The organism is Microbacterium sp. BH-3-3-3 (assembly GCF_007679045.1).
In the GTDB taxonomy this organism is placed as follows: Bacteria; Actinomycetota; Actinomycetes; order Actinomycetales; family Microbacteriaceae; genus Microbacterium; species Microbacterium algihabitans.
Genome location: NZ_VEFS01000004.1, coordinates 167563 through 224520, shown reverse-complemented (window position 1 = coordinate 224520; position 56958 = coordinate 167563). Strand labels below are relative to the sequence as shown.

The window sequence follows — 56958 nt, the reverse complement described above, 5'->3', positions numbered from 1 at the left end:
GCCTCGCCCCAGCTGCTGCTGATGGACGAGCCGTTCGGCGCCCTCGACGAGATGACGCGCGAACGCCTGCAGACCGAGCTCGCCCGCATCGCCGCCGAGACGGGAGCCGCGGTGGTCTTCGTCACCCACTCGATCCCCGAGGCGGTCTTCCTCTCCGACCGCGTGGTCGTCATGAGCCCGCGCCCCGGCCGCATCACCGACGTGATCGACACGCGCCCGGGCCGCCCTCGCGACGAGGCCCTGCGCGAATCGCCGGAGTACTTCGCGCGCGTCACCGCCGTGCGCGAGGCCCTGCACGGCGCTCCCCTACAACGGGTGAACGAGCGATGACGGCCACCCGCCTGCCCTCGTGGGTGCGGTTCGCGGCGCCCGTGCTCGTCGGAGTGCTCGGCCTCGCGCTGTGGTTCGCCTACGTGGCCTCGGGCTCCGCCCCGCGCATGCTGCCCGACCCGCTCGCGATCGCGGGCGAGCTCACCGGGCGGATGCCGCTGGTGGCCGAAGCCGCCGCCATCACCGGCACCAATGCGCTCGTCGGCCTCGTCGCCGGCAGCGTCGTGGCGGTCGCCCTGGCGGCGCTGGCCGCCACCTGGCGACCCGTCGACGGCATGACGGCTCCGCTCATCGCCGCCCTCGCGGTCGTGCCGATCGTCGCCCTCACGCCGATCCTCAACACGATGTTCGGCGCATCGAGCCAGTTCGGCCGTGAGGCGGTGGCCGGGATCGCCGCCTTCGTCCCGGTGTTCGTCAACACCCTGCGCGGACTGCAGCAGACCCGGCCGGTGCAGCGCGACCTCTTCCGCGCGACCGCGGCGAACGGTTCGCAGACCTTCCGCCTGCTGACGCTGCCCACCGCCCTGCCGTACCTGCTCACCGGCATCCGGGTCGCCGCCTCGCTCGCGGTCATCTCGGCCCTGGTCGCCGAGTACTTCGGCGGACCCGCCGACGGCATCGGCACCGCGATCGCCACCTACGCCAAATCCGGACGTGCCTCGCTCGCCTGGGCGTTCGTCGCGGGCGGCATCGCGATCGGTCTCGTCTTCTTCCTCGTCACCTCGCTGCTCGAGCGCGTCGTCTCGCGACGCCTCGGCGCGGGGCGTCCGCCGGCCTGACCGGCACCTCCACCCGCCCTCGACAGAACAGGTTCCGCCCGCTCCACACCTGCACCACCCGCCTCCCGAAAGGACACCCATGTCACACAGCACACGTCGCGCCCTCGGCGCGATGGCCGCACTCGCCGCGGCATCCCTCGCCCTCTCCGCCTGCGCCGGAAGCTCGACCCCCGACGCCGCCTCGACGGAGGACTTCACGCCCCTGACCTCGGTCAAGCTGCAGCTGCAGTGGCTGCCGCAGGCGCAGTTCGCCGGCTACTACGTCGCGCTCGACAAGGGCTACTTCCAGGAGGAGGGCTTCGACGACGTCGAGGTCGTCCCCTCCGGCGGTGACATCGTGCCGCAGGACGCCCTCGTGGCGGGCGACGTCGACTTCGCCGTCGCGTGGGTGCCCAAAGTGCTCGGCACGATGGAGAACCAGGGCGTCGAGCTCACCGACATCGCGCAGGTCTTCCAGAAGTCGGGGACGACCCAGGTGTCGTGGAAGGGCTCGGGCATCACGAGCGTCGACGACTTCGAGGGCAAGCGCATCGGCTCGTGGGGCTTCGGCAACGAGTGGGAGATCTTCGCCGCGATGGCCGACAAGGGTCTCGACGCCTCCACCGTGCAGATCACCACGCAGGACTTCTCGATGAACGCCCTGCTCGACAAAGACGTGGACGCCGCCCAGGCGATGACCTACAACGAGCTCGCCCAGCTGCTCGAGACGGTGAACCCCGCCACCGGCAAGCTGTACACGATGGACGACATCGACGTGATCTCGTACGAGGACACCGCGGGCGCCATGCTGCAGGACGCGATCTGGGCCGACACGAAGCGCCTGTCGGAAGACCCCGCCTACGCCGACGCCGCCACGCGCTTCCTCAAGGCCAACATCAAGGGCTGGGTGTTCGCGCGCGACAACCCCACCGAGGCCGCCGACATCACCTACAAGGCCGCGACCGCCCCCGGCGTGAGCGCCTTCCCCGTCGGACCGACCCACCAGCTGTGGCAGATGAACGAGGTCAACAAGCTCATCTGGACCGGCGGCGACTTCGGCGTCGTCGACTCCGCCGCGTGGGACAAGACGGTCAAGGGCGCCCTGGCCGCCAAGAACCAGGACGGCCTGAACCTCATCACGACCGAGCCGCCGGCATCCGCGTACTCGAACGACTACGTGCAGGCTGCGCTGACCGCGCTGAAGGACGAGGGCGTCACCGTCGACGGCGACTACACGCCGATCGACGTCACCCTCACCGAGGGCGGACAGTAACCCGCACCCGCACGGGGCGGCCGGCAGCGACCGGTCGCCTCGTGCGGGTCTCTCCCCTCCGCAGGCTCTGCCGTGGTTGACTGACCGGATGAAGCCTCCTCCGCAGCACGCGCGCCGAGAGCCCGCGTCGCCCTGGCGTCGCGGCGTGAAGGCCGTCGCCATCGTCGCCGCGGTCGTCGTCGTCGCCGCCGTCGCGGTCGGCGGCTTCTACGCCTGGTCGTTGACGAGCCGCCTGCAGGAGGCCTCGGTTCCGCTGAAGGACGCCCCGGTCGAACCCCCCGCCCTGAGCGAGTACAGCGAGCCGTTCGCCGTGCTGGTGGTCGGCACCGACGAGTGCGACGACGTCGTAGCGGCCGCGTTCGGTCCTCGGTGCTCCGACCCCGAGAACGACGGCGCCCGCAATGACGTCAACATGCTGCTGCACGTCTCGGCCGACCCGCGGCGCGTCACTGTCGTGTCGTTCCCCCGCGACCTGCAGGTCGGGATCCCCGAGTGCACGAACAAGGACGGCTCGGTCTTCGGCGGCACCGACAGGGCCTCGATCAACACCGCCTACGAAGACGGCGGACTGCCCTGCGTCGCCGACACGATCTCCGACCTGACGGGTCAGAGCATCCCGTTCGCGGCGAAGGTGAGCTTCGGCAACGTCGTCAACATCACCGACGCCATCGGCGGCGTCGAGGTCTGCATCGGCGGCGACGGGATCGATGATCCGGATGCCGGCATCAAATGGGACGCCGGACCCCGCGTGGTCAAGGGCTTCGACGCCCTCGCGTTCCTCCGCACCCGCACGGGCATCGGCGACGGCAGCGACCTCGCCCGCATCGGCAACCAGCAGCAGTACATGTCGCGCCTGGTGAACAAGCTGCGCAGCGACGACGTGCTGTCGAACCCCGGCACACTCATCGGCCTCGCGAACACCGCGGTCAACAACATCGAGCCGAGCGAGAGCCTCGCCGACCCGATCCGCATCGCGCAGCTCGCGTACACGCTCAAGGACGTGCCGTTCAGCGAGTTCACGTTCGTGCAGTACCCGGTCGTCGACGACCCGTACGACAGCAACCGGGTCGTCCCCGACGAGGAGTCCGCTCAGGTGCTCTTCGATGCGTTGAACAGCAATGCCGGGCTCGCGATCACGGGTGCCGCCGGGTCCAACGGCGGCGTGGTCGCCGACCCGTCCGTCCCGACGCCCGAGCCGACCACCCCTGTCGAGGACACCCCGGCTCCGGATGCCAGCGCCTCGCCCGACGGGAGCGCGGCGCCCGGCGTGGTCGAGCTGCCCGAGAACGTCAAGGGCACCAAGGCCGACCAGGCGACCTGCTCCGCCGGCAACGGCTGATCCCCGCCCCTAGGCCCCGCCCCGCGCGAGCGCAAGCCGCCCGCGCGGGGACCGGACGCTCAGGTCGATGGGCCACCATCGAGGGGTGAAGACCGCCCCCCGCTTCTCGATGCTCGTCGTGATCGCGGCGCTCGCCCTCGCCGGCTGCGCGCCCGCCGCAGCCCCTTCCGCCGCCCCGACCCCCTCGGCATCCGTCACCCCCACGCCCACGCCGACCCCCACGCCCACGCGCACGCCCGACCCGCTCGCGGGCATGAGCCTCAGCGACAAGGTGGGGCAGATGTTCATGGTGGGGACCTCGGTCGAGGGCGCCAACCCGACGACCCTCGCGGCCGTGCAGAACGACCACATCGGCGGGATCTTCCTGCACGGGCGCTCGGCCGCCGGGGCGGAGGCCACCGCGGCCCTGGTGCAGGGCTTCACCTCGGTCGTCGCTGCGGGCCAGCCGCCGCTGTGGGTCGCCACCGATCAAGAGGGCGGGACCGTGCAGGTGCTGTCGGGCCCCGGGTTCGACGACATCCCCTCAGCCGTCCGGCAGGGCCAGCAGGACGACGCCTCGCTGCAGGCGGCGGCGACCACGTGGGGAGCGCAGCTCGCGTCGGCCGGGGTGAACATGAACCTCGCGCCCGTGGCCGACATCGTCGCGAGCCCGGATGCCGCGGCATCCAACCCCCCGATCGGCGCACTGGCCCGCGAGTACGGCTACGACGGCGCCACGGTCGCGGCCAAGGTCGGCGCCTTCGCCGCGGGCATGCGCGCGGGCGGCGTGCTGCCGACGTTCAAGCACTTCCCGGGACTCGGTCGCGTGACGGAGAACACCGACACCCGCAGCGGCGTGACCGACGACACCGTCACCGCCGACGGAGCGGACGTCGGCGTGTATTCGAGCGTGCTGCCGCAGGGCCCCGGGGTCGTGATGCTGTCGACCGCGATCTACGCGCAGATCGACCCCTCGGCGCCCGCGGCCTTCTCGCCCGCCGTGGTCGGTGTGCTGCGCGATCGCGTCGGCTTCGACGGCGTGGTCACCGTCGACGACCTCTCGGCCGCGCGGCAGGTGCAGCCGTGGTCGCCCGCGGATCGCGCGACCCTCGCCGTGGACGCCGGCATCGACCTGCTGCTGGTCTCGGCCGACCCTTCGGTGTACGCCGAGATGCACCAGGCCGTGCTCGCGCGCGCGCAGGCCGACCCCGCGTTCGCCGTCAAGGTCGACGCGGCAGTGCGCCGGATCCTGGCGCAGAAGGCGTCGATGCCGTGAGTCGCCGCGCGTGAGGGGTCGCTTTCTGTCGCCCAGCCGGTGAGCCAGGCGACGGGAAGCGACCCCTCACGCGGGATTCGGTGCCCGGCGGGCGATGAAGGCGACGAGGCCGATAGGCTGGAAGGCTGTGTCTGTCGAACCCGTCATCGTCTACCCGCCCGAGCTGCCCGTCAGCGCCGCGCGGGACGAGATCGCGCGCGCCATCCGCGACCACCAGGTCGTGATCGTCGCCGGGGCGACGGGCTCGGGCAAGACCACGCAGCTGCCCAAGATGTGCCTCGAACTGGGCCGCACCTCGATCGCGCACACCCAGCCGCGCCGCATCGCCGCGCGCACGATCGCCGAGCGCATCGCCGAAGAGATGCAGGTTCCGCTCGGTTCGACCGTCGGCTACAAGGTGCGCTTCACCGACAAGGTGTCGGCCGACACGCGCGTGGCGCTGGTGACCGACGGCATCCTGCTCAACGAGATCCACCGCGACCGACTGCTGCGCCGCTACGACACGATCATCGTCGACGAGGCGCACGAGCGCTCGCTCAACATCGACTTCCTGCTCGGCTACCTGCGCCGCATCCTGCCGAAGCGCCCCGACCTCAAGGTCATCGTCACCTCGGCCACCATCGACCCCGAGAGCTTCGCGCGGCACTTCGCGGCGGCTCCCCCCGAGCCGGGCGGCGAGCCGACCCCGGCGCCGGTCATCGAGGTGTCGGGTCGCACGTACCCGGTCGAGATCCGGTACCGGCCGGTCGACGGAGCGGACGACACGAGCACGACTCCGGAGATTCCGGATGCCGATGACCCCGACGCCCCGTCATCGCGCGGCCTAGCGGCGACCGGCCCGCAGAAAGTCCGGAGTTCTGCACGGCCGGCGGCCAAGCCGGGGCGCTCCGACGACGACGCCGACGAAGTCGGAGCCGTCGTCGCGGCCCTGCGCGAGCTCGATCGCGAGGCCCCGGGCGACGTGCTCGTCTTCTTCCCCGGCGAGGCCGAGATCCGCGATGCGGCGGATGCCATCCGCGGGGCGTACCAGAAGGACACCTCGCCCACCGAGGTGCTGCCCCTCTACGGACGCCTGTCCGCGGCCGAACAGCACCGCGTGTTCGAGCGCTCGAGCGTCGCGGGCGTGCGCCGTCGCGTCATCCTCGCCACGAACGTCGCCGAGACGAGTCTCACCGTCCCCGGCATCCGGTACGTCGTCGACACCGGAACCGCCCGCATCTCCCGCTACAGCAACCGGTCGAAGATCCAACGCCTACCCATCGAGGCCGTGTCGCAGGCCTCGGCCCAGCAGCGCTCCGGGCGTGCGGGGCGCACCTCGCCCGGCATCGCGATCCGGCTCTACTCCGAAGACGACTTCACGCGTCGCCCGGAGTACACCGAGCCCGAGATCCTGCGGACGTCGCTGGCATCCGTCATCCTCCAGATGCTGTCGCTCGGCTTCGGCGACATCCAGGCCTTCCCGTTCCTCACCCCGCCCGACTCGCGAGGCGTGAAGGCGGCGTTCGACCTGCTCGTCGAGCTCGGCGCGGTGAAGCTGCCCGCCCCCGGTTCGCGCGGGGCCGACACCTCGCGCGAGCGCGACGTGCGCGACGACGGCGACCCGTCTCGGCAGCGCGGCGGACGCGCACCGCGCGAGGACGGTCCCCGCCTCACCGAGATCGGCCGCGAGATCGCGCGGCTGCCGATCGACCCGCGCTTCGCCCGCATGCTCATCGAGGCGCGTCGCAACGACGTGTCGAGCGAGGTGCTCGCGATCGTGTCGGGCATGTCGATCCAAGACGTGCGCGAACGGCCCGAGGAGCGACGGGAGGAGGCCGACCGCTTCCACGCGCGCTTCACCGACCCCACCAGCGACTTCCTTTCGCTGCTGAACCTCTGGGATTACCTGCAGGAGAAGCAGGCCGAGCTCGGCTCGAGCGCGTTCCGGCGCCTGTGCCGCAGCGAGCACCTCAACTACGTGCGCGTGCGCGAGTGGATGGACGTGCACCGGCAGCTGCGGTCGCTCGGCGGCGAGCGCTCCGGCGAAGGTGGCGCGCGGGGCTCCGGCGACGGAGGCCGTCGCGCGCGGAACCATGTCCCCCCTTCGGCTGGCTCCGACCCCTCCAGGCCGCACAATTCGGGACATGCGGCGACAAAATCGGGACATGGATCGGGGCGCGGCGACCACAGCACCGCCCTCGAGGGGCACGCCGCCGGCGATGCGATCCACCGCGCGATCCTCTCCGGGTTGCTCTCGCACCTCGGCATCCTGGACCCCCGCACGATGGCGCAGGCCAAAGACCGCAAGGCGCCGGGTGACGCCCGCCCCACCAAGGGCGAGTACATCGGCGCGCGCGGGGCGCGGTTCGCCATCTTCCCCGGCTCGGGTCTGAAGAAGAAGCGCCCCTCGGCCGTCATGGCCGCCGAACTCGTCGAGACCTCGCGCCTGTTCGCCCGCACGGTCGCCGCCGTCGACCCGGCGTGGGCGGAAGAGCTCGCCCCCGACCTGGTCAAGCGCTCCCTCAGCGAGCCGCACTGGTCGAAGGATGCCGGCTCCGCCGCCGCCTACGAGAAGGTCACCCTCTTCGGGGTCGAGCTCGTCGGGCGCCGCCGGGTGCAGCTCGCGCGCTTCGACCGGCCGCTCGCGCGCGAGATGTTCGTGCGCCACGCGCTGGTGGAGGGCGAGTGGGACCCCTCGGTGCTCGACAAGCGCCTCACCGCGTTCCTCCGCCGCAACCAGGAGCAGCGTCGCCTGCTCGAGAAGATCGAGGAGCGCGAGCGTCGCCGTGACATCCTCATCGGCGACGAGGCCGTGTTCGCGTTCTACAATTCGCGGATCCCGGCCGACGTCACCGACGTGCGCTCGTTCGAGACGTGGTGGAAGGACGCCTCGAACCGCACCCCGCACCTGCTCGACCTACGTGAGTCCGACCTCACCGGCGACCGCGCCCAGGGAGACGACCGGGCCTTCCCCGCGCGCTGGCGGCAGGGCGATCAGACCCTCAACCTCGCGTACCGCTTCGAACCAGGAGCTCCCGACGACGGCGTGACGGTGGTCGTGCCGCTGCCGCTGCTCGCGCAGCTGCGCCCCGACGGCTTCGACTGGCAGGTTCCGGGCATGCGCGACGAGCTCGTCACCGCGCTGCTGCGCGCACTGCCGAAGACCATCCGCCGCAACGTCGTGCCCGCCGCCGACTGGGCGGAGAAGTTCTCGGCCGAGCTCGCCGAGAAGGGCCCCGAGCACGCGAACGGTCTGCCCAAGACGACGCTCGTCGACGCCCTCGCCGCCCTCGTGCAACGCGTCGCGAACCAGCGGGTGAGCGCCGCCGACTTCGAGCTCGAGCGGGTTCCCGGCCACCTCACGCCGTCGTTCCGCGCCGTCGACGCACGTGGCCGCGCGATCGGCAGCGACCGCGACCTGGCGACGCTGCAGCGCCGTCTCGCCGACAAGGCCCGCTCCAGCGTCGAGTCGACGATCACTCGCCCGGCGCAGAGAGCCGCGAAGGTCGCCGAGGCCTCCCCCGCCTTCGCCTCCCGGTCGAAGCTGACCACCTGGGATCTCGATGAGCTCACCGAGGTCGTCGACACCCCGGTCGCCGGCGGCGTCGTGCGCGGCTACCCCGCCCTGGTCGATGAGGGAGACAGCGTCGCCCTGCGCGTGGAGGCGACGCCCGAAGACGCCGCGCGGCACACGCGTGCCGGCATCCGTCGTCTTTTGCTGCTGGCCGTCCCCTCCCCCGCGACCTACGTGCTCGACCACCTCACCGCGAACGAGAAGCTCGCCCTCGCGGCCTCGCCGTACCAGAACGCCAAGGCGCTCATCGAGGACGCCCGCGTCGCCCTCGCCGACGACGTGCTGCTGCGCGAGGCGCCGAGGGGAGTCGTGCGCACGAAGGCCGATTTCGAGCGCGTGCGCGACGCCTTCTCCGCGGCATCCGTCGACCGCACCTTTCAGACGGTGTCGCTCGCGGCGAAGATCCTGCTCGCGCAGCGCGAGGTCGACCGCGCGATGAAGGACGCCTCGTCGATCACCCTGCTCGGCGCGCTGAACGACGTGCGCGGGCAGCTGAAGGGCCTGATCTTCCCGGGCTTCCTCTCGCGAACGGGCCTCGCGCGGCTGCAGCACCTTCCGCGGTATCTGGCCGGAGCCCTCGACCGCGTCAAGACGCTGTCCGACAACCCCGGTCGCGACCGCCAGCGCATGACCGAGTACGAGCGCTCCGCCGCGGGCTTCAGCGAAGCCGGCGGGACGGTTCCCCTGCCTGCCGACGCCCCCGCAAACCTCGTGCAGACGCGCTGGCTGCTCGAAGAACTGCGCGTGAGCCTGTTCGCCCAGCGCCTCGGCACGGCCGAGCCGGTGTCGCCGCAGCGCATCGCGAAGGCGCTCAAGAGCGCGTGAGGGGTCACCTTCCGTCGCCGAGCACGGCTCGAAGCGACCGAAGATGACCCTTCACGCGGGTGGCCCTCAGGAGTGCAGGCGCACCTGGCCCATCGTCGCCTGCACGTCGACGCGCGCCGTGGCGGAGGCGTCGGTGCGCAGCGCGTTGTCGACGCGGCCGAGGCCGTCGTCCACGTTCACGCGATAGTCGTCGTCGGGCAGGGTGATGTCGGCCGACCCGGCCGTCACGTCGACCTTCGTGCGGTCGGGGGTGAGGCCCCCGAGCTCGGCGGTGAGGTCGCCCCCGGCCACCTCGAACGACGCGGTCGACACGTCGTCGACCCGAGCCGTTGCAGCCCCGCCCGAGACCGACACGTCGAGCTCGGCCGCCGATCCGCGCAGCGTCGCCGCCCCGCCGGCGAGCTGCACCGACAGCGCGCCGAAGTCGCCGTCGAGGTCGAGCGACCCGCCCGTGACGTCGATGGAGGCGCGGATGCCGCTGCCCTCGAGCTCGCGCGGAAGGGTGAGCGTCGCGCGCGAGCCGGTGCCGACCCCCGCGAAGGGTCCCTCCGGCGACGACACGCGCAGCGTGTCTCTGCGGCGGTCGAACCTCCATCCGCGCGGCCCCTCGCGGTCGGCGTCGAGGCGGGCCTCGCTGACGTCGCCGTACGCGATGGTGAGGGCGCCCGCCGCCACGTCGATGTCGACGTCGGTCAGGCCCTCCACGCCGCTGTCGAGCACGGAGCTGTTCTCGCCCGTGTCGCGCAGCGAGACCACGGCCGACGCGCCGGTGCCGGCGAGAGTACCCAGCGCGATGCACGCGCCGACGGCGATGGTGACGACCGACACGGCGAAGGCGGCTCCCCGGCGAGGCGGCTGGGGCGAGGGATCGGGGGTCGGGGCGAGGGGGGTTTCGAGGGTCATAACGCAGCTCCGGTGGTGTCGTGGCCGAGGTGGACGAGCGCGGCGATCACGCGGCGGTTGCCTGTTTCGTCCTGCTCGAGGCCGAGCTTGGTGAAGATGGCGGTGATGTACTTCTCGACGCTGGCCTCCGACACGAACAGCGCGGCGGCGATCGCCTGGTTCGAGCGGCCTTCGGCGATGAGGGCGAGCACGCTGCGCTCGCGTTCGGTGAGGCTCTGCAGGCGCTCGTCGCGGCGGCGCCGGGTGAGCAGCTGCGCCACCACCTCGGGGTCGAGCACCGTGGCTCCGCCCGCGATCGAGGCGACCGCGGCGAGGAAGTCCTTGACGTCGGCGACGCGGTCTTTCAGCAGGTACCCGAGGGCGCCCTGGCCGTCGGCGATGAGGTCGCTCGCGTAGCGCTCTTCGACGTACTGCGACAGCACCAGCACGGCGAGACCCGGATGCCGGGACCGCAGCGCGATCGCCGCGCGGATGCCCTCGTCGGTCCAGGTCGGCGGCAGCCGCACGTCGAGGATGCACAGCTCCGGTGACGTGTCCGACACGGCCCGCTCGAGACCCTCGGCATCCGGGAGCGCCGCGACGACCTCGTGGCCGTCATCGGCGAGGAGGCGCACGAGCCCCTCGCGCAGCAGCACGGAATCTTCGCAGATCAGGACGCGCACGGGACGTTCACCTCCACCGTCGTCGGGCCGCCCTGCGGGCTGTCGATGCGCGCCGTGCCGCCGGCGGCGGTGACGCGGTTGACGATCCCGTCGAGGCCACCGCCGGGGACGATGCGCGCACCGCCCAATCCGTCGTCTTCGACGCGGGCCCAGAGCGAGCCGTCGTCGCGCACCCGCACGTGCACGCGGCAGGCCGTGGCCCGCGAGTGCTTGGCGGCGTTGGTGAGAGTCTCGGCGATCGCGAAGTACACCGCCGCCTCGGCGGCGCGACCGCAGCGGCGCGGGAGGCGCACGTCGAGGGTCACGGGGATGTGCGAGCGCGAGGCGAGGGCTGACAATGCGGCATCCAGCCCCCGATCCTCGAGTACCGAGGCGTGGATGCCGCGGGCCAGCTGCCGCAGTTCGGTGATGGCCGACTTCGTCGACGCGTGGGCCTCGGCGACCAGGGCTTTCGCGGCCTCGGGGTCGTCGTCGATCTTGGTCTGGGCCAGGCCCAGCGTCATGCCGATCGAGACGAGCCGCGGCTGGACGCCGTCGTGCAGGTCGCGTTCGATGCGGGTGCGCTCCACCTCGGCGGCGCGGACGGCGCCGGCCCGACGCGAGTCGGAGGTGCGGGCCTGTTCGACGAGCTGCGCCTCGCGTGAGGGCACGAAGATCGCCCGCGCGATGACGCCCTGCAGCAGGGCCAGGCCGATCACCGCGGCGGCACCGACGATCACCGCGAGGATGCCGACGACCGGAGCCGCGGCCCCCTCGAGCGGCACGATGCCGAGGAAGCGCCGGTTGGGCCAGCCGAACAGCGGGCTGACCGAGAGCGCCAGGCCCCAGGCGAGGCCTCCGAGCATCGTGATGGTCGCGAGCCCCAGCACGGTCGAGATCGCGAACGAGGCGACCGCGCGCCACTGCAGGGGGTCGATCGCCTGCAGCCAGATGGTGTGCAGCACGCCGCCGAAGCCGGGCTTGGGGCTGCGGCGCGGCCGCAACGGAGCGAGGCCGAAGGCGTACAGGCCCTCGAGGCGCGCCCGCTCGAACCACGCCAGGGCGAACAGCGCGTAGACGAACGCGACGAGCACGACGACGCCGATGAGCAGCGCCGCGAGCAGGCCGAATCCCGAGCTGAGCAGTCCGATGAGCCCCGCGAAGACGCCCGGGCCGACGATGCCGAGAGCGGCCAGTTGGGCGGCGGCGCCGGCGACGCGGGCGGGCGAGCCGATGCGCACGGGGCGCACGTCGGCCGCGGACGGCGGTGCGGGCGCGACCGGCGGGGTCGAGGGCGGAGGCGGAAGGACGGATGCCGTGGTCATGGGTTCCACGCTAGGGCGCAGCCCCGCGCTCGCACCGCCCGGGCAGCCCCCGAGCCGCATTCGGGAAAACCCGAATGATGCGCCCTCAGAGCTCGTCGGTCGAGATCCAGCCCGAGGAGATGAGTTCTTCGACGTCGTCGGGGCGCACGACACTCGGCGCGACGCCCTCGCCCGCCGCGGCGGGCGTCTCGCCGTCGAGCAGCGCCTGCACCGCGTCGGCGGTGGCGTCGACGAGGGCACGGGGGTCGGCGAAGATCGTCGCGTCGAGCACGTCGTCGCGCAGAGCCCGGACGGTCGCGGCGTCGGCCCCGGTGCCCACCACCAGCGGCGCCGGCGCCTCGGGGGTCGAGCTCGCGGTCGGGCGGGGGCTCGGACTCGGCGACTCCTCGGCGGGCGGATCGGTGGTCAGGGCCGTCACGACACCGCGGGTGACCGCATCGCCGAGGGTGAGCACGGCGGTGGGCGCATCGGCATCCGCGCGCAGGGCACGGAGACGCTTCTCGGCGGCGGCGGCCTGCGCCGCGGCGGTGTCCTCGTCGACGGCCGCGGCCTTGAGGCTTGCACCCGACACCAGCTGCACCGTACCCGCGGCGATCGCCGGCTGCAGCGCGTCGAGCGCCGCCGCGAACCGCTGCTCGTCCCACGGATCGGCCGACGACCCGGTGATCAGCGCGACGCGCGCGACGGTCGGGGTGGCGGGGGCGGATGCCGCGGGCGACGGCGCCTCGGACGGCGACGGCGACGGCTCCGTCGCGGCATCCGGAGCCACTTGCTCGGACCCTGATGACGGCAGGTCGGCGAGGAGCGCCTCAGCCTGAGCGCGGCCGAGCGCGGTCGGATCCGGCGCGAACGCGGCCGCCGCATCGACGCCCGCGAGCGAACGCCCGAACTCTACGACGGGGACGCCGTCGCCGTTCGCCACCTCGAGCGGAGCCGCCAGGTCGCCGGCCGCGACGGGAGCCACCACCACGGCATCCGCCCCCTTCGTCAGCATGTTCTGCACCTGGGAGCCCTGCGTGCGCGCATCGCCCGCGGCGAACTGCAGATCGACGGCGTATCCGCGCGCGACCAGCTCGGTCTTCAGCGCGTCGCCGCCCCGGCTCCACTGCGCATCGGCCTCGGTGGGCAGCGAGACGCCGATCACCCCGGCGCCGTCGTTCGACCCCTGGGTCTGCGCGCGCGACGACGTGCATCCCGTCAGCGCGACGGCGACCAGCGCGAGCGCGGCCGCGGCGCGGAGGATCGGACGACGTGGCATCCGTCCATCCTCTCCCACCGACGCGCCGCACACGCACGAACGCCCCGCCGCACGAGGCGACGGGGCGTTCGATGAAGAAGCGTGGATCAACCGCGCGTGCGGTTCTTGTTCCACACGTCGAAGGCCACGGCCAGAAGGAGCACGAGGCCCTTGATGAACTGCTGCACGTCGGTCGAGATGCCCATGAGCGACATGCCGTTGTTGAGGACACCCATGACCAGACCACCGGCGATCGCGCCGACCACGCGGCCGACACCACCCTGCACGGCCGCTCCGCCGATGAACGAGGCGGCGATCGCGTCGAGCTCGAAGAGGTTACCGGCGCCGGGACCGGCCGAGTTCAGGCGACCCGTGAACACGATGCCGGCGAGGGCCGCGAGCACGCCCATGTTCACGAACAGCATGAAGTCGACGCGGCGCGTGTTGATGCCCGACAGCTTCGCGGCGGTGCGGTTGCCACCGATCGCGTAGATGTGACGGCCAAACACGCTGCGGCTCATGACCGTCGAGTATCCGATGATCAGCAGCGCCAGCACGACGAGCACGATGGGCGTGCCGCGCGATCCGGGAGCCACACCCAGCAGGTAGGTGAGGTAGGCGATCAGGGCGCCGCCACCGATGACCTTGACCAGGAACGCAGTCATCGGGTCGTTCTGCAGCTCGAGGGCGGCGCGCTTCGCACGCTGACGCACCTGCGAGTAGACGAACAGCACCAGGGTCAGGGCGCCCAGGGCGACCGTGATCCACTCGGCGGGCGAGGACGACGCCGGGAACAGGTCGGGGAAGAGGTACCCGCCACCGAGGGCGCGGTACTCGGTCGGGAACGGCGTGATCTGCGTGTTGCCCAGGGTCATCTGTGTGAGACCGCGGAACAGCAGCATGCCCGCCAGGGTCACGATGAACGCGGGGATGCCGATATAGGCCACCCAGAAGCCCTGCCACATGCCGACCACGGCACCCAGCACCAGCGACAGCAGGATGCCGAGCCACCAGGGCAGGCCCCACTGCACGATGAGCACACCCGAGACCGCACCGACGAAGGCGGCGACCGAACCGACCGACAGGTCGATGTGGCCGGCGATGATGATCATCACCATGCCGATCGCGAGGATCAGGATGTAGCTGTTCTGGACGATGATGTTCGACACGTTGCCCGCGGTGAGCAGGCGCCCGCCGGTCAGTGCCTGGAACAGCAGCACGATGACGATGAGGGCGATGAAGATGCCGATCTCGCGCAGACGCGAGGTGAAGAACGTCACGAGGCTGCCGGCTCCCCCGGCTCCGCCTCCCACGGGACCGCGGGGCGTGCCGCCCGGGCCCGCCTGGGTCGCGGTGTTGTCAAGCGCTGACATGGTCGGCTTCCTTCTCCTTCGTCATGAGCACCATGAGGGCCTCCGGAGTGGCCTCTTCGATGGGCAGCTGGCCGGTGATGTGGCCTTCGCTGAGGGTGTAGATGCGGTCGCAGATGCCGAGGAGCTCGGGCAGCTCCGAAGAGATGACGAGCACCCCCTTCCCCTGCGCCGCGAGGGAGTTGATGATCGTGTAGATCTCGTACTTGGCGCCCACGTCGATGCCGCGGGTCGGCTCGTCGAGGATGAGCACCTCGGGGTCGGAGAAGAGCCACTGCGACAGCACGACCTTCTGCTGGTTGCCGCCCGAGAGCTTGCCCACGACCACGTCGACGCTGGGCGCCTTGATGTTCATCGACTTGCGGTAGCGGTTGGCGACCAGGTACTCCTCATCTCCGTCGACGAACCCGCCCTTGACGAGCTTGCGCATGCCCGCGAGCGAGATGTTGCGCTTGATCGTGTCGATCAGGTTGAGACCTGCACCCTTGCGGTCCTCGGTCACGTAGGCGAGACCGCTGCGGATGGCCGCGGGGACCGTCGAGGTGTCGGCCTTCTGACCGCGGATGTAGACGTTGCCCGAGATCTTCGAGCCGAAGCTCTTGCCGAACACGCTCATCGCGAGCTCGGTGCGACCGGCGCCCATCAGACCCGCGATGCCGACGACCTCGCCCGCGCGGACCGTGAGGTTCGCCTGGTGGATCACCGTGCGGTTGCCGTCGGTGGGGTGGCTGACGTTCCAGTCCTCGATGCGAAGGACCTCATCGCCGATCTCGACGTCGCGGTCGGGGTAGCGGTTCTCGAGCTCGCGACCGACCATCCCGCGGATGATGCGGTCTTCGCTGGTACCGCCGGTGGCCACATCGAGCGTCTCGATCGTACGACCGTCGCGGATGATGGTCACCTCGTCGGCGATCGCGCGGATCTCGTTGAGCTTGTGGCTGATGATGATGCACGTGATGTTCTGGCCGCGCAGGTGGCGGATCAGATCGAGCAGGTGCTCGGAGTCGTCGTCGTTCAGCGCCGCGGTGGGCTCGTCGAGGATGAGGAGCTTGACGTCCTTCGACAGGGCCTTGGCGATCTCGACGAGCTGCTGCTTGCCGACGCCGATCTCGTTGACGGGCACGTCGGGGCTGTCGCCCAGACCGACGCGCGCCAGCAGCTTCGCCGCCTCGCGGTTGGTGGCGTCCCAGTCGATGAGGCCGCGGTTCGTGATCTCGTTGCCGAGGAAGATGTTCTCGGCGATCGAGAGGTAGGGGCTCAGCGCGAGCTCCTGGTGGATGATGACGATGCCGGCCGCTTCGCTGTCGCGGATGTCTTTGAACTCGACGGTCTGCCCGTCGAAGACGATCTCGCCTCGGTAGTCGCCCGCGGGATACACACCGCTGAGCACCTTCATGAGGGTCGACTTGCCCGCGCCGTTCTCGCCGCAGATGGCGTGGACGGTACCGCGCTCGACGGTCAGCGACACGTCGGCCAACGCGATGACGCCGGGGAACTCCTTGGTGATCGAGCGCATCTCGAGGATGGTGCTCACGAGGTCCTCCTTGCAGAACCGGCTCGTGGCCGGTCGGGATGGTGGGGGGCGGGGGCGGATGCCGCAGACCCGCGGGAGCCTCCGCCGCGACCCTGTCGGGCCGCGGCGGAGGCGGGGTGGAGGAGCCGGAGCCCCTCCGAGGGATTACTTGAGGTCGTCCTCGGTGTAGTAACCGCTGTCGACGAGGACTTCCTTGTAGTTGTCCTTCGTGACGATCGTCGACTGCAGGAGGTACGAGGGAACGACCTTGACGCCGTTGTCGTACGTCTTGGTGTCGTTCGTCTCGGGGGTCTCACCCTTGCGGATGTCGTCGACCATGGTCACGGCCTGCTTCGCGAGCTCGCGCGTGTCCTTGAAGATCGTCGAGTACTGCTCACCGGCGATGATCGACTTGATCGAGCCGGCCTCGGCGTCCTGACCCGTGATGACGGGGAGGTCGCTGGCCGAGTAGCCGCCCGAGGTGAGGGCCGAGATGATGCCGATCGACAGACCGTCGTAGGGCGAGAGCACACCGTTGAGCTTGGTGCCGCCGATGACGGTGAGGATGTTCTCCATGCGCTTCTGCGCCGTCTCGGGCAGCCAGCGGAGGATGGCCGCCTGGCCGAACTCGGTCTGACCCGAGGGGACCACGAGCACGCCGGAGTCCATGTAGGGCTTCAGGGTGTCCATCGCGCCGTTCCAGAAGAACGTGGCGTTGTTGTCGTCGGGGCTACCGGCGAACAGCTCGACGTTGAAGGGGCCGGCGGCGCCGGTCTCCTTGCCCGAAGCGTCGAGGACGCCCAGGCCGGTCAGGAGCGAGGTGGCCTGCTGGACGCCGACCTTGTAGTTGTCGAACGTCGTGTAGTAGTCGACGTTCTCGGTGCCGTTGATGAGGCGGTCGTACGCGATGACGGGGATGTTCGCGTCCTTGGCCTGCTGCAGGACGTCGGTGAGCGTCGTGCCGTCGATCGAGGCGACGATCAGGGCCTTGGCGCCCGTGGTGATCATGTTCTCGATCTGCGAGACCTGGGTGGGGATGTCGTCGTTCGCGTACTGCAGGTCGACCTGGTAGCCGAGCTCCTCGAGCTGCGACTTGACGTTGTTGCCGTCGGCGATCCATCGCTCCGACTGCTGGGTCGGCATGGCCACACCGATGGTGCCGCCGGCCTCCTGCGAGTCTCCGCTGCTGGCGCCGGTACGGTCACCGGCGCAACCGGCGAGACCGATGCCGAGCGCGAGGACGCCCGCGCCCGCGATCGCCTTGAGCATGCTGTGCTTCTTCACTCTGGTTCCCTCCATTGGGTGGTTGTCGCGGCGTCTCCCCCTGGAGTCCACCGCGCAGTGCTGTCGGCGCACGTCGGGGCGCACGGGCGGCGGGGCGAAACGAGGCCGGTCGGCGACACGGCTCACCCGTGTCGTTCGAAACGTCTTCGTCTCGACGGATCCGCTCCGCAGCGAGTCCCGTCGGCCGTGTGACCCGGTCATGTGACCGTTCACATTGTGTGTGTGATGCTACATCGCGGTGAGCCAGGGATGTCAAGTCCCGGCGCGTCGCGGAGGCGTCCGTTGCCGAAACGTGACGAACTCAGCGCGAAGGCGGAGCGGTCGACGAACGAACGATGAGACGCAGATGATCGGGTTCCGAGGGCCCGACGGCATCCGACGACTCCCCCAACCTGGTCAGAAGATCGGTGATCGCGCGGGCGCCGATGCCCGCGAAGTCCTGGCGCACCGTCGTCAACGGCGGCCACAGGTGGGCGGATTCGGGCACGTCGTCGAACCCGACGACCGAGATGTCCTCGGGCACCGAGCGACCTATGGCCCGCACGGCATGCATCAACCCGAGCGCCATATGGTCGTTGCCTGCGAATACCGCCGTGGCGTCTTCGGTGCGCAACAGCTCGAGTCCCGCCTCGAAGCCGAACTGCGCGGTCCAGTCGCCCAGCACCGGCGGCCGCGGCGTCAGGTCGTTCGCGTCCATCTCGGCGAGATACCCGCGCATCCGGTGATCGGCCTCGACCCAGTCCCGGGGGCCGGCGATGTGCAGGATGCGCGAGTGCCCGAGCTCGATGAGATGGCGCACGGCGGCGCGGGCGCCCGCGGTCTGGTCGTTGTGCGAACTCGAGGTCCCCGTCGAGGCCACGATCTGCACCGGGACGGGGAGCTTCAGCTCATCGAGGATCGGCACCACGCGCGTCTGCGGGGCGACGGCGATCAGCCCCTCGACCGACTGCTGCATGAGGTGGTCGATCGAGGCGCGCACGTCGTCGGCGGCGCTCGTGGCCAGGTTGGTGAGGGTGAGTCGGTAGCCCGCTGCCCGAGCGACCGACTCGATCGCCTGCACCATCGCCGAGGTGCCGTGCGTGGTCATGCGCGGGCCGAGCACGCCGATCAGGCGCGACCGGTTCGTCGCCAATGCCCGGGCGGCCTGGTTGGGCACGAACTTCAGTTCGGCGATCGCCGAGCGCACCTTCGCGGCCGTCTCGGGCCGCAGCTGCGGGCTGTTGTTGATCACCCGCGAGACAGTCTGGTACGACACACCCGCGAGCCGCGCGACGTCGCGGATGCTGGGGGCCTTGCCCGTGGCATCCGGGGTCTCGGTGTCGCTCATGTCCGCCTCGTTGCGGGTCGCGCGCTGTTGCGTGACCGGTCACACGACAATAGCGGACCGCGCTCTGTTCGCTCGATCGCGAGTGGGGCGGGCCCGTTCGTCGCTCTTCGCCCGTTCGCCCTGCTGCTCAGCGCACCGCGCCGCGGCGGAGGCGCACCTCCGCCGCGGGCGCCCCCGTCACGACTCGAGGAGGGCTCGATAGAACCGGATGCCGCGGAGCCACACCTCGACGCGGATGCGTTCGTCGGGCGCGTGCAGAGCGTCGCGTTCGGCGCGCGTGAGGTGGAAGGGCGCGAAGCGGTACACCGCGTCGGTGAGACCCGTGTAGAACCGGCTGTCGCTGGCCCCCAACTGCAGATACGGCAACGGCACCACGTCGTCGCCGAGGGTCGCCGAGACCGTGCGCGAGAGGCGGCGCCACGCCTCGCCCCGCCACGGCGACACCGGAGAGGGATCGTTGCCCTGGCGCAGTTCGATGTCGACGAGCGGATCGGCCACCGCACGGCGCAGGTGCACCGAGACGTCGGCGAGCGTCTCCCCCGTCAGCAGGCGCACGTTCACGCTCGCGCGGGCGGTGGTGGCCAGCACGTTCTCGCCCGCCGAGCCCTCGAGCCGCGTCACCACGGCCGTCGTGCGCACGAGGGCGTTCGTCTCGGGTCCGAGGTGCGCGAGGGCGGCCGTCACCAGCGGGGCCGACACCGCGGTGCGGCGGAAGAGCGTCGCCAGCGGCTCGTCGGTGTGGGCCGCCGCGGTGCCGAGCATCGCCCGCACCGGAGCGGTCAGGCGCCGCGGGAACGGCCGTCGACGGAGGCGGTCGATCGCGCGGGCGAGCCGAGCGGTGGCGGGCAGGCGCGGCGGGGTCGAGGCATGTCCTCCGGCTTCGCGGGTGACGAGGTCGAAGGTCGCGACCCCGCGCTCGGCAACGCCGATCATCGCGGTCGGAGCGGCGACCCCGGGCACGGCACCCTCGACGACGGCGCCCCCCTCGTCGAGCACGAGAGCGGGGGCGACCCCGCGTTCGGCCAGCTCCGCGGCCATGGCCCGAGCCCCGGTGCCGTGGGTCTCCTCGTCATGGCCGAACGCGAGCCACACGTCGGTGCGCGGGGTCACCCCGTCGGCGAGCGCCTGCTCGACCGCCTCGAGGATCGCCACCAGGGCCCCCTTGTCGTCGATCGCACCGCGGGCGTGGATCTCGGCATCCGGACCTTCCCCCACCACCTCGGCGGCGAAGGGCGGATGCCGCCAGGGCTGGCCGTCGATCGGTACGACGTCCTGGTGCGCGAGCAGCAGGAGTGGAGCCTCGGGGCTGTCGCCGCGCCAGCGGTACAGCAACGAGCGGCCGGCCACGACTTCGCGCTCGAGGCGTTCGTGGACCAGCGGGTACAGGCGAGCGAGTGCTGCGTGGAAGCGTTCGAAGGCGTCGTCGTCGACCTCGGCGGGATCGACGCGCGAGACGGTGGGGATCGACAGCAACTCGCGGAAGCGCTCGACGGGCGTCATGACCCGAGCCTAGAGGCGACTCGTATGCGCATCCCGGCTCGATCGACCGCGATGTCGGTGGGCGCCGATACGGTGGAACCCATGACCGGACTGCACTGGGGCATCCTCGCAACGGGCGGCATCGCGCACGCCTTCACCTCCGACCTGCGTACCGCGGGCCTCGACGTCGCCGCCGTCGGCTCGCGCAGCCTCGACAACGCGCGCGCCTTCGCCGAGAAGTACGACATCCCGCACGCGCACGGCTCGTACGAAGAGCTCGTCGCCGACCCCGACGTCGACATCGTCTACATCGCGACCCCGCACCCCGGTCACGTCGACAACGCCCTGCTGGCCCTCGAGCACGGGAAGCACGTGCTCGTCGAGAAGCCCTTCACCCTCAATCAGGCCGAGGCCGCGGCCATCCGCGACGCGGCCGCAGCGAAGGGGCTGCTCGCGATGGAGGCCATGTGGACGCGGTACCTGCCGCACATGGTGCGCATCCGCGAGATCATCGCCGCCGGCACCCTCGGTGAGCTGCGCGTGGTGTCGGCCGATCACACGCAGAAGATCTCGACCGACCCCGCCCACCGCCTCAACGACCTCGCCCTCGGCGGCGGAGCGCTTCTCGACCTGGGCATCTACCCCCTCTCGTTCGCCGTCGACGTGTTGGGCCTGCCCGAGCGCATCACCGCCGTCGCCCGCCTGTCCGACGCGGGCAGCGACGCCGAGGTCGCCACCGCGATGGTGCACCCCGGCGGAACCGTCTCGACCACCGTGTCGTCGTCGCGCGGCGCCGGCGCGAACACCGCGCAGATCGTCGGCACCGAAGCCCGCATCGAGATCGACCGCGTCTGGTACACCCCCACCTCGTTCCGCGTGACGCTGCCTTCGAACGAGGTCGCCGAGGAGTACACGAGCGAGGTCGAGGGCCGCGGTATGCAGTACCAGGCGCTGGCCGCCGAGCGCCTCGTCGCCGCCGGGGTCGGATCCAACGACATCCTGCCCATCGACGAGACCGTCGCGATCATGGGCGTCCTCGACGAGGTGCGCCGGCAGATCGGCGTCGTCTACCCCACCGAGCGCTGAGCCCGCGAGGCGTTCCGCAACCGTTCGCGACCGACCAGACTGGACCCATGCCCGATACGCAGACCGCCCGCGTCGCCGTCTACCTCGACTTCGACAACATCGTGATGTCGTGGTACGACCGCGTCCACGGGCGAAACGCCTACTCGCGCGATCGGCAGAAGATCGCCGAGAACCCCCTCGACCCCGAGATCGCGGAGCGCCTCACCAAGGCGACCATCGATGTGGGAGCCGTCATCGACTACGCGGCCTCGTTCGGCACCCTGGTTCTCACGCGCGCCTACGCCGACTGGTCGTCGCCGGTCAACGCGGAGTACCGCTCGCAGCTGGTCGCCCGCGCGGTCGATCTCGTGCAGCTCTTCCCCGCGGCGGCATATGCCAAGAACGGCGCCGACATCCGCCTCGCCGTGGATGCCGTCGAAGACATGTTCCGCCTGCCCGATCTCACGCACGTCGTGATCGTCGCGGGCGACAGCGACTACGTCCCGCTCGCCCAGCGGTGCAAGCGCCTCGGCCGTTACGTCGTGGGCGTGGGAGTGGCGGGGTCGACCGCGAAGTCGCTGGCCGCGGCCTGCGACCGCTTCGACGCGTACGACTCGCTGCCGGGCATTCCGAAGCTCTCCGAGACGAAGAAAGACAGCACCCCCTCGCGCCCGCGCGCCCGCAAGCGCTCGAAAGACCCCGCCGTCGACCTTCTCGATCGCGCGATGCAGCTCGAGGCCGAGCGCGCCGACGGCGAGTGGCTGCACGCCTCCGCGGTGAAAGACCTCATGAAGCGGCTCGACCCCTCGTTCAGCGAGAAGGCACTCGGGTTCCGCAGCTTCTCGGACTTCCTCAAGGCGCAGACGGATCATGTCGAGGTCGACGAGGAGTCGAACGTCGTGCAGGTCAAGGCGCTGACGCGCGGCTGACCTGCCGTTGTTGCGCTGACGTTCGCGGTCGGTGGGTCAGCGGCGCTCGGCGCCGGGGGCCACGTGCGCCAGCACGCGCTCCCACACGGTCGTCAGAGTGACATGGTTGTTGACCGAGGTGATCTCGGCATCCGGAACGACTTCGGCCTCGGCTGACCGCATGCGTTCGACGTACCAGTTCGCGTCGGCGACGTCGGCCGGGCCGTCGCCCCCGACGACCACCAGCACCTCGGCGGCGAGGTCGTCGAGCAACGGCGTGCGGAGGTCGCGGCTGAGCGGATCGTTGGGACTGGGCACACCGACGATCGCGAGGCGGTCGACGACCTCCCCCAGAGCCGCGGCGAGGTAGATCGCGATGGCCCCGGCCGATCGCTCTCCGACGAGGCCCACGGTGACGCCCGGTGCTTCACGGGCGACGAGTTCGCGCAGCGCCTCGACGGTCAGCCCGGCGGGCGTCTGGCCGCCGAAGACCGGCGGGTCTTCGAGCTCGGGGGCGTCGAGCCCGACCGCCACCACCCGCACGTCGAATCCCGAGGTGACGCTCGCATCGGGATCGGTCGTGGACACGTCGCCGGTGCGCAGGACGAACACGGCGCGCGGTGCGCCCGGCGTTCCGAAACTGCGGTAGCCGAGCTCGCCGTCGAGCCAAGGCGCCAGACTCATCGCGTCATCCCTCCGTCGCAGCGCCGCCGCCGGGCAGCAGCGCGCGAAGCGTGTCGATCGTGTCGGCCTCGGCCGCGGTCTTGTCCGAACGGTAGGTCTTCACGCGGGCGAAGCGCAGCGCCACGCCGCCGGGGTAGCGCACGGATCGCTGTACGCCGTCGATCGCGATCTCGACGACGGTGTCGGGGACGACGCGGATGCCACCGGGAACCTCCCCCGTCTCGCGCTCGCTGAAGTGCGCGGTCTGCCAGATCAGCAGCTCGTCGGTCAGCCCCTTGAAGGTCTTGCCGACCATGACGAATCCGCCGGGATCGCCGAAGACGCCGTCGGGATCGCGTGCCCCCAGGTGGAGGTTCGAGAACCAGCCCGCGCGGCGGCCGGAGCCGCGTTCGACCCCCAGCACGACGAGGTCGAACATGTGCACGGGCTTGACCTTCAGCCAGCTCTTGCCGCGGCGGCCGGCCGTGTACGCGGCATCCAGCCCCTTCACCATGACGCCTTCGTGGCCTGCGGAGAGCGCATCGCGGGCGAACGTCTCGGCCTGCTCGGCGTCGTCGGTGAGGATCGCCGGGATGCGCCATTCGGCGGCGATCCGCTCGAGCTCATCGAGGCGTGCGGACAGGGGCTCGTCGACGAGGTCGCGGCCGTCGACGTGGAGGATGTCGAAGAACCACGGACGCAACGCGATGGCCCGCGCGGTCTCGGCGCCGAAGCGCGCCATGGTGTCTTGGAAGGGACGCGGCCCGCCGTCTTCGTCGAGCGAGAGGGTCTCGCCGTCGAGGATCACGTCGTCGACGGGCAGCGAGAGCGCGGCCTCGACGATCTCGGGCACCCGGTGCGTGACGTCGGCGAGAGTGCGGGTGAACACGCGCACAGCGTCGCCGTGGCGGTGCACCTGAACGCGGGCACCGTCGAGCTTGTACTCGACTGAGGCGCGCCCCGCGACCTCGAGCGCCTCGCGGACCGAGGTCGCCGTCGAGGCGAGCATCGGCTGCACGCCGCGCAGCACGATGAGTCCCACCGCGGCCAGGTCGTCGTCGCTCCCGGTCAGAGCGACGCGGGCCGTGGCTCCGAGATCGCCCGAGAGCATCGCGGCCCGTCGTACGGCCGTGCCGTCGCGGTCGGCGGCTCGGGCGACGGCATCCAGCAGCACGCCTTCGAGGGCGCCGGTGCGCAGCTCGCCCGTCATGATGCGGATGAGCAGGTTCCACTCCCCCGCCGTCGCGCGCTGGGCGAGCTCGTCGAGGAGGCTCGTGCGTGCCGCCGCGGAGCCCGACCCGCCGATCCCGGTGAGGCGCGAGAACGTCTCGTCGACATCGGCGACCGTCAGCGACGGGGTCTCGGCGTGCTCCCCGCCGCGCGCCGAGAGGGTGCGCCAGCCGACGCCGAGTCGCCCCTGTCGGGGGGATGCCGTGAGCAGCCCGATCGCGGGCTCGATCTCGTCGGGCGCGAGGCCGCGGAGCACCGTGGCGAGAGCCTCGATCTTGGCGAGGCGCGAACGCGTGTTCGTCACCGCCGCGAGGGCCGTCTCGATCTCTACGAAGAGCATGGCGGCATCCTGTCAGCACCCTCCGACGTCGATGACGCGGTTGCGTCAGCGCCCCTCGAATGCCTAGGGGCCGACCTTCTGTCGGGGCGCGGAGCTGATCACACGTCGGTGCGGCTCGCAACCCCCGCGGCAATGTCGGAGGTCTGAGGTGTGCTGGGGACCTCCCCCAGGAATGAGGCCTTGTGAACGCTCCCGCCACTCTCGAACAGTCCGCCCGCACCGCCCGCGAGGTCTTCGGGTGGGACGACCTGCTCCCGGGTCAAGCGGAGGCGATCGATGCGGTCATCGGCGGGCGCGACACCCTCGTGGTCTTCCCCACCGGCGCGGGCAAGTCGGCGGTGTACCAGATCGCCGGCTGCGAGTTGGGCGGGGTCACCGTCGTGATCTCGCCGCTGCTGGCCCTGCAGCGCGATCAGATCGACTCGATCGATGCCGCTCCCGACGCTCCGGCGGCGGTCGCCCTGAACTCGCGGACCAGCGCGGCGGGCAAGAAGCGCGCGTGGGCCGCGATCGAGGGCCCCGATGCGGTCTACGCGTTCCTCGCTCCCGAGCAGCTCGCGAACACCGAGGTGTTCGACCGGCTCGCGAAGGCCGACGTACGCCTGGTCGTCGTCGACGAGGCGCACTGCGTGTCGGCGTGGGGGCACGACTTCCGGCCCGACTACGCGCGCATCGGCGACGCCGTGGAGGCGCTGGGGCATCCCCCGATCCTGGCCCTGACGGCCACGGCATCCGCCCCCGTCCGCGACGACATCGTGGCGAGCCTCGGCATGCGCGAACCGCACCTCGAGGTCCGCGGAATGGACCGCCCCGAGATCCACATGGCGGTGCGCCGCCACGAGCACGACCTCGACAAGCGCCGCGCGGTGCTCGCCGATGTTCAGGATGCCGGCGGCCCGGCGCTGCTGTACGTGGCGACGCGCAAGGCAACCGACGCCTACGCCGACGAGCTCGTCGCCCTCGGAGTGCGCGCGGCGCCCTATCACGGGGCGATGGCGCAGAAGCGACGCGACGAGGTGCACGCGGCCTGGAGCGCGGGGGAGCTCGACGTGGTCGTGGCCACCTCGGCGTTCGGAATGGGCGTCGACAAGTCCGACGTGCGTCTGGTCGTGCACGCCGACGTCACCGAGTCGCTCGACTCGTACGCCCAGGAGATCGGTCGGGCGGCGCGCGACGGGCAGCCCGCCCGCGCGATCCTGCACTACCGCTCCGAGGACTTCTCGCTGCGCTCCTTCTTCGCCGGTGGGCACAGCAAGCGCGCCGACGTGGCCGGGGTGTGGGACGCCTTGGGCCGCGCGAAGACGCCGTTGCGGGCGAAGGCCATCGCCGAGGAGTCCGGCCGGTCGGTCCGCGCGATCGGACGCGTGCTGAACCAGCTCGTCACCTGCGGCTTCGCCGTCTCCGGCCCCGACGGGGTGTCGGCGGCGAAGAAGGCTTCCGCGGGAGACGCGGTCGCGGCCGTGCGCGAGCGCGATGAGGCGGAAGAGCGCATCCGCGCCTCGCGCATCGAGATCATGCGCGGCTACGCCGAGACCTCGCACTGTCGCCGCCGCGCGCTTCTCGAGTACTTCGGGGTCGAGACGCCGGATGAGTGCGGGTCGTGCGATCGCTGCGGCACCGGAACCACCGTGACCCCGAACGACGCCGAGCCCGCAGAGGCGGATGCCGACGGCATCCGGATCGACTCGACCGTGCAGCACGGCGAGTTCGGTGTCGGCACGGTCATGGGGATCGAGGCCGACCGGCTGACCGTGTTCTTCCCCGAGCATGGCTACAAGGTGCTCGCGCGCGCGGCCTTCGAAAGCGGCGTCATGGAGCTCGGCGCAGCGGCGTAATCGCGCGGCGGGCGGAACACGCGCGGGCGGGGGCGTTGGCGTCAGCGCTCGCGGGTCAGCGCTCGCGCGTCGCCCACCACGCCCACGCCACGAGCGGCACCTGCAGGAACAGGCGGAGGAACCGCGCGCGGTCGGTCTGCAGGCCGGGCGCCGCGCGGCCGGTGCGCCACTGGTGCACGTTGCCCGGGAACACCGCGACGAAGAACGCCGCGATCGCCGCGCCGATGCGCGACCTCTCGCGGGGCAGAGCGACGAGAGCGACGCCGAGGATCACCTCGACGGCTCCGGATGCCACGACGATGGCGTCTTTGTCGGTGCGCAGCAGTCGCGTGGCCCAGCCCGGGACGACGATCCGATAGCCCCGGCGGCCCCAGGTCACGTGGCTCACCCCCGCCCCGACCAGGAGGGCGGCGAGAGCTCCGCGGGCGACGGAGCGGACGGTGAGGCCTCGGCGGTGCGGCATCCGCCCAGTCTTCCACCGCCACCGGGGGTGGGGGTCCGTCAGCTCAGATCGCGAAGATCTGCGAGCGAGGTCCGCGCGTACGCGATCTCATCGAACACCGCCGTGGCCCCGTCACCGAGGGGCGCCTGCGCGAGGAACCCGATCGATACGGCGGCGGCGGCCACGTCGAGGCGGAAAAGCCGCACGAAATCCCAGGCGACCCCGTCGCGCGAGAAATGGAAAGCGAAAGCGGGCCCCGTCCGAGCGACGCGAAGGTACACCGCATCCGCGTCGAGGAGCGGGCCGTTCGCGTCGTCGGAAAATGCGTTCGTGACGACGCTGACGACCATCGCGGCACTCTGCGGCGAATACTCGTTGCAGAGCTTCGCCCAACGATCGGGCCCGGCCCACACGGCAAGGGCCCCGGCGTCGAAAGTGGAGCGAGCACCGAGTACCCGCACCCGGGCCGACAGCACGAAATCGCCGTCGGGTGCGGAGAAGGCCAGCGCGGTCGCAGCGTGCTGCGCAGGGCCTCCGGTCGCGTCGTTGGTCCAGTCAACCCCGGCGCGAGCCGTGAGCTGAAGAGTCGCGGCGTCTTCGTCGTACGAGACGATGCCCTCGGTTCCGGTCCAGAACAGGGGCGGGAGTCCGGGAAGCGACGGCGTCATGAGTCGCACACTATCGGGCCGGTCTCGCCGGCGTCGCCCGCCCGCCCTCGCCGGCGTCGCCGCCCGCCCTCGCCTCAGCCCGGCGTCGGAGCCGTGCGCCGCACGAACTCGAGGTAGGCCTCGACCGTGTCGTCGGGAACGATCGCGCGCAGCACGACCTCGTCGGCCGCCCCGGTGTAGGCGTCGAGGGCGTCGTCGAGCCCGGAGGCGTCGCGGATCGTCGTGTCGATGGCATCCACCCCCATCCGTTCGAAGTTCGCGGCGTAGTTGGGGAACGAGGCGTACCGGGCGGTCTCTTCGTCGAGGCGTTCGCGCGCCGCGGCGGCGATCGCCGTGCGCACGTAGACCGCCACGTGCGTCGCGGGAGCGAGGGAGTGGAGTTCGCTCGCCTGCTGTGCCGCCTCGACGGGCGGCACCCAGTTCAGCAGCACGCCCTCGGCGAGTTCCACCGCGGTACGGCGCATTTTGGGCCCGAGGGCTCCGACCAGCACGCGTTCGATGCCCGCATCGTGCAGCTGCTCGACGGCCTCGCGGACGCGGGCGAGGGCTCCTTGGCGGGCCATGCCCGAGCCGATGCCGATTGTGAGCCGGTCGAGCGGGAGGCCCAGCGACGACACCTCCACCGCGATCTCGGAGGCCGGTCGACGGTCGACGGGCACGACGCCCGTGGCCAGCCGTAGCCGGTCGGTGACACGGGCCGCGGCGGCGAGCGCCGCGAGGGCGTCGCCGTCGGGAGTGTCGTTGACCCACAGGGTGTGGAAGCCGGCTGTTTCGACGGCGGGGGCGATCGCCGCGATCGCGTCGGGCCCGAGCGACCCCGCGACGCCGAGCGAGACGACACCGCGAGTCATGAGACGCCTCCCGCGTCGGGGACGGCGACCGCGACCTGGCCGACCGCCGAGAAGAAGGCAGCGAGATCGACGTCGTCGGTCGGCAGGAGCACGACGTCGTCGACTCCCGCAGCCTGGAAGCGGGCGACGCCCTCAGCGACTTCGGACACGGAGCCCGCGAGCACACGATCGGCGGCGTCTTCGCGGTCGGCGAGCACGGCGGTGGCGCGCTCGCGCGCGTCGGGACCGAACGCGGTGAGCACGTAGGCGACGATGTCGGCGCGGCCCTGGCGACCCGCTCCCGCCCGCGCGTCGTTCACGGTGCGCACCGCCGCTGCGATCTCGTCGACCGTGTGCCGGCTGTCGAGCACGACGCCGTCGGCCACCGCCCCCGCCAGCGCCAGCGTCTTCGGGCCCTCGGCTGCCGCATAGACGAGCGGAGCCTGGGCGGGCGGCCAATCGAGCGCGACGTCGCGAAGCTTCACGTACCGCCCCTCGGTGCTGACCGTTTCTCCGGCCAACAGAGCGCGCAGCGCCGGGAGTTGCTCTTGCATGAGCGTCAGCGGCGAGGCCGCCTTCGCCCCCACCTGGCGCATCCAGTCCTGCACCCCGTGGCCGAAACCAGGAAGGAGTCGTCCGGGGAACATGCGCTCGATCGTCGCGACCTCCATCGCCGAGGCGGCGACGTTGCGAAGCGGGAGCGGTGCGATGCCCACGCCGATGCGCAGATGGTCGGTGACGGCGAGCGCCGCGGCAGCGGCCGCCCACGCCGACGAGCGGAAGCAGTCCTCCCACAGCCACAGTTCCTCGACCCCGGCGTCTTCTGCCGCTCGCGCGGCGTCGCGCAGCTCTTCGGGCGGGTGCGGGTACGGGCTGAAGATCGTGCCGATACGACTCATGCTCCTACTCTGCCTCGAACCTCCGACATCCGGGCAGGGGGGGCGCAGGGCACCGCCCGCGTTCCGCCGTCCCGCGGACCGGACCCCCGACACGCCGCACAGGGCCCACCGGATCACGGCGCGCCGCCCACGGCATCCGCACGACGGCACCCCTCAACGCCCGCGCCGGGCGAAGCCCCGTCCCGCGGACCGGACCCCCGACACACCGCGCACACCCCACCGGATCACGGCGCGCCGCCCACGGCATCCGCACGACGGCACCCCGCAACGCCCGCGCCGGGCGAACCCCCGTCCCGCGGACCGGACCCCCGACACACCGCGCACACCCCACCGAATCACGGCGCGCCGCCCACCTCATCCGCACGACGGCACACCCCGACGCCCGCGCCCGCCGCCGCCCGCACACACGACGACGCCCCCGGCACCGCAGCACCGGGGGCGTCGAGAAGAGATTCGTCAGGCGGCGAGCGCCGTGATGACGGGCATGACCGTGAAGCCGGATGCCGTGGCATCCACCGTCACCGTTCCCCCGTCGACGAGGTCGCCGGCGACGAACAGATCGGCGATGCGGTCGTCGACCTCACGCTGGATGACCCGGCGCAGCGGCCGCGCCCCGTACTCGGGCTCGTAGCCGACCTCGGCGAGGCGGTCGATCGCGGCATCCGTCACCTCGAGGGTCACCTCGCGGGAGGCGAGGCGGCGCGAGGTCGCGTTCAGCAGCAGACGCACGATCTGGCGCAGCTGCGTCTTCTCGAGCTTGCGGAACAGCACGATGTCGTCGATGCGGTTGAGGAATTCGGGCCGCATCGCCTCGCGGAGCTTGCCCATCACGCGGTCGCGCAGGTCGTCGTCGGCGAACTCGCGGCCCGTGGTGGTGAAGCCGATCGCGCCGGCGCGCGACGCGAGCACCTCGGCACCCAGGTTCGAGGTCATCACGATGACGGTGTTGCGGAAGTCGACCGTGCGCCCCTGTCCGTCGGTCAGACGACCGTCGTCGAGCACCTGCAGCAGCAGGGTGAACACGTCGGGGTGCGCCTTCTCGATCTCGTCGAACAGCACGACCGCGTAGGGGTTGCGGCGCACGCGCTCGGTGAGCTGGCCGGCCTCGTCGTAGCCGACGTATCCCGGAGGGGCGCCGATCAGGCGCGACACGGTGTGGCGCTCGCCGAACTCGCTCATGTCGAAGCGGATCACAGCGCCGTCGTCGTCGAAGAGCGACCCCGCCAGGGCCTTGGCCAGCTCGGTCTTGCCGACGCCGGTGGGGCCGAGGAACAGGAAGGAACCGACCGGACGGTTCTCGTCGCCCATGCCCGTGCGGTTGCGCCGCACGGCCTTGGCGACGGCGGCGACCGCGTCGTCCTGACCGATCACGCGGGCGTGCAGCTCGGTCTCGAGCTCGGCCAGGCGCCCCCGCTCGGTGGCGGTGAGGCGTGCGACGGGGATGCCGGTGGCCCGGCTGATCACCGCGGCGATCTCGGGCTCGTCGACGACGGCGGCGCCACGCGGCGCGCTGGTGGCGTCGTCGAGCCGCGCCTGCACCGCGGCGATCTCGTCGCGCAGGCGCGAGGCCTCTTCGTAGTGCTCGGCCGAGACGGCGGCGTTCTTGTCTGCCTCCAGCGTCGCGAGACGCTCGAGCAGCGACGACGTGTCCACGCTCACACCGAGGCGCAGGCGCAGGCGCGCTCCGGCCTGGTCGATCAGGTCGATGGCCTTGTCGGGCAGCACGCGGTCGCTCAGGTAGCGGTCGCTCAGCTCCACCGCGGCGCGCAGGGCGTCGTCGGTGTAGGTGACGGCGTGGTGCTCCTCGTACGCAGAGCGCAGGCCGCGCAGGATCTCCACGGCATCCGGCAGCGAGGGCTCCCCCACGCGCACGGGCTGCAGGCGCCGCTCGAGGGCGGGGTCCTTCTCGATCGTGCGGTACTCGCGCAGCGTCGTCGCTCCGATCAGGTGCACGTCGCCACGGGCGAGGCGCGGCTTGAGGATGTTGCCGGCATCCATCGACCCGTCACCGCTCCCACCGGCACCGACGAGGGTGTGAACCTCGTCGATGAAGACGACGAGCTTGTCGGATGCCGCGATCTCATCCATCGTCTGGGTGAGGCGTTCTTCGAAGTCGCCGCGGTAGCGCGCCCCGGCGAGCATCGCGGCCAGGTCGATCGAGACCACGCGGGTGTCGCGGAGCTGCTCAGGAACCTCTTTCGCGACGATCGCACGGGCCAGGCCTTCGACGACGGCGGTCTTGCCGACGCCGGCCTCGCCGATGAGCACGGGGTTGTTCTTCGTGCGACGGCTCAGGATCTCGATCGTCTGCTCGATCTCGTCGGCGCGGCCGATCACGGGGTCGAGTTCGCCCGCCGCGGCGCGAGCGGTGAGGTCGGTGCCGAAACGGTCGAGGTTCGGGGTGACGGATGCCGACTCCCCGGCCATCTCGTCGGACTCGCCGCCCATGACGGTGTCGCGCACACCCTGGGTCAGGGCCTCGGCGGTGACGCCCGCCTGCGCGAGGATCTGCCCGGCGGGGGCGTCCTGCGCGAGCACGAGGGCGAAGAACAGGTGGTCGGGGTCGACGTATGTCGAGCCCGCGGCGCGCGCGACCTGGAAAGCGTGGAACAGCGCACGCTGCACGGAGCCGGCGACGACGGCGCCGTCGACGTTCGCGGGCGAACCCGCGGCAGGCAGGCGGCTCTCCGCGGCGCGGGCGATCGCGGCAGGGTCGGCACCCAGGCGCGCGACGGCGTCCTTGGCGGGCGAGCGGCCGACGAGCACGTGCAGCACGTGCAGGGCGTCGAGTTCGCGCTGGCCGCGACCGAGGGCGTAGCGGCCGGCCTCTTGCAGGGCCTCCTGCGTGCGGGCGCTGAGGAAGCGGCTCAGATCGATGGACCGTTCGGCACGTGCCTGCTCGCCCGCGAGGTAGCGCGCGAGGAACTCGTCGAACGACTGGGCGCCGTCTTCCCCGGCGCCGGGGGTGAAGTCTTCGGGCAATTCCGTCTCCTGTGATACGTGAGTGCGGTTCGCTCAAGTTTGCATCTTGAGCGCCGTCGTATCAACTTCAACGCGAGGCCGCCTCGGCTATTCCCGCAGGCTCGGATCCGGCTGGTTCCACAGCTCGATGGTCTGGATGAGCCAGAACACCGCGAACAGCGCGAGCGCCACCGCCTCGCCCACGAACACGACGGGGAAGCCTCTCTCGTCCACCCCGAGCACGACCCCGGCAACGAGCAGCGCGAGCGTCAGGAGGATGGCCGCCGCCACGACGCCGTAGGCGGTCCGCACGCCCCGACGGGGAGCACCGCGTGGTTGCGGGCGCCACGCGGCGAGCGCGGCGACACCCGCGATCGCGAGGAAGAACGCCACGGCCGCGACCTCGTGCGCGGCGGCGAGGAACGATTCGGGAGCCGCCGTCCCCCAGGTCGCCAGGGCAGCCGTCAGCGCGAGCACGATCCCGGCCGTGAGGAACACGCCTGGCGTCGCCGTGCCCTGCACCCGTGCGAGGACGATCGCCGCCACGACCCCGACCACCACGATGACCGCCACCGAGACCGCGTTGTTCGCCACCGTCGCCTGCACCTCGGGCGGCACGCAGCGCGCGACGCTCGGGCAGACGCCCGCGGCCACCGTCGTCGGTACGTAGGCCACCACCAGCGCCAGCACGGCCGCGATGTCGAGGAGCCCCTGCTCGAGACTGCGCCCCGACAGCGCGAGCAACGCGAGAGCGATGGCGGTCAGCGCTCCGATGAAGACCGGCCCCGCGGGCGTGTAGTACGCGGCGCTGACGGAGGGCAGCACTCCCCCGCCCGCGATCTGCACGCCCACCCCGACCGCGAGGAACACGGTGGCCCCGATGATCGCCAGGCGCACGTAGCGGTAGGTGCGCTGGGTCGACGTGGTGCGGATGCGCATACCGGCATCCTGCCAGGGGCCTCCGACACCGGCGCGACCCGGTTCCGGACGATGTCGGAAGTCGGTGACAGACTTCCCGCATGCGCGAATTCCTCACCGGGGCAGGGCTCCTGCTCCGCGGGCTCGGTCAGTGGCGTCGCACGCCCGGGGCGATGGCGCTCGGCCTCATCCCCGGCACGCTCGTGGGCCTCGTCTTCGCGGGAGCGCTCATCGGGTGGGGTCTCGTGCTCCCCGGGCTCGTCGACGACTGGACCCCCTTCGCCGACACGTGGGCCCCGTTCTGGGCGACGACCGTGCGCACCGCCATCGGGGTCGCCTCGTTCGGCGCCGCGCTGCTGATCGTCGTGGTGTCGTTCACCGCCGTCACCCTCGCGGTGGGCGAGCCGTTCTACGACCGCATCTGGCGCGCCACCGAGCGCAGCGTCACCGGCACCGTTCCCGACGCCGACTACGGCTTCTGGCGCGCCGTGGGCGACAGCGTGCGCCTCATCCTGCGCGGCATCCTCGCGGCGCTGCTCGCGTGGGTGATCGGGCTCATCCCCTTCGTCGGCGGCGTCCTGGGCTTCGTCACCGGTGTCGCGCTGACCGGCTGGCTCCTGGCCGACGAGCTCACCTCGCGCTCGCTCTCGGCGCGCGGTCTCGATCGACGCGCCCGGCGCGCGATCGTCAAAGACCACCGCGCCCGGGCCCTCGGCTTCGGCGTGGCGACCCAGCTGTGTTTCCTCGTGCCCCTCGGGGCCGTCGCCGTCATGCCGGCCGCCGTGGCCGGCAGCACGCTGTGGACGCTCTCGGCGCTCGGTGGCCCCGTCCGGCCCGGCTCCGGCCCAGCGGCATCCGGAACAGACCCCGGGGAACACCCCGCCGCCGCCACGCCGCCCCCGCCCGCGGACCGGAGCGCCGACGCGGCACGATAGCCTGGAGCGACCGAAGGGAACCCCATGTTCATCGTCTCGCTCATCCTGTTCGTCGGCGGCATGCTGCTCACCGGACTGTCGTTCTCGCTCGCCGCACCCGCGCTGTTCTTCGCGCTCGGCATCATCCTCGTCTCGGCCTCGCTGGCCCTGCCGTTCCACTTCGGCACCCGGTAAACCCGCACCGCCCGATGACGGGCACGTTCGAAGCACGGCCCGGTAGCGTGGCACGGTGCCCTTCTCGTTCGATGCTCTCCGCCGCAGACCCGATCTCGAAGGCCCCGACCTCGTCGCGGTCGACGCAGCCGATCGGCTGATCCTCGACGAATCCGCTGATGACCGCGCCCGCCTCGGCGAGGGAGAACTCGTCGTGATCGGCGATTCCTTCGGCGCTCTCACCCTGGGCGCGGCGGATGCCGGGGCGCGCGGCATCCGCGTGCATCAAGACGAGATCCTCGGCGAAGAGGCGCTCCGCGCCAACGCGGTCGAGGCGGATCTCCACGACGCCTTCACCTCGCACGCCCTCGACGCGTCGCTGCTCTCCGGCGCCCGCGTCGTGCTGCTGCGCCTGCCCCGATCCCTGCGCGCCCTCGCCGACATCGCGGGCCTGATCGCCCTGCACGCGCACCCCGACGTCGTCGTGTACGCCGGCGGACGCCTCAAGCACATGACCGTGACCATGAACGACGTGCTGCGCGAAAGGTTCGACCGCCTCGACGTCAGCCACGCGCGGCAGAAGTCCCGCGTGCTGATCGCGCGCGGTCCGCACGACGGCGTCGAGCCCGAACCGGATGCCGCGGAGGTCGACGGCATCCGGATCCGAGCTTTCGGCGGCGCCTTCGCCGGCGCCTCGATCGACATCGGCACGCGCCTGCTCCTGGCGCACCTCCCCGCTCTCCGCGATGGCCGTGCGATCGACCTCGCCTGCGGAACCGGGGTCGTCGCCGCTGCCCTGGCCGTGCGGCATCCGTCGCTCGAGGTCATCGCGTGCGATCAGTCGGCCATCGCCGTCGCGTCGGCCCGCGCCACCGCCGAAGCCAACGGCGTCGCCGACCGCGTGCAGGTCGTGCGCGACGACATGATGCGATCGCAGCCGGATGCCACGGCGTCGCTCATCGCGCTGAATCCGCCCTTCCACTCGGGGGCCGCGGTCACCGACCAGCTCGCTCCGCGCATGTTCGCCGACGCCGCCCGCGTGCTCGCCCCCGGCGGGGAGCTGTGGACCGTGTGGAACTCCGCCCTGCAGTACCGGCCCGCCCTCGAACGCCTGGTCGGATCGACCCGTCAGGTCGCGCGCGATCGCAAGTTCACGGTGACGGTGTCGACGAAGCGCTGACGCAAGCCATGGCCGCGCGGCCCGCCCGCGCGTAGATTTCCCTCGACCGCAACGAAGGGGGCGAGCATGGGCGTGCGCACGATCTTCGCGTCGCTCGGCGCCCTCGGCCTCGCCGCCATCGCGACGGCGGCACTGCTCGCCGCGTCTCCGATGCCGACACCGGCCGGTGCCGGACCCGACGATCCCTTCGCGGCGAGCGTGGCGACCGCGCTGCTGGCGGACTGCTCGAGCATCACCGGAAAAGCACGCGAATACGCCCGCATCCATTCGATCGATCTCTGCGGCGCCGACATCACGCCCGATGATCAGCCCCTGCGCACCGAAGCGGTCGGCGGCGAGGAATGCGGCAGCGTGACCCTGACGATGGAGAGCCGCGGCGGAGGCTTGGCGGCCATCGACTGGCGTGCGACCTCGACCACCGGGCCGATCGAGCGGATCGACATCGACGTCTGGTATTCGAGCCGCAACGGGGGTGCGATGCACCGCTTCAGCGACGCAACGCCCACCCTGCACGCGAGCGGCGGCGCGGTCGAGCTACTCGACACGGGGGTCGCCGGAGCGACGGTGTCGGGCACCGTCCAGACCTTCATCGCGACGTGCCGCATCGCGCCGTCGGCGGTGCGCATCCACGTGCGGTGAGCTCGAGACGGACTCAGCCCTTGCCGCCCGGCGGGCCCACGATCAGCAGCACGACGAACACGAGCGCCACGGCGGCGACCAACGCGAGGGCGAGCGCCCACGGACGCCGCAGGAAGAAGCGCAGCAGTCGGTCGAGGGGCCGCTGATCGCGCGGGTCGTCGGTGGCGTCGAGACGCCAGTCTCCGCGCAGGCGCCCGGTGCGGTGCAGCCAGATCTCGGTCGGAACGGTCGCGTAGGGGATCACCGCGCTGGCCACGGCCACCACGGCGGGGCCGACACCCCAGCGCTGGTTGAGGGCGACGAGCACGGCGGTCGCGCCGTAGGCCAAGAAGACGAAGCCGTGGATCGAGCCGCCGATGGTCACGGCGAGCGGCAGATCGGCGACCGCGCGCAGGATCAGGCCGCCGATGAGCAGCGTCCACGAGATCGCCTCGGCGATCGCGAGCGTGCGGAACAGGGTCAGGGGCGTGCGGAACACGTCTCTCCTCGCGAGTCGGGGGCTTCCAGCCTACGGATGCCGCTGACGGCGCCCGTGCGCTCCCCTCGACGTCGAGAGGTCACTCGATCGGCTGATCGTCGTTGTCGAGGGAGTCGTCGGAGCGGTCGGCCTCGGCCGCGGTGGTGGTGTCGGGCTCGGGGCCGGGCTCGATCGGCCCCTTCTCGCGTTCGGCGTCCATGCCCCCAGCCCAGCAGATCGGGCGACGGATGCCACCTCCTTGACGCCGCGGCATCCGTCGCCCTCTCCCCCGGAGCGGACGGGAGAGCGAACACGCGAAGCGTAGGCTGGTGGGGTGGCGGAATCCCGGGGGCGCGTGTGGACCGGGGTGATCCGGGTCGGACCCCGTCAGGGAGACCACCGGGTCGCGGTGCGCGCCGTTCTCAGCGTCGGTGTGCCGCTCATCGTGCTGCTGCTGATCGGCCGCCTCGACCTCAGCGTGTACGCCAGCTTCGGCGCGTTCGCGGCGCTCTACGGTCGCACCGACCAGCCGCGTCCGCGCGTGATCATGCAGGCGACGGCGGGCGCGATCCTGGTCTCGTCCATGCTGATCGGCACCGTCGTGTCGGCGCTGTCGAGCCCGGCCGTCGTGGGCGTCGTGGTCGTGGCGGCGATCGCTGCGACCGTGACCCTCTTCGCCTACCGCTCGCAGTGGCATCCGCCCGGAGCGCTCTTCGCGGTGTTCGCCGGCGGTGCGACGGCGAGTCTTCCGGCCGGCTGGCCGTCGCTGCTGCTCGTGTTGTTCGTCGGCGGCGCGAGCGTCGCGTGGAGCATCATCGTCACCGTCGCCTTCGTGCTCGCCCGCCGAGGATCGTGGGCGCGCCCCACCCGCCCCCGACCGTCGATCGGCCCGGTCGCGTGGGAGATGACCGCCACCGTCGGCGTCGCCGCCCTGCTCGCAGGTCTCGCGGGGGCCCTGCTCGTGGGCACTCATTGGTACTGGGCCATGGTCGGTGCGGTCGCGGCGGTCGGCGGCGCGCACGTGACGGCGCGGCTCATCCGCGGAGCCCAGCGACTGCTCGGGACCCTGCTGGGCGTGCTGATCGCGGCGGGACTGCTCGCGCTGCACCTCCCGCCGTGGCTCACGATCCTCGTCGCCGTGGCGTTCCAGGCGTTGTCGGAGCTGTTCGTGGGCCGCAACTACGGCATCGCGATGGTCTTCATCACCCCGCTCGCCCTGCTGATGATCTCGCTGGCCTCGCCCGCGACGCCCGAGATGCTGCTGCGCGACCGCGTGATCGAGACGATCATCGGCGTCGCGGTCGGCACCGTCGTCGCGATCGTGTCGGCGGCGCTGCGCCGGCGCACCGCGAGAGGATGACCGCCATGGACGACCGCCCATCCCGCACCCTCGGACACGACGCCGCCGAGCGCATCAGTGCCGGATGCTACGGAGCCCTGGTCTCGGCATCCACCCTCATCGGCCTGGGCACCACCGACCTCGCGCTGGTGATCGCGGTGGTCGCGCTCACGAACGTCGTGTATTTCGCGACCCACGTGTTCGCCTACTCGCTGGGCGACACCTCGACGGACCGCCCCTCGCGCATCTTCCTGCACCACCTGCGCGTGAGCGCGCCGATGGTGTCGGTGACCTTCCTCCCGCTGCTGGTGGTCGTCGTGCTCGTCGCGTTCGGGGTGTCGCTGCCCACCGCTCTGCTGTGGGGCGTCGGCGTCGCCATGGCGTACCTCGTCGTGGTGGCGACCGCCGGAGCACGCCTCCGCGGCTACTCGGCCCTGGGGGTCGTACTCACGGCCGCGGGCGCGGCGATCGTGTCGGCGCTGCTCATCTCGGCGAAGTTGATGCTGCATTGACCGGCCGCCGCGCCCTGCGGGTTGGGGTCCTCGCGCTCACGGGATTACTCGCCGGGTGCAGCGGCACGCCGTCCGATTCCGAACTTCAGGGCGCCGCCGACGCACGACCCGCGGGCCTTGCTGCCCTCGAGGCGTTCCCGCTGCCCGAGTTGACCGGGTGGACCGTCGCCGCCGAACGCACGATCGACGCCTGCGGCTCGAACACGAGCGACCAGATGTTCGACGAGACGCACATCGAGGGCTACTCGTGCGTGGCCGTGCGGCGCACGGCGTACGAGCTGACGGATGCCGCCGACGCGGGCACGCGCGACGCCGCGGCCTTCACCGCGCTGATGCAGATCCAGACCGCCTTCGCCGACCTGCCGAGCGCGTTCCACCCCGATGACGTGCCGCCCGAGTCCCCCGCGTTCGCCGTGAATGCCTCCCCGCCGAACGCGGGCGGCGCGCTGCTGGTCGACGGTCGGCGCGTGCAGATGACGGGCTACCTGCAGTCCGCCGAGGTGGCCGACTACGACATCCTGCCGATCTGGCACATCAACGAGCGGGTCGGATCGGACTCGGGTGAGATGCGCGACGCGCTCATGGCCCGAGCCGATGGTGGGGAGTTCCTCGTGATCACCGTGACGCTGTCGTACTTCAGCGTGCAGCGCGACGACGCGTGACAGGCTTGACCCTCGTGACGACTTCCCCCTCTCCCGACCGGGCCGTAGCGCTGACCGTGGTCGGCGCCATCAACGTCGACCTCACCGCGCGGGTGCAGCGCGCTCCCGGCGCGGGTGAGACCGTCGCCGACGGCGTGCTCCAGCGCGGACCCGGCGGCAAGGGCGCGAATCAGGCGGTCGCCGCGGCCCGCCTCGGCGCCGACGTGCGGCTGATCGGCGGAGTCGGCGACGACCCCGACGGCCGCGGCATCCGGGATCAGCTTGCCGCGATCGGCGTCGACGCCTCGGGTGTGCAGACCACCGCGGCCGCAACCGGTACCGCCCTCATCGTCGTCGACGCGACGGGCGAGAACTCGATCGTCGTGTGCGCGGGTGCGAACGCGGCGATCGACGCCGAGTCCCTGGGCATCGAGCCCGACTCCGCGGTGCTCGCGCAGTTGGAGGTGGCGGATGCCGTGGTCTCGGCCGCCGCGCACGCCGCCGGCTTCTTCGCGCTCAACGCCGCCCCCGCACGAACCCTCCCCCGCGACCTGCTCGACAAGTGCGACCTCGTCATCGTGAACGAGACGGAGTACGCGCAGCTACCCGAGGTGCACGACGCTCCGCTGCTGTGCGTCACGCTCGGCGCCGCAGGAGCACGCCTGTATCGGCACGGCGAGCTCGTGGCATCCGCCCCCGGGGTCGCGACGACCGTGCGCAACACCGTCGGCGCGGGAGACGCGTTCTGTGCGGCCCTCGTCGTCGGCCTCCTGCGCGGTGACGCCGAAGCCGACGCACTCGCCCGCGCGTGCGCCGTCGGTGCCGCGGCCGTCGCCGACGACGCCTCGCAACCGGCGCTCGACGCCCTCGACACGTACGGAGTGACCGCATGAGCCGCCGGCCGATCCTCGTCGACTGCGACACCGGCATCGACGACGCCCTCGCCCTGGCGTACCTGCTGGCCGAGCCCTCGGTCGAGATCGTGGGAGTGACGACGGTATCGGGGAACACGGATGCCGCCCGCGCGGCCGCCAACACCCTCTCGCTGTTCGAGCTCGCCGGGGTCGACGGCATCCCCGTCGCGGTCGGCGCGCATGACTTCCGCGGCCGCTCCTACGCGGGCGGCGCTCCGCACGTGCACGGGGACGACGGTGTGGGTGGCATCGCGCTCGCCACGGCCGCTCAGCTGCACGACGCCCGGCCCGCGGTCGAGCTCATCGACCACCTCGCGGCACGGCATCCGGATCTCACCGTGCTCGCCCTCGGACCGCTCACCAATCTCGCCGCCTACGCCGAGACGCCGGGCGTCGCCCGCTTCGACCACCTCGTCGTGATGGGCGGCGCGTTCGGCCACTCGGGCAACGTCACGGCGTGGGCCGAGGCGAACATCCACAACGACCCGGAGTCGGCCGCCGTCGTGTTCGCGCAGGACTGGGACACCACGCTCGTCCCGCTCGATGTGACGATGACGCAGACGCTGGATGCCGCCGACCTCGTGCGACTCGAGGCGATCCCCGGGGCGCTCCCCCATGCGCTGGCCCGCATGCTGCCGGCCTACCTCGACTTCTACGCCGGTCGCGTGTTCGCCGACCGGCGGTGCGCCCTGCACGACCCGCTCGCCGCGATGGTGGCCGCCGGGGTGCTGCGCGGCGTCAGCGTCGCCTCTGGTCAGGTCGAGGTGCGCCTCGAGCGCGGCGAGCGCGGACGCACGGTGTCGTCGCGCGGCTCCGAGACGCAGCGCTGGGTGCGCGCCATGGAGGGATCGGCGGTCGAGGTGCTGCTCGACGCGCTCGAGGCGCGGGAGTGGCCGGGCTGAGCGTCAGATCCGCAGGGCCGCCCCCGTCGAGAACGCCGCCCGCGCGAAGCGCTCGCCGATGAGGCGGTGGGTATCGCCGTCGGGGTGCAGCCCATCGGGCAGGGGATGCGCCGCGGCGTCTTCGGGGCCGTACAGCGAGAGCCCGTCGAGGTAGTGCAGCGCCGGATCGTCGGAGCGGTCGGCGACGACGCGAGCGAGCACCTCGCGGATGACCTCGAGCGTGAGCGCACCCCGCGCGACCTCGGCCGGGTCGCCGGTCGCCACGAAGCGCACCTCGCCGGCACGGAGCGCCTCAACGTCGAAGGCTCCCGGTCCGGGGGTCTTCTCGTGGACGCCGCAGAAGATCGGCGACACGACGAGCAGGGGCGTGTCGGGATGTCCCTCGCGGATCGTGTCGAGGAAGCCGTGCACGGCGGGCAGAAACGCCCGCGCTCGCATCGCGTCGGCGTTGACGACGTTGATGCCGAGCTTCACGCTGATCACGTCGGCCGGCGTGTCGCGGATGATCCGCGCCATGAACGGGTCGAGCATCGCGCTCCCGCCGAAACCCAGGTTGTGCAGCTGCACGTCCGCGGCACGCGCGGCGACGACCGGCCAGATCTCGGTCGGGGCGGTGGCGTTCGACCCGTGGCTGATGGAACTGCCGTGGTGCACCCACCTCGGTCGCTCATCGGCGACGGCCGCCAGAGGCGCGTCGGCGTCCAGCGACACGAGATCGATCTGCTCGTTGTGGGGCAGCCACATCTCGACGGTCTTCTCACCCGCCGGCAGGTCGGTCAGCACGACGAGATCGTCGTCTCCGGGGCGCGGGGTCGCCGCCCCGGTGGCCATGTCGAGCTCGAGTGCATCGCCGTTCACGAGTGGACGACGCAGCACGAGGCGGTCGTCAATGATGACGTCGACCATTCCGCGATCACGGTGGAGCCCTCGATACGAGACCCGCGTGGCGTGCAGGCGTAGCGTAACCGCCGTCGCCGTCGTGCGGAAACGCAGATGGATGCCGGAGGGCTGACGTTCCACCATCGTGAACTGGGCGTCGGCCTCGCGCTCTCGATAGGGCAGCGGCAGACGATGCAGACGGGCGCCGTGCGCGAGCAGTTCGAGGTCGGCTCCCCCGCGGATCACGTCGAGGGTGAAGGGTGTGTCGATCACGGTGCGGCCTTCTCTGACCAGGTGGTGAGCAGAACGTCGAGCCGGTGAATGAGCGGTGTCCACGACTCGTCCGCCGAGGGGGCGCTGTGGGCGAAGGCGCCCACGTGTTCGAGATGCAGGAAGCCGTTGAGGAACGACGAGATCAAACGGGTCGCGTGCACGCGGTCCTCCTCAGCGATGCCGTAACCCCGCAGGACGGCGGCGAGGGCGCGGCTCGAGCGTGCCGCCTCGTCGCTGCGGACCGCCGCCTCGCCCGCACGACGCTGGAGGCTCTCCCACCGGCCCGGGTACCGACGCGCATAGTCGCGATGCACCTCGCAGAGGGCGGTCAGCGCATCGCGTCGGGCACGACCGGCGACGGCCTCCCCCGCACGATCGCTCAGCTCGCCGAGGGCGAGGATCGTGATCCCGTCGCGGAGTGCGGCGAGGTCGCGCACGTGCCCGTAGAGGCTGGGCGTGCGCACGTCGAGTTCACGGGCCACCGCGGAGAGTGTCACCGCCGTCAGACCGGACGAGTCGGCGAGGTCGGCCGCGGTACGGATGACCGTAGACGCGGTGAGGGCGGGGCGGGACATGCGAACAGCCTATACCTATTAGGCTCGGTCCTACTACTCGTAGCCTGCGGCTCGAGAAAGAAGAACGGCCCCGCGCGATCACTCGCGCGGGGCCGTTCTCGAGAAAAGATCAGAAGTCCCAGTCGTCATCCTCGGTCGCCTCGGCCTTGCCGATGACGTAGGACGAGCCCGAGCCACTGAAGAAGTCGTGGTTTTCTTCTGGGGCAGGCACCGCCTCATCCGCCCGCGTCTTTCAGCGGATGTTAGCTCCGGTAGACCCCCATGAATCCCGGTTGGCCCCAGTCATCCGTGGGCAGAATGTGGGCACGCGCGCGACACTCCGGCACGCGTGCTTGCGCGTTGCGTGCACGCACGCTACCGTGATGGACATGAGCACAAACACCACCAGGCCGGTGGCGGTGAGCGCGGCAACGCGGTACGCCAGAAGATGAGCAGGGGACGATGGAGTCCCCGCCAACGGCACACAGCTATACCAACCACCCCAGCGAAGGATCAGGCAGATGCGCGACTTGGACTCGATCTGCGAAGCGTGCGAGGCGCGCCTCGGCGACAATGACCACTGCACCTACGACGGCACCCCTCACCCGTGGCATAACTGCCGCGGCATTGTCGCCCCCGACAGCGATTGTCTCATTGCAGCCTGACTGCGCCCCGCTAAGGAGCCCCACCATGGGACACCACCACAGAAGACCACCAGCCGCACACCAGCGGCCGACGACGATCCCCCCGCTTATCGTCCGCGACACATAAGCCGGACACTTATCCCCCCGAAGTCAGCCCCCGTCTCGCCGAGCGGGGGCTTCTTCATGCCGCCGTCCGGTCCAGCACCCGCCGGCATAGCATCGGGTCCGCCGCCCACGCCTCCGGCGTCCGCACGACGCGCTGCAGCAGCTGGTAATACCGTGCCGGTCTCAGCCCGAGCTCGTCCGGGATAAGCATTTCCTTGTGGCTGTTGTGCCGCTCGTGGCGGCGCTCGAAGTCGAGCAGCTCGGCGTCGGTAGGCATGGGGTGAGTCTCCCCCACACCTCCGACATCGAGACGGGGGCTTACCCCTCCCGTGCGACGCGCGCTTCGTAGAGCTCGTCCACGAGTTCGGTGAGCGCGGTTGCGATCGCGAGGTTGGACTCTGCCACGGCCGCCATCGCGAACCGCTGCGCGTTCTCGCCCGAGGTATCCAGCCCGCTCGCCATGAAGACGTCGTTGATGTTTGATCGAGCGGAGGCGATTACCTGGCGCGCACTTCGGATGTCATCGGTCATGCCCGCAAGATACATGGATGTCGGCAGCCGGAGCTAGCCTGCCCCTCGTGGGTTCGAACAAGGTCAGTGACGAGAAACTCTCTCGAGTGCTCTCGGCGGTGAAGCCGATGACACTCCCCCTGCAGGCGTACGGGCCGCAGCCGGTCGAGTGGTTCGAGAAGCGCCGCCCCGTGTGGGCGTGGGTGCAGTTCCCGAACCGTGCCGCCGAGCGCGTCGAGGCGTGGGCGATGGGCGCGAACGACCGCGTCGTCATGCTCGAGGTCCCCTGCGACGGCGGCCACTGGCAACCGGTCGTCTGGCGCAACGCCGTCACCGTGCGCCACCTAGGCTGACAGCGTGCTCATCGGATCCATCCGCCCCGTCGAAACCCGCACCGCCACCGTCGAGGCGCACTCCCTCGCCGAAGCGCACGAGCTCCTTGAGCAGCAGTGCCCGCCCGGGTTTGACCTCGCCAACGTGCCCGTGCAGATGGGGAAGGGTACGACCCTGCTCACCGCGGTCGGCACGTACGTGCGGCGCGACGGTGGCCGTGAGATCGAAGCCGCCGACCGGCCCGGGCTAGACGCGCAGATACCGGACGGGTGGGAGCTCGTCTCGATCCGCTCCCTATAACGACGAAACAGCCCCCGACGTCACCTCGAGATGAGGGACGCCGGGGGCGTTGTCGTGTGTGGTGATAAATGCTCACGAATGATGCTGTCGGGCGAACCCATAGAATGACCGCTTATGGGGGCACATCGAAAGCGTCGCAGCTCAAGCACGGGCACCTGGTGGACTGACACCACCGGAGGCATGGTCAACTGGCTGGCCGTGGTCACCGCTGTCGTTGTCGTCGGCGGGATAGGTTTCGCCGTCGCACTGGGAAGCAACCAGGCTCAGGCTCGCCCGGAAGCATCTACGCAGAGCTCCGGTCCGTTCAGCTGGGAGATTCGCGAGCAGGAGGAAGCCGCGGCGGCAGCAGCAGCGGCTGAGGCGGCGATCGTCAAACTTCCGAAGAAAGCCGATCCGACCAGTGTCCTGTTCGTGGGCGACTCACTCACCTACGGTGCATTCGCGAGCACGGAGTCTGCAGCCTGGCGTCCTCTCGTCACTTCCGGGCTGTCTGCACAGACCCCCATAGATGAAACGTGGGTCGGCGGATCGGGACTCTCGAGCGTGGACGTCACTCCGAAGGTCCCTAAAGATGCCTTCGATCTGGTGATCGTAGAAATCGGCACCAACGACGCGACCAACCAGCCCGAGGAAGCGCTCGAGAGCAACTACACGGCACTCATCGGCGCGGTGCGTTCCGCTTCTCCCAGCGCAGGCCTCATCTGCCTCGGCTCCTGGCAGACCGCCTGGCGCGTCTCCCAGACGGACCAGGAAATCAAGTCCATCTGTGAAGCGAACGCCGGCACTTACATCAAGTTGGGTGACCTGTGGCTCGACGAGGCGAACCGTGGACCCGACCTTCGTGAGACCGAGTTCGGGGTCGGCGATGACTTCCACCCGAACGATTCCGGGCATCGAGCCATCGCCGACCGCGTTCTCGCGCAGATCCGCGTAGAGGGCTAGAGCAACGCAGCCCACAGCGCGATGTCGAGGTTTGCGACGGACGACGGAGTGATGCTTGCGGGCATTCCCGTGAGCCCGGTGCCACCCACCCCGTAGAGAAGGTTCGCGCCCGACAGCCCCATGCGCACGCGTGCGCTTGCCGCGCCTCGAGCAATCGTCGGACCAGTCGTCCCCTTGAACAGCAGACCGACGTAATACTCCTGGCCCTTCGACAACCCGAACGAGCCAACTCCGAAGTTGCGGTGCGACTGTGCGGACCCGGCGTCGGAGGACGACGTGGCACCGAGCTGATTACCGCTGGCGTCGAATACCGCCGCCACCCAAGACGTGAGTGAGGTGGCTGCCCCTTCCTGGTAGACGCGGACGGTGCGCGCCGCAGATGCCGCGTCGGACTCGGCAACCACCTTCACGAGGTACAGAGTGCCGTCCACAAGGGCCGCAGACGTTGAGTCGAACAGTTCCTCCGGGCCAGCATGCGCCACCACACCCCGACGCGCCGCAGCCGACGAATTGACTGCGCTCAGTGTCACGTCTGCGGAGAGTGGCCCGCCGCCGCTCAAGCCGCTGCCCGCCAAGACCTGTCGGGTCGTCGGCACACCGCTTGTAGGTGCTGACGTGGAGAGCTTGAACAGCGCACCCGATCCGGAGAGGTTGCGGACGGCCCACACGCGCCCGTCCAAGTCTGGACCGACGATGGAGTGAATGCCGGGGCCGGTCGTCACCGTGGCGGTGTCCGTGAAGACGGTGGAGAAGTGCTCACCGTCGATCGTTGCGATGACGCGCGGCGTCTGCCCCGAACCGGACTGGTAGAACGTGAGGTATGCCGGGAGGTTGTCCGCCGCCTGATACGCGTGCGCACCGATGAGGCCGTTGCCGGGAAGGTCTGCCACGTTCCGTAGCGCGGCGTACCCTCGCTGACCGGTTCGGGCCACCGAGTAGACGGCTGAGTCTGTCGCGTCAGACAGGAACACTACGGCCGCAGCGAGCGGCACGATCGTGGTCACCTGCCAAGCGGCGGTGTTCGATCCGGTGAGCAGGATCCACGGGGTGTTGAGCCCGTCGATCTTGTCGCGGTCGACGTAGTAGATCCCGGCGTACGCGGTGTCGCCGATGCTGATCCAGACGCGGTCGTCCCAGCGGTCGTAGGCGATGGAGTGGACGTGGGTCGCGCCGGGCCGAACGGTCTGCAGGTCGAAGATCTGCGTCCACGTAATGCCGTCATCGACGCTCGCCCAGGCGCGGTTGCCGTCGTACTCGCACACGTACAGCGCGCCGGCACCGGGGCTGTTGAGCGGGGCGATGCTGCGCTCGGTGAGGCACCAGCGCCCGTCCATGTGGGCGCCGTTCTTCGACGCGGTAAGCACGGTCGCCCACGACGTTGCGTCGGCAATAGCCGGGTCCCAGCCGGTCGAGCGGCGCAGGGTGCCAGGGGTGGCGTTGTCTCGCGCCTTGACCGCGACCAGCACTTCCCCGCCTGGGGTGGTGATGAGACCGGTGGCGAGGTTGGCGCTCCCGAAGTTCTCGCCCCACGTGAACGTCACGCCGTCCTCAGTCACGCCAATCTGCGCGGCCGAAAAGCCGGACCCGGTGGCGACCTTGCGGCGGCCGTCCGGGAGCATGCCAATGAGGCCGGTAAACGACGGAGTGGTGGACTCGGGGCTCGACAGTTCGCGGGGCGCTTGGCGCTTCGTGGACGCTACCGAGCGGGCTGCAATTGGGAGGGTCTTTGTGGTGACGGCTGCGTCTGCGGCTGTCTTTGTGTACACATCGGCCGCGTTTGCCTTAGGCGAAACCCCCACGGTAACGGCTGCATCAATCGTGCTCGAAAGCGCCGGCGCGGACAGACGGTCCGGCACCTGCGCCTCGGGCAGCTTCGAGTCCGACCCGAGCGGTGCGATGCCCCCAGCTGCGCCACGGCGTGCGTCGATGCGCGCGTCCATGACGGTCTGCGTCGGGACCACCGCATCCAGTGCCGCCTGCTCCGCCGCTTCCTGCGCCTCAACCGCAGCATCCCGAGCGAGGATCGTCTGCTGGTACAGGAACTCATTCACGACCGGCTTGATCGCCGGCGTCGGAACGATGGGCGTCAGCAACGGCAGGTCGATGTACTCCTCATCACCGGTCGGGGTGACGTCGAACTGGAACGCCTTGACCGTCAGGCCCGGGGCCTCACGGAACGACACCTCCCACCGACCGACGGCGAGCTGCACGTACTGCACCGGCACCTCGTCCAGGTGCAGCCACCCGTTCGCGTCGAAGACCGCGACGGTCTTCTCCCGGGTAGTGACCTTCGGACCGTCGACGATCTCGTCCGGCTCGATCGGGGTGAACGTCACCCGCCCCGTAGCCGCCCGCGGCGTCGTGCCCTTGATGAGCAGGTACTGCCCCCGGACCTTCCCAAACTGAAGCTCAGCCATCACAAACCTCTCAGGTCAGGGTCGTCGGGTCGGTGATCACTTGATCACCGAAGTACAGGCCGCCGGAGGCGATCTGCGCCTGGTGGCGGGCGTTGATCTGCGCGATCCGGTCGCTCGCCAACTTGCCGGAAAGGGTCAGGTCCTCGACGAGGGCGAAGAACACTTTGAACGACATGCCGGGCCCACCCTGGCCACCGTTGTGGAACGACAGCAGCGTGCTTGAGGCGGATGCCGCGAACGCGGCCGAGTGTTGGAACGCCGCAGCCGCGACGCCGATACCGGTCGCCGTGAGCAGGGTCTGCACGATCTTGCGAGGCGGATCGTTCGTCGGGTACCCCGAAATGGTGTCGAGCGCAGTGTTTACACGGATGTCCATGCGATCGTCAGTGCCATCGACGAGACCCATGATGCGGTGCGACGCCAGAGGCACCCACGACGACGACGCCGGACGCGTCACAGCCATCGACACAGCGAATAGGTACCGATGCGTCGGGTTCGCCACGATGAAGTCGCGGATCGCCTGGTTACCGAGCGTGTACGTCTCGTTGCCCGCCACGGACGCGCTGCGCCGCTGAGCGACGTGCAACGCCTTCTTCGAGGTGAGCTCCACCACGCCGGAGAACGGGCTGCTCTTGGCCAGGGTCAGGTCGTTGCCGGCGGTGCCGACGATGTCCTGCGCCCACGCCGACTGATTAGGGATCGTCCCAGACGCCGCCCCGGTGGGATCCGTCCGCCAGGAACCCGGCTCGACGAACAGCAGCGTGCCGTTGTTCGTGAGCGGGTCGACATCGACGAGCAGCTCGTCCATCCCTGTGATGTCCGTGGACGCGTGAGCGGGCACGTAGGTTGCGGTTCCGGTCATGCGAGAGCCACCTTCTTCACACCGATGAGGTTGACGCCGGACCAGTTCAGGTAGTCCGTGTAGTTCCCGGCGACCTCTGCGACGAGCACATCGATCGGGCCGCCGGGCGGTACAGCCATGGCGCGGAACATCGGGTTCGTGGAGCGTCGAACTGCGACCCCCTCGTTCGCGAGGGTGTACGTGTTGTTCGACTCCCGAATGGTCCACACACTGCCGTCCTCCGCGAACGCCGCCCCGGCGGGGTAGCGCTCGAGGTGCTTGCCCGTGGTGCCGAGGTCACGGGTAGTGACCGCCATCGTGGTCACGTTGAACGTGTGCTCGCGGTACACCCCGTCCGCGCCGACGGCGCCGGCGTACTCGACGGTGAGGATCTTCCATGCCTCGCCGCCGCCGATGCCGCTGACTCCGAGCAGACGGCGCGTGCCGGGGTTCTTGTCCGGCAGGACGGCGGTCAGCGCGCTGGCCTGCAGCGCAGTGCCCGAGTTGACGTTCCACACCACCGAGGGGTTGCGCTTGTCGTTCATGTCGCCCGTGGAGAGGTCGAGCTCGAACAGGAACACGTCGTCGCGGCTCGCGGCGGGGTTGTAGCCCGCGGCGATGCGCACCTTGCGGAGCACTCCGTCCACGTACACCGCGGGTGCGATCGTGAGGTAGGGCTGCTCCGTGAAGGTCACGATCGGCTTCGGCGGGTTCGGTCGGGTGATCGTCCCGGTAGACCAGTTGACGACGACCTCGACGATCGACCACGTCAGGCCCGTGCGGACGAAGTCCCAGAACGTGTCCGTCGTCGACGTCTGCGCCGTGGCGATGTGCAGCAGCCAGCCGTACGACACGGCCCCGCCTGCGGCGATGGTCTGCACGGGACGGTTCACGAACGTGTCCGCACGCCCGGTCCCGGGTGCGACGACGAAGCGCAGCAGGGAATCGGCGCCATGGTGGGTCCACTGCAGGATCGAACCGCGGCCGGGGATCGTGTACCGGGCGGGGACGTTGTGGTCGTCGACCGTGGCCGTGCCGACCTGCATGACGGTGGGTGCGCTGCGGTCGTTGAAGTCGATCGCCAGCACCTGGCCGCCGCTGCCGAGACCGGCGGTGGCGGTCCACCCGAGGAATCGCTGCGTGACGGGACCGACCCACCACTCCTGGATGCAGTCAGGCACGACGTTGAGCGCCAAGCCCGAGCTGCCGCTGCTGCTGGATCCGGTGGTGCGTCCGACGAGGTCGCCGTTGAGCTTCACACCGGCGGCGACATACTTGCGACCGCCGCGCACGACGACGATGCCCCACAGGTATCCCGTGCTCGACGGCAGAGGTCCCTGGTAGATGAGCTTGTCGGTGGGCAGGATGCGGGGGTCGCCGCCCTGCACGAGATCGCGCGCGGCGAGCTCAGCGTCGACACGGGTCGCGGCCGCCGCCACGACCGTGGGCGCCTCGGCGACCACCTCGATCGCGACGGGGCGGACACGCTCATCGACGGCGATGGAAGCTGCCGAGTCGTCCCGAGAGAGCTCCGCCGCCATCGACGCGTCAGTGGCGAACTCGAGGCGCGCCTTCGGAAGCCATCGCATGCCGTTCCATTCGTAGTAGTTGAATTCCCCGGCGTACGTGTTGGTCTTCAGCCACCCGGTCCACCGGTTCGGGTCGAGCTCCTGCGCGGGCTGACTGGACTCCGGCGTCACCGCGGGGCCGACGTAGATCTGCGCCGGGTGCGTCTTGGCGATGACGAGCCCCGAGAACTTGCCGCCCTCCGGGGGCACCTTCAGACGCCACGTCGTGTCATCCCACGGCACCCAGTCGGCGCCCGATACCTGCCGCTCGATGCGAACGTCGTACCAGGCGTCATCACCCTCGATGCCGATGAGATCTGTCGTCGGCAGGACGTCCTTGGTCCAGCCGTTGTCGTCACCGAACGTGTCGATGATGATCGGCTTCGCGTAGAGAACCCGGTTTGCGCTGACGGCAGCCCCGTTCGGGGTTAGCACGATGCGCGGGTTCGTGGAGCGGTCGAGTGCGCCCTGGAAGTCAGCCAGGTTCCCGGTGAGCAGAGCCATGCGTTCTCCCTAGGTGCGGGGCGAGAAGGGGATGGTGAGCGCGACGTAGACGGCGACCAGCACGAGGCCGACCGCCGCCACGCCTCGCATCACTTGGCGTTCGGGGTGGCGTATACCGCGAGAGCGGCGCCGAGCCCGAGGGTGATGGCGATGATGCAGATGGGCAGGATCTCGCCTGCGGGTTCGATCGCGCCGTCGGCGCCGGCGATGACGATCGCGGGGCCGAGCGAGGCAGCGGTGGCGCCGACCAGAGCGACGAGCGCCTTGCGCGCCTTGGCGATGAAGCCGGGTCGGGTGGTGATGTCTTCGTTCGTGCTCATGGGGTGTCCTTTCGAGACGAAGACCTCAGCACGGTGCCGGGGTCAGGTGTTCGGGTTGACGGTGTCTTCGAGCCCGTCCGGGAGCTCGTCAGGCGCGATGCCCGCGACACGGAGCCGGAAGGCCAGCAGGCCCGCATACTCCTGCCAGGCGATACGGCGACGCCGCTCATCGTCGGCTCGCTTCTGCTCCGCCTGCTCGCGGGCGAGTGCCGCGTCGCGCTGGCCGATGATGTCGTTCTTGCGGTTTGACTCGCGCGTCGAGACACCGCGTCGCACCTTCGATGCGATGTCGGCGATCTCGCGGGCGAACGCGCCCAGACCGCCCGCACCGAGGCAGGCCACGAGGATGGCGACGATGTTGACGTCCTGCACGCCTACTCCTCTCGCGGAGCGACGTTTGCCGTTCGCCTCCGTAGCGACTCGGCGATCCGGTCGGTGAAGCTGTGCACGTTTGGGTCCGTGCCGAATATCTGCAGCTCGATGTACCGGCGGAACATCTGGATGATCGCGTAGAACACGAGGGTCGTCGCGACGCCGGCTGTGACCGATTGGAAGAGCGTGTTGCCCAGCACGACGAAGTAGATCGCAGCCCCCGCGATCGCGGCGACGTCCGCCGGAGGCTCGAGGATCCAGATGCGAGTGATGCGGCCCACCATGCCGAGCCCGCCCCCGACGAGAAGGAACCCTGCCCACAGCGGTACGAGCCATTCGGCGCCGGCGAGTTCGCGCTGCACGCTGTCGGGGGTGAAGAACAGTGCGTAGCAGCCGCCGACGAAGATGATGAAGTAGGCGACGATGTCGATGATCCGGATCGTGGCCTCGAGCATCCGGCGCTTCCGCTCCGGCACCGGGTATCGCTCCACCATCAGTAGCGAATCTGGGCGGTGTAGTCGGCGCGGCCCGTGTTCTGATCGAACGGCCGAAGGCCACGCACTGCTACGACTCCGCGGAGATCGTCGCCGGGCCACTTCGTCTCCCGGAAGGGGATACCGGAGTTCTTCGAGTGCCACCGGTAGGCGTCCACCTCGGCGGCCGACAGGAGTGCGATGGGTGCCGTGAGGCTGTCGACGTAGGTGCGTCCCTCGAGGATCACCCCGTCCTTGCTGCTGCTGGTGGCGGTGATGATGAGCATGTCGTCCTCCTCTGCGATGGGCGGTCGTGCAGTCGTGCCCGGGTTGATGGTGATGCTCGCGAACGCGGGCACGATGAACGGGTCGAAGTCGCCGATGTGCCACAGCTCCTGCGGTGAGACGAAGTCGACGGTGAAGCCGACGAGCCGGCAGAGCACGACGAATCGAGACCAGGCGAGCGAGCTGTTTCCCGGGGCGAGAGCTCCCCAGTTGTTGACGTCGATCGCGGCACAGTCGCGGCCCTGGTATACGAGGCCGTGCGAGGAGTACCCGGGCACGGCGGCCCAGATGCCGAGCTCTTTGCGGTACTGGACCTGGATGTCGTAGGGCCGGTAGCCGTTCCACCCGGAAGTGATGGCTAGCCACACGCCGTACTTTTCCTGCGCCAGGCGCTGCAGCTCACGCCACCGCGCGGCAGTGCCGACGGGGAGGTAGTGCTGCTCGCCGAACTTTACAAGGTCGCCCAGCGGCGCCCGGCCGTTCTGGTAACGGGGCATGGCCCACGTCCTTCCTTCAGTCGCGGGCATATGCCGCGGGCAAGCGGATGGGTAGGGTGAGCGTCATGAAACGTGGTCTCATCGCCGTCGCTGCTGCCGTGCTGCTGCTCACCGGGTGCACGGCACAGACCCCAGAGGCTGCCGTCGTCAGCGACGTGCCCGCCGGGACGACGGCGCCGACGCCGCAGGCCGCCACGCCGACGCCTACCGCGGCTGCTCCGGCTGCTCCGGTCGAGGTGACCGCGACAACTCCGCCAGCGAAAGACCCGACCGACGTCCTGGTAGGGATCCAGCTCACGGTCGCGGACTACGACGTCGTCGTAAACGCTGACCAGATCAAGTCCGCCGCCGACTACACCTGCGATCAGATCGCAGCTGGCGCCGACGAGCGCTCGATCGTCGCCCTGACGGGAGACATCCCCGCCGGCGCGAACACCGATCTTGTGCAGATGTCCGCCGACTTCTACTGCCCCATTCGCTAGGACGCAGGAAGCTTGGTGCGCGGGTTGACCTTCACGCCGTCGACCTCCACCTCGAAGTGCAGGTGGGCGCCGAACGATACTCCGGTGTTACCGACGGGCCCGAGGGCCTGACCTCGAGTCACCGTCTGACCGACAGTCACCGCTGGAAGCGTCTGCATGTGCGCATAACGCGTCTTCAGTCCGCCACCGTGGTTTATGACGACGCAGTTTCCGAAGCCGCCGCTCTCGCCTGCGAATTCGACGACGCCGGAACCTGCGGACGGGATCGGTGTCCCCTCCGCCGCTCCGAAGTCGATCCCCTCGTGGAAGGTGGATGCGCCTTCTCCGGGCGAGTCGCGCGGCCCGTACTCCGACGTGACCATTGACGGTGGGAACGGCCACGAGAGCCTGCTGCCGGGCCCGCCCACGCTCGGGGACACCTTGACGATCTCGCCGCTGTCGAGGATGCCGAGCCACTTGACACCGTCCGTGCTGTCGACGGCGCGGACGCCAGCGAGGCTGATGCCCGTTGGGCCCACGCTGACGTGGTTATCGCCGAACGAGAGCAGGCTGGCCAGGGCGCCGATCGTCATCTCGCCGAAGGAATTCTTGAGGCCGATGGCGAGCAGGTTCGAGAACAGCTTTGAGCCGTTCGAGAACAGGGCCGCGCCACCGTCGGTGGTGGGGTCCAGGGTGAGCGCGCCGAGTACGACCTTGCCGGTTGCCCCGTCGATCGTCACCTTTGCTGCACCCGTGCCGGCCGTGATCATGCCGGTGGCGCCGTCGATGACGACCTGAGCGGAGCCGACGCCGAAGGTGGCCTTGCCGCCCTCAATGGTCACGTTGCCGTTGGTGAGCGAGCCTGTGGCCGCGTCGAGGATGATGCCGTTAGGGCCAGCGCCGATCATGATGCGTCCGCCGCCGATAGGGCTAATCAGGACGCCACCAACTTTGATGACGCCACCCTCGAGCACTTCGAAGTCGCCCGCTATGGAGCCGGCGCCGCGCCAGATGAAGGTGCCCTCGCCGTCGAGCGTTGCACCGCTGTCGAGCTTGAGCAACCCGCCGATGAACCGCATGCGGCCCTGCGTGATGGAGGAGTTCTCGAGGAACGCCCCGGACTTCAGCCGCGCGATCTCGCGCTTGATGTCCTCGATCCACCCGAAGGCGTCGTTCAGGTTAGGCACCCTGCACCTCCGGCTTCAGTTGCGGACCGTTGTCACCAGACACGTTGATGACGCGCAGCGTGTGCACACCGTCGGGGATGACGGGGTTTCCGTAGAGCTCGACGTTGAACACGCGGCCTGGCGCACTGTGCTCCGGTTCGTACCCACCGCCGATCGTGAATGCGCCGATGTCCCACTGGATGATCGGGTCGACGTTGGCGTAGTAGTACGTGTCGACGGCTTCCTGCAGCGCGTCACCCGTCAGGTCGTCAAACGACTTCTTGGTGTCGCGAATGGCGATCTTGACGGTCCCGTCCTGATGCGCTGTCTCCTGGTCCTCGCCGGTGCCGTTTCCCAGCCCGAGCAGCCCAGTGACCTGCTGTGCCCCGTCGACTCGGTACGTGATGCCGGACAGGGGCGACTCGTCGGCGAGGAGGTTGAAGTTCGCCCCGCCGATGGTCACCGGTGAGCCGACGCGCACCTGGAACCGGATTCCCCCGGAGGCCGTCGCGTACGGGCGGAGGTAGATCTCCACACCCGCGCGCTTGCGGATCTCGTCGAGGATCTCCCCCATCGAGCGTCCCTCCCAGAACACCCAGGGCCCACCTTTGAAGGTGCCCGGCGCGTCCGCGGGAAGGTCGAGCGGGTATTGCCAGTCCGGGGACCACTGCATCATCCGCGCCATCACCTGAGCGACCGCACCCGACGGGGTCCGGTTCGTCACCGTCAGCGTCAGGTGCTTGTCGGAGTCGGCGCCGCCGATCATGCGCCACTTCGTCTCGCCGAGCAGGTCGACGGAAGTGACGGTGATGGTGTCGCCGTCGAGGGAGTACGCCCAGTCCTCGATCTTGTGCGCGTACATGGGCGCATCGCCAGGGTCGGCTCCCCCGTTCACACCCCACCAGCGCACGATCATCCGGTCGTTCGGCTTCAGCAGCGAGGCCGTATACGCGGGCGTCCACGGGTCTTCCTCGTCCATCACGATGGTGGTCGTGCTGGTGCCGTTGCCGCTGGTGCCGGTGGACCAGGAGTCGCCCTGCGCCCCAAGCTTCACCGTCAGCGGCGCGATCGGTGCGCCCGTCTTGAGGTCGTGGACCCAGATGGACCAGTCCGGATCCATCGGCCACCCCCTCTCAGACGAACGCGGGACGCATGATCACCCGACCCGGCGCGGACATCGATACCTGCCACTGATCGCCATCCGGGATGGCCCACAGCCGCCCCCGGCCGAAGCCGGCCAGCCACACGTCGTTCCGGTACACGCGACCGCTCGCCAGCTCGATGCGATGTGTCCCACCAACGGGCGCACCGGTCACGGTGAACGTCCCGCCGGGCGAGCTCACGGAGTACGACGACGGCGCACCCGGAATCTCGATCACCGGGTAGGTGGGGAAGTTCCCCTCCGAAGGCACGAGGACCGTCCCACCAGGAGCCTGATAGACCACAGGTTCGGCGTACTTCCGCGGGTCCGCTGCAAACAACTGCACCTGAAATTCGGCACTGACGAAGTCCCCGCCGCGGTCGCCCGTGTCGGTCGCTTGACGGAGGATGCTGCGCACGTTCGAGGTGAGTGACTCCCCCTGCAGGGAGACGGTCAGGGGGAACCGGTCCCCCGTCGCTCCCCACCCGCGCAGCTGATGCGACATGCGTCGCAGGTCGTACACGGACTTCGCGATCACGTGCCCGTCGATGGTGATGACCCGGCCCGGGAGTTTCACCGGCACGTCGTGCTCACCGTGCGACAGCACGCGCGCGATCGCCTGCCGACGACCTGCGGGGAGGTTTTCCCACCCCTGCAATCCGTCTTCCTTGATGAGGAACCCGAACTCGTCGGGTCCGAGGGTGCCCTTCAGGGTGACCCCTCGGCCCCGCACGGTCAGACCGTCGCCCATCACGCCCCCTGCCTGCGCGCCACCGCAGCAGCGCGCTGCCCGGCCGCTTCGATCGCGATCTCGGGGTCCATGTGCTCGAAGTAGTTCGTCTGCTCGAACTTCGACGCCCCTGCCACCCCGGCACCGGTGAGCGGGTCGAGCCCGTCCGGCCGGCGGATGGTGACACCCGTCTTCAGCGCGGGAAGCGCGGGGAGGGTCGGGTCGTTGCCGTCGAACCCGGCGACGAACTGGTCATACAGCGCCCCACCGGACTGCTTCAGCCCCGTCCACCCGGACCCGGAGAACGGGCCACGCTTCGCGGGGCTGTGCGGGAAGAACCCGCCGATGTAGTCCATGATCCCGCCGACGGCGTCACCGATCGCTCCGAACATGGAGCCGATGCCGTCGATGAGGCCCTGGATGATCGCCGCGCCCGCGTCGAACAGTTGCGGGACGATTCCGATGATCGCTTCGACCAGCTTCGGACCGACCTCGATGAGCGTGTCGATCAGCGCCGGAATGATGATCGGGATCGCGTCGATGAGCGACGTGAACAGCTGCACGGCCGCGTCGATGAGCACCGGGATGAGCCCGATGATCGTCGAGATGAGGGTCGGCAGCAGGTCCACGATCCCGTTGATCAGCGCGGGGATGATGATCGGTATGGCCTGCACGATCGCGATGAACAGGCTCACGGCCCCGTTGATGAGGGCCGGGATGAGCGTCGCGAGCGCCCCGATCAGCACCGGCAGCAGGTCGACGATCGCGGTGATGAGCTGCGGGATGATCACCGGGATCGC

General features: G+C 70.4%; 55 protein-coding genes and 1 pseudogene (2 of these 56 cut by a window edge). 22 read left to right on the top strand and 34 right to left on the bottom strand.

What is annotated here, in order from left to right; genetic code table 11:
• The 6 genes from FS769_RS13350 to FS769_RS13325 form a co-directional block, all read left to right on the top strand.
• Nucleotides 1–330, top strand: the final stretch of a protein-coding gene (locus tag FS769_RS13350; protein ID WP_144834198.1) for an ABC transporter ATP-binding protein. The gene continues 471 nt to the left of window position 1, outside the view; only the last 330 of its 801 coding nucleotides appear in the window; its start codon lies beyond the left edge, outside the window; it ends in the stop codon at nt 328–330.
• On the top strand, nt 327–1109 hold the full coding sequence (locus FS769_RS13345; protein ID WP_144834196.1) for an ABC transporter permease: 783 nt from the start codon (nt 327–329) through the stop codon (nt 1107–1109). The genes FS769_RS13350 and FS769_RS13345 overlap by 4 nt, the downstream gene beginning before the upstream one ends.
• A 79-nt stretch (nt 1110–1188) precedes the next feature.
• Nucleotides 1189–2361: an ABC transporter substrate-binding protein gene (locus tag FS769_RS13340; protein WP_144834194.1), complete on the top strand. Its 1173-nt coding sequence runs from the start codon at nt 1189–1191 to the stop codon at nt 2359–2361.
• Between the two features lie 88 nt (nt 2362–2449).
• The gene (locus tag FS769_RS13335) at nt 2450–3700 is read left to right on the top strand and encodes an LCP family protein (RefSeq protein ID WP_144834193.1); all 1251 of its coding nucleotides are present in this window, start codon (nt 2450–2452) and stop codon (nt 3698–3700) included.
• An 85-nt stretch (nt 3701–3785) separates the two neighbouring features.
• Nucleotides 3786–4955 (top strand): glycoside hydrolase family 3 N-terminal domain-containing protein, encoded by a 1170-nt coding sequence (locus FS769_RS13330; RefSeq protein ID WP_260979763.1) that lies wholly within the window; start codon nt 3786–3788, stop codon nt 4953–4955.
• 127 nt (nt 4956–5082) lie between these two features.
• A complete protein-coding gene (locus FS769_RS13325; protein ID WP_144834191.1) occupies nt 5083–9333 on the top strand; it encodes a DUF3418 domain-containing protein in 4251 nt (1416 codons plus the stop codon).
• Nucleotides 9334–9399: 66 nt separating this feature from the next.
• Here FS769_RS13325 and FS769_RS13320 read toward each other — a convergent pair whose 3' ends face one another.
• From FS769_RS13320 to FS769_RS13280, 9 genes are all read right to left on the bottom strand, one after another.
• A complete protein-coding gene (locus tag FS769_RS13320) occupies nt 9400–10236 on the bottom strand; it encodes a hypothetical protein (RefSeq protein ID WP_144834189.1) in 837 nt (278 codons plus the stop codon).
• Nucleotides 10233–10898: a response regulator transcription factor gene (locus FS769_RS13315; RefSeq protein WP_144834187.1), complete on the bottom strand. Its 666-nt coding sequence runs from the start codon at nt 10896–10898 to the stop codon at nt 10233–10235. The genes FS769_RS13320 and FS769_RS13315 overlap by 4 nt, the downstream gene beginning before the upstream one ends.
• On the bottom strand, nt 10886–12202 hold the full coding sequence (locus tag FS769_RS13310) for a histidine kinase (RefSeq protein WP_144834185.1): 1317 nt from the start codon (nt 12200–12202) through the stop codon (nt 10886–10888). Before FS769_RS13310 ends, FS769_RS13315 begins: the two co-directional genes overlap by 13 nt.
• Nucleotides 12203–12287: 85 nt before the next feature.
• The gene (locus FS769_RS13305; protein WP_144834183.1) at nt 12288–13460 is read right to left on the bottom strand and encodes a substrate-binding domain-containing protein; all 1173 of its coding nucleotides are present in this window, start codon (nt 13458–13460) and stop codon (nt 12288–12290) included.
• An 86-nt stretch (nt 13461–13546) separates the two neighbouring features.
• Nucleotides 13547–14812 (bottom strand): multiple monosaccharide ABC transporter permease, encoded by a 1266-nt coding sequence (gene mmsB / locus FS769_RS13300; protein WP_260979762.1) that lies wholly within the window; start codon nt 14810–14812, stop codon nt 13547–13549.
• Nucleotides 14799–16325, bottom strand: coding sequence for a multiple monosaccharide ABC transporter ATP-binding protein (gene mmsA, locus FS769_RS13295; RefSeq protein ID WP_144834331.1), 1527 nt, complete (start codon nt 16323–16325; stop codon nt 14799–14801). The genes mmsB and mmsA overlap by 14 nt, the downstream gene beginning before the upstream one ends.
• A gap of 162 nt (nt 16326–16487) precedes the next feature.
• Complete coding sequence (chvE, locus tag FS769_RS13290) at nt 16488–17591, bottom strand: multiple monosaccharide ABC transporter substrate-binding protein (protein ID WP_144834330.1); 1104 nt, start codon at nt 17589–17591, stop codon at nt 16488–16490.
• Nucleotides 17592–17907: 316 nt separating this feature from the next.
• On the bottom strand, nt 17908–18933 hold the full coding sequence (locus FS769_RS13285) for a LacI family DNA-binding transcriptional regulator (protein WP_144834181.1): 1026 nt from the start codon (nt 18931–18933) through the stop codon (nt 17908–17910).
• Nucleotides 18934–19110: 177 nt separating this feature from the next.
• A complete protein-coding gene (locus FS769_RS13280) occupies nt 19111–20433 on the bottom strand; it encodes a M20/M25/M40 family metallo-hydrolase (protein WP_144834179.1) in 1323 nt (440 codons plus the stop codon).
• An 81-nt stretch (nt 20434–20514) separates the two neighbouring features.
• Here FS769_RS13280 and FS769_RS13275 point away from each other — a divergent pair, with 81 nt between their 5' ends.
• Nucleotides 20515–21498: a Gfo/Idh/MocA family protein gene (locus FS769_RS13275; RefSeq protein ID WP_144834177.1), complete on the top strand. Its 984-nt coding sequence runs from the start codon at nt 20515–20517 to the stop codon at nt 21496–21498.
• A gap of 47 nt (nt 21499–21545) precedes the next feature.
• Nucleotides 21546–22406: an NYN domain-containing protein gene (locus FS769_RS13270; protein ID WP_144834176.1), complete on the top strand. Its 861-nt coding sequence runs from the start codon at nt 21546–21548 to the stop codon at nt 22404–22406.
• Between the two features lie 36 nt (nt 22407–22442).
• Here the strand turns inward: FS769_RS13270 and FS769_RS13265 are convergent, their stop codons facing one another.
• Together FS769_RS13265 and FS769_RS13260 are read right to left on the bottom strand one after the other, a co-directional pair.
• A complete protein-coding gene (locus tag FS769_RS13265) occupies nt 22443–23069 on the bottom strand; it encodes a hypothetical protein (RefSeq protein WP_144834175.1) in 627 nt (208 codons plus the stop codon).
• A 4-nt stretch (nt 23070–23073) separates the two neighbouring features.
• Complete coding sequence (locus FS769_RS13260) at nt 23074–24618, bottom strand: ATP-dependent DNA ligase (RefSeq protein ID WP_144834173.1); 1545 nt, start codon at nt 24616–24618, stop codon at nt 23074–23076.
• A 182-nt stretch (nt 24619–24800) separates the two neighbouring features.
• On the opposite strand from FS769_RS13260, the gene FS769_RS13255 reads away from it, so the two are divergent.
• Entirely contained in the window at nt 24801–26453 is a 1653-nt protein-coding gene (locus FS769_RS13255; protein WP_144834171.1) for an ATP-dependent DNA helicase RecQ, read from the top strand.
• A gap of 55 nt (nt 26454–26508) precedes the next feature.
• Here FS769_RS13255 and FS769_RS13250 read toward each other — a convergent pair whose 3' ends face one another.
• From FS769_RS13250 to FS769_RS13225, 6 genes are all read right to left on the bottom strand, one after another.
• The gene (locus FS769_RS13250; protein ID WP_144834169.1) at nt 26509–26916 is read right to left on the bottom strand and encodes a hypothetical protein; all 408 of its coding nucleotides are present in this window, start codon (nt 26914–26916) and stop codon (nt 26509–26511) included.
• Between the two features lie 38 nt (nt 26917–26954).
• Complete coding sequence (locus FS769_RS13245; protein ID WP_144834167.1) at nt 26955–27563, bottom strand: DUF1349 domain-containing protein; 609 nt, start codon at nt 27561–27563, stop codon at nt 26955–26957.
• 74 nt (nt 27564–27637) lie between these two features.
• Nucleotides 27638–28414 (bottom strand): LLM class flavin-dependent oxidoreductase, encoded by a 777-nt coding sequence (locus FS769_RS13240; RefSeq protein ID WP_144834165.1) that lies wholly within the window; start codon nt 28412–28414, stop codon nt 27638–27640.
• On the bottom strand, nt 28411–29292 hold the full coding sequence (locus FS769_RS13235) for an LLM class flavin-dependent oxidoreductase (protein ID WP_144834163.1): 882 nt from the start codon (nt 29290–29292) through the stop codon (nt 28411–28413). Before FS769_RS13235 ends, FS769_RS13240 begins: the two co-directional genes overlap by 4 nt.
• Nucleotides 29293–29748: 456 nt before the next feature.
• Nucleotides 29749–32274 carry an ATP-dependent Clp protease ATP-binding subunit gene (locus tag FS769_RS13230; protein ID WP_144834162.1) on the bottom strand — a complete coding sequence of 842 codons (2526 nt, stop codon included), beginning with the start codon at nt 32272–32274 and terminating at the stop codon, nt 29749–29751.
• Nucleotides 32275–32361: 87 nt separating this feature from the next.
• Nucleotides 32362–33192 carry a hypothetical protein gene (locus FS769_RS13225; RefSeq protein ID WP_144834160.1) on the bottom strand — a complete coding sequence of 277 codons (831 nt, stop codon included), beginning with the start codon at nt 33190–33192 and terminating at the stop codon, nt 32362–32364.
• An 80-nt stretch (nt 33193–33272) separates the two neighbouring features.
• Between FS769_RS13225 and FS769_RS13220 the strand changes: the two genes are divergently transcribed.
• The 4 genes from FS769_RS13220 to FS769_RS13210 all read left to right on the top strand — a co-directional run bounded on the left by FS769_RS13220 (nt 33273) and on the right by FS769_RS13210 (nt 36078).
• Nucleotides 33273–34106: an EI24 domain-containing protein gene (locus FS769_RS13220; protein WP_144834158.1), complete on the top strand. Its 834-nt coding sequence runs from the start codon at nt 33273–33275 to the stop codon at nt 34104–34106.
• A 24-nt stretch (nt 34107–34130) separates the two neighbouring features.
• Entirely contained in the window at nt 34131–34280 is a 150-nt protein-coding gene (locus tag FS769_RS16880; RefSeq protein ID WP_013585971.1) for a hypothetical protein, read from the top strand.
• 55 nt (nt 34281–34335) lie between these two features.
• Nucleotides 34336–35439 (top strand): class I SAM-dependent methyltransferase, encoded by a 1104-nt coding sequence (locus FS769_RS13215; protein WP_144834156.1) that lies wholly within the window; start codon nt 34336–34338, stop codon nt 35437–35439.
• A 66-nt stretch (nt 35440–35505) separates the two neighbouring features.
• On the top strand, nt 35506–36078 hold the full coding sequence (locus FS769_RS13210) for a hypothetical protein (protein ID WP_144834154.1): 573 nt from the start codon (nt 35506–35508) through the stop codon (nt 36076–36078).
• 13 nt (nt 36079–36091) lie between these two features.
• On the opposite strand, the gene FS769_RS13205 is transcribed toward FS769_RS13210, so the two are convergent.
• Nucleotides 36092–36556 carry a DUF3817 domain-containing protein gene (locus FS769_RS13205; protein WP_144834153.1) on the bottom strand — a complete coding sequence of 155 codons (465 nt, stop codon included), beginning with the start codon at nt 36554–36556 and terminating at the stop codon, nt 36092–36094.
• Nucleotides 36557–36869: 313 nt separating this feature from the next.
• Between FS769_RS13205 and FS769_RS13200 the strand changes: the two genes are divergently transcribed.
• Genes FS769_RS13200 through FS769_RS13180 form a run of 5 tightly spaced genes read left to right on the top strand, consistent with a single transcriptional unit; the run spans nt 36870 to nt 40843 of the window.
• Complete coding sequence (locus tag FS769_RS13200; RefSeq protein ID WP_144834151.1) at nt 36870–37895, top strand: FUSC family protein; 1026 nt, start codon at nt 36870–36872, stop codon at nt 37893–37895.
• 5 nt (nt 37896–37900) lie between these two features.
• A complete protein-coding gene (locus FS769_RS13195; RefSeq protein WP_144834149.1) occupies nt 37901–38386 on the top strand; it encodes a hypothetical protein in 486 nt (161 codons plus the stop codon).
• Nucleotides 38383–39048, top strand: coding sequence for a hypothetical protein (locus tag FS769_RS13190; RefSeq protein WP_144834147.1), 666 nt, complete (start codon nt 38383–38385; stop codon nt 39046–39048). Before FS769_RS13195 ends, FS769_RS13190 begins: the two co-directional genes overlap by 4 nt.
• A gap of 14 nt (nt 39049–39062) precedes the next feature.
• Nucleotides 39063–39920 (top strand): PfkB family carbohydrate kinase, encoded by an 858-nt coding sequence (locus FS769_RS13185; RefSeq protein ID WP_144834145.1) that lies wholly within the window; start codon nt 39063–39065, stop codon nt 39918–39920.
• Nucleotides 39917–40843, top strand: coding sequence for a nucleoside hydrolase (locus FS769_RS13180; RefSeq protein WP_144834143.1), 927 nt, complete (start codon nt 39917–39919; stop codon nt 40841–40843). The genes FS769_RS13185 and FS769_RS13180 overlap by 4 nt, the downstream gene beginning before the upstream one ends.
• A gap of 3 nt (nt 40844–40846) precedes the next feature.
• Here the strand turns inward: FS769_RS13180 and FS769_RS13175 are convergent, their stop codons facing one another.
• From FS769_RS13175 to FS769_RS13160, 5 genes and pseudogenes are all read right to left on the bottom strand, one after another.
• A complete protein-coding gene (locus FS769_RS13175) occupies nt 40847–41995 on the bottom strand; it encodes a GDSL-type esterase/lipase family protein (protein ID WP_144834141.1) in 1149 nt (382 codons plus the stop codon).
• Nucleotides 41992–42570 (bottom strand): TetR/AcrR family transcriptional regulator, encoded by a 579-nt coding sequence (locus tag FS769_RS13170; RefSeq protein WP_144834139.1) that lies wholly within the window; start codon nt 42568–42570, stop codon nt 41992–41994. Before FS769_RS13170 ends, FS769_RS13175 begins: the two co-directional genes overlap by 4 nt.
• A gap of 109 nt (nt 42571–42679) precedes the next feature.
• Nucleotides 42680–42778 (bottom strand): annotated as a pseudogene (locus FS769_RS17250) (ribonucleotide-diphosphate reductase subunit beta); the annotation flags it as partial.
• 596 nt (nt 42779–43374) lie between these two features.
• Complete coding sequence (locus tag FS769_RS13165) at nt 43375–43575, bottom strand: DUF3263 domain-containing protein (RefSeq protein WP_144834137.1); 201 nt, start codon at nt 43573–43575, stop codon at nt 43375–43377.
• A 41-nt stretch (nt 43576–43616) separates the two neighbouring features.
• Nucleotides 43617–43829 carry a hypothetical protein gene (locus FS769_RS13160; RefSeq protein ID WP_144834135.1) on the bottom strand — a complete coding sequence of 71 codons (213 nt, stop codon included), beginning with the start codon at nt 43827–43829 and terminating at the stop codon, nt 43617–43619.
• A 47-nt stretch (nt 43830–43876) separates the two neighbouring features.
• On the opposite strand from FS769_RS13160, the gene FS769_RS13155 reads away from it, so the two are divergent.
• From FS769_RS13155 to FS769_RS13145, 3 genes are all read left to right on the top strand, one after another.
• Nucleotides 43877–44161 carry a hypothetical protein gene (locus FS769_RS13155; RefSeq protein ID WP_144834133.1) on the top strand — a complete coding sequence of 95 codons (285 nt, stop codon included), beginning with the start codon at nt 43877–43879 and terminating at the stop codon, nt 44159–44161.
• Nucleotides 44162–44165: 4 nt separating this feature from the next.
• Nucleotides 44166–44441 carry a hypothetical protein gene (locus tag FS769_RS13150; protein ID WP_144834131.1) on the top strand — a complete coding sequence of 92 codons (276 nt, stop codon included), beginning with the start codon at nt 44166–44168 and terminating at the stop codon, nt 44439–44441.
• Between the two features lie 180 nt (nt 44442–44621).
• Nucleotides 44622–45383, top strand: coding sequence for an SGNH/GDSL hydrolase family protein (locus tag FS769_RS13145; protein WP_186325549.1), 762 nt, complete (start codon nt 44622–44624; stop codon nt 45381–45383).
• Here FS769_RS13145 and FS769_RS13140 read toward each other — a convergent pair.
• The 7 genes from FS769_RS13140 to FS769_RS13110 all read right to left on the bottom strand — a co-directional run bounded on the left by FS769_RS13140 (nt 45380) and on the right by FS769_RS13110 (nt 52660).
• Nucleotides 45380–47800, bottom strand: a complete 2421-nt coding sequence (locus FS769_RS13140; protein WP_144834127.1) for a hypothetical protein — start codon at nt 47798–47800, stop codon at nt 45380–45382. The two genes, FS769_RS13145 and FS769_RS13140, sit on opposite strands and share 4 nt — an antisense overlap.
• Before the next feature lie 10 nt (nt 47801–47810).
• Complete coding sequence (locus FS769_RS13135; protein ID WP_144834125.1) at nt 47811–48662, bottom strand: hypothetical protein; 852 nt, start codon at nt 48660–48662, stop codon at nt 47811–47813.
• The gene (locus FS769_RS13130) at nt 48659–50713 is read right to left on the bottom strand and encodes a hypothetical protein (protein WP_144834124.1); all 2055 of its coding nucleotides are present in this window, start codon (nt 50711–50713) and stop codon (nt 48659–48661) included. The genes FS769_RS13135 and FS769_RS13130 overlap by 4 nt, the downstream gene beginning before the upstream one ends.
• An 89-nt stretch (nt 50714–50802) precedes the next feature.
• Nucleotides 50803–51033: a hypothetical protein gene (locus tag FS769_RS13125; protein ID WP_144834123.1), complete on the bottom strand. Its 231-nt coding sequence runs from the start codon at nt 51031–51033 to the stop codon at nt 50803–50805.
• A gap of 42 nt (nt 51034–51075) precedes the next feature.
• Nucleotides 51076–51405, bottom strand: coding sequence for a hypothetical protein (locus FS769_RS13120; RefSeq protein WP_144834121.1), 330 nt, complete (start codon nt 51403–51405; stop codon nt 51076–51078).
• 2 nt (nt 51406–51407) lie between these two features.
• The gene (locus FS769_RS13115; protein WP_144834119.1) at nt 51408–51899 is read right to left on the bottom strand and encodes a hypothetical protein; all 492 of its coding nucleotides are present in this window, start codon (nt 51897–51899) and stop codon (nt 51408–51410) included.
• Entirely contained in the window at nt 51899–52660 is a 762-nt protein-coding gene (locus FS769_RS13110) for a M15 family metallopeptidase (protein ID WP_144834117.1), read from the bottom strand. The genes FS769_RS13115 and FS769_RS13110 overlap by 1 nt, the downstream gene beginning before the upstream one ends.
• Before the next feature lie 65 nt (nt 52661–52725).
• Here FS769_RS13110 and FS769_RS13105 point away from each other — a divergent pair, with 65 nt between their 5' ends.
• Nucleotides 52726–53142 (top strand): hypothetical protein, encoded by a 417-nt coding sequence (locus tag FS769_RS13105; protein ID WP_144834115.1) that lies wholly within the window; start codon nt 52726–52728, stop codon nt 53140–53142.
• Here the strand turns inward: FS769_RS13105 and FS769_RS13100 are convergent.
• The 4 genes in view from FS769_RS13100 to FS769_RS13085 are tightly spaced (at most 13 nt apart) and all read right to left on the bottom strand, a layout consistent with a single transcriptional unit that may run on beyond the window.
• On the bottom strand, nt 53139–54308 hold the full coding sequence (locus FS769_RS13100) for a M23 family metallopeptidase (protein ID WP_144834113.1): 1170 nt from the start codon (nt 54306–54308) through the stop codon (nt 53139–53141). The genes FS769_RS13105 and FS769_RS13100 overlap by 4 nt on opposite strands.
• Entirely contained in the window at nt 54301–55407 is a 1107-nt protein-coding gene (locus FS769_RS13095) for a hypothetical protein (RefSeq protein ID WP_144834111.1), read from the bottom strand. The genes FS769_RS13100 and FS769_RS13095 overlap by 8 nt, the downstream gene beginning before the upstream one ends.
• A gap of 13 nt (nt 55408–55420) precedes the next feature.
• Complete coding sequence (locus tag FS769_RS13090; protein WP_144834109.1) at nt 55421–56179, bottom strand: hypothetical protein; 759 nt, start codon at nt 56177–56179, stop codon at nt 55421–55423.
• Nucleotides 56179–56958, bottom strand: the 3' portion of a protein-coding gene (locus FS769_RS13085) for a hypothetical protein (protein ID WP_144834108.1). It continues 1320 nt past the right edge of the window; only the last 780 of its 2100 coding nucleotides appear in the window; its start codon lies beyond the right edge, outside the window — the gene reads right to left on this strand; the stop codon is at nt 56179–56181. Before FS769_RS13085 ends, FS769_RS13090 begins: the two co-directional genes overlap by 1 nt.

Excerpts from the sequence above, each read along its gene's own strand:
- FS769_RS13345 (WP_144834196.1), top strand. The coding sequence starts at position 327 with ATGACGGCCACCCGCCTGCCCTCGTGGGTGCGGTTCGCGGCGCCCGTG.
- FS769_RS13340 (WP_144834194.1), top strand. The coding sequence starts at position 1,189 with ATGTCACACAGCACACGTCGCGCCCTCGGCGCGATGGCCGCACTCGCC.
- FS769_RS13335 (WP_144834193.1), top strand. The coding sequence starts at position 2,450 with ATGAAGCCTCCTCCGCAGCACGCGCGCCGAGAGCCCGCGTCGCCCTGG.
- FS769_RS13320 (WP_144834189.1), bottom strand. The coding sequence starts at position 10,236 with ATGACCCTCGAAACCCCCCTCGCCCCGACCCCCGATCCCTCGCCCCAG.
- FS769_RS13310 (WP_144834185.1), bottom strand. The coding sequence starts at position 12,202 with ATGACCACGGCATCCGTCCTTCCGCCTCCGCCCTCGACCCCGCCGGTC.
- FS769_RS13305 (WP_144834183.1), bottom strand. The coding sequence starts at position 13,460 with ATGCCACGTCGTCCGATCCTCCGCGCCGCGGCCGCGCTCGCGCTGGTC.
- mmsB (WP_260979762.1), bottom strand. The coding sequence starts at position 14,812 with ATGTCAGCGCTTGACAACACCGCGACCCAGGCGGGCCCGGGCGGCACG.
- mmsA (WP_144834331.1), bottom strand. The coding sequence starts at position 16,325 with ATGCGCTCGATCACCAAGGAGTTCCCCGGCGTCATCGCGTTGGCCGAC.
- chvE (WP_144834330.1), bottom strand. The coding sequence starts at position 17,591 with ATGCTCAAGGCGATCGCGGGCGCGGGCGTCCTCGCGCTCGGCATCGGT.
- FS769_RS13285 (WP_144834181.1), bottom strand. The coding sequence starts at position 18,933 with ATGAGCGACACCGAGACCCCGGATGCCACGGGCAAGGCCCCCAGCATC.
- FS769_RS13280 (WP_144834179.1), bottom strand. The coding sequence starts at position 20,433 with ATGACGCCCGTCGAGCGCTTCCGCGAGTTGCTGTCGATCCCCACCGTC.
- FS769_RS13275 (WP_144834177.1), top strand. The coding sequence starts at position 20,515 with ATGACCGGACTGCACTGGGGCATCCTCGCAACGGGCGGCATCGCGCAC.
- FS769_RS13270 (WP_144834176.1), top strand. The coding sequence starts at position 21,546 with ATGCCCGATACGCAGACCGCCCGCGTCGCCGTCTACCTCGACTTCGAC.
- FS769_RS13265 (WP_144834175.1), bottom strand. The coding sequence starts at position 23,069 with ATGAGTCTGGCGCCTTGGCTCGACGGCGAGCTCGGCTACCGCAGTTTC.
- FS769_RS13260 (WP_144834173.1), bottom strand. The coding sequence starts at position 24,618 with ATGCTCTTCGTAGAGATCGAGACGGCCCTCGCGGCGGTGACGAACACG.
- FS769_RS13250 (WP_144834169.1), bottom strand. The coding sequence starts at position 26,916 with ATGCCGCACCGCCGAGGCCTCACCGTCCGCTCCGTCGCCCGCGGAGCT.
- FS769_RS13245 (WP_144834167.1), bottom strand. The coding sequence starts at position 27,563 with ATGACGCCGTCGCTTCCCGGACTCCCGCCCCTGTTCTGGACCGGAACC.
- FS769_RS13240 (WP_144834165.1), bottom strand. The coding sequence starts at position 28,414 with ATGACTCGCGGTGTCGTCTCGCTCGGCGTCGCGGGGTCGCTCGGGCCC.
- FS769_RS13235 (WP_144834163.1), bottom strand. The coding sequence starts at position 29,292 with ATGAGTCGTATCGGCACGATCTTCAGCCCGTACCCGCACCCGCCCGAA.
- FS769_RS13225 (WP_144834160.1), bottom strand. The coding sequence starts at position 33,192 with ATGCGCATCCGCACCACGTCGACCCAGCGCACCTACCGCTACGTGCGC.
- FS769_RS13220 (WP_144834158.1), top strand. The coding sequence starts at position 33,273 with ATGCGCGAATTCCTCACCGGGGCAGGGCTCCTGCTCCGCGGGCTCGGT.
- FS769_RS16880 (WP_013585971.1), top strand. The coding sequence starts at position 34,131 with ATGTTCATCGTCTCGCTCATCCTGTTCGTCGGCGGCATGCTGCTCACC.
- FS769_RS13210 (WP_144834154.1), top strand. The coding sequence starts at position 35,506 with ATGGGCGTGCGCACGATCTTCGCGTCGCTCGGCGCCCTCGGCCTCGCC.
- FS769_RS13195 (WP_144834149.1), top strand. The coding sequence starts at position 37,901 with ATGGACGACCGCCCATCCCGCACCCTCGGACACGACGCCGCCGAGCGC.
- FS769_RS13180 (WP_144834143.1), top strand. The coding sequence starts at position 39,917 with ATGAGCCGCCGGCCGATCCTCGTCGACTGCGACACCGGCATCGACGAC.
- FS769_RS13170 (WP_144834139.1), bottom strand. The coding sequence starts at position 42,570 with ATGTCCCGCCCCGCCCTCACCGCGTCTACGGTCATCCGTACCGCGGCC.
- FS769_RS13165 (WP_144834137.1), bottom strand. The coding sequence starts at position 43,575 with ATGCCTACCGACGCCGAGCTGCTCGACTTCGAGCGCCGCCACGAGCGG.
- FS769_RS13160 (WP_144834135.1), bottom strand. The coding sequence starts at position 43,829 with ATGACCGATGACATCCGAAGTGCGCGCCAGGTAATCGCCTCCGCTCGA.
- FS769_RS13145 (WP_186325549.1), top strand. The coding sequence starts at position 44,622 with ATGGTCAACTGGCTGGCCGTGGTCACCGCTGTCGTTGTCGTCGGCGGG.
- FS769_RS13140 (WP_144834127.1), bottom strand. The coding sequence starts at position 47,800 with ATGGCTGAGCTTCAGTTTGGGAAGGTCCGGGGGCAGTACCTGCTCATC.
- FS769_RS13135 (WP_144834125.1), bottom strand. The coding sequence starts at position 48,662 with ATGACCGGAACCGCAACCTACGTGCCCGCTCACGCGTCCACGGACATC.
- FS769_RS13130 (WP_144834124.1), bottom strand. The coding sequence starts at position 50,713 with ATGGCTCTGCTCACCGGGAACCTGGCTGACTTCCAGGGCGCACTCGAC.
- FS769_RS13125 (WP_144834123.1), bottom strand. The coding sequence starts at position 51,033 with ATGAGCACGAACGAAGACATCACCACCCGACCCGGCTTCATCGCCAAG.
- FS769_RS13115 (WP_144834119.1), bottom strand. The coding sequence starts at position 51,899 with ATGGTGGAGCGATACCCGGTGCCGGAGCGGAAGCGCCGGATGCTCGAG.
- FS769_RS13110 (WP_144834117.1), bottom strand. The coding sequence starts at position 52,660 with ATGCCCCGTTACCAGAACGGCCGGGCGCCGCTGGGCGACCTTGTAAAG.
- FS769_RS13105 (WP_144834115.1), top strand. The coding sequence starts at position 52,726 with ATGAAACGTGGTCTCATCGCCGTCGCTGCTGCCGTGCTGCTGCTCACC.
- FS769_RS13095 (WP_144834111.1), bottom strand. The coding sequence starts at position 55,407 with ATGGATCCGGACTGGTCCATCTGGGTCCACGACCTCAAGACGGGCGCA.
- FS769_RS13090 (WP_144834109.1), bottom strand. The coding sequence starts at position 56,179 with ATGGGCGACGGTCTGACCGTGCGGGGCCGAGGGGTCACCCTGAAGGGC.